Source organism: Patulibacter americanus DSM 16676 (genome assembly GCF_000420025.1).
Taxonomy (GTDB): Bacteria; Actinomycetota; Thermoleophilia; order Solirubrobacterales; family Solirubrobacteraceae; genus Patulibacter; species Patulibacter americanus.
On sequence record NZ_ATUD01000010.1, the window covers coordinates 111,890 to 167,807 of the forward strand.

Annotated in this window: 46 protein-coding genes (1 of these 46 only partly in view); 25 read left to right on the forward strand and 21 right to left on the reverse strand. The window is 74.7% G+C overall.

What is annotated here, in order from left to right; all coding sequences use genetic code 11:
• Positions 1-1,147 carry the 5' portion of a hypothetical protein gene (locus F593_RS0115915; RefSeq protein ID WP_022929741.1) on the reverse strand. It extends 200 nt beyond the left edge of the window, so 1,147 of the gene's 1,347 nt are visible here — the first part of the coding sequence; its start codon is at positions 1,145-1,147; its stop codon lies beyond the left edge, outside the window.
• 185 nt (positions 1,148-1,332) lie between these two features.
• Here F593_RS0115915 and F593_RS0115920 point away from each other — a divergent pair, with 185 nt between their 5' ends.
• Positions 1,333-2,103 carry a TrmH family RNA methyltransferase gene (locus F593_RS0115920; RefSeq protein WP_022929742.1) on the forward strand — a complete coding sequence of 257 codons (771 nt, stop codon included), beginning with the start codon at positions 1,333-1,335 and terminating at the stop codon, positions 2,101-2,103.
• 63 nt (positions 2,104-2,166) lie between these two features.
• Here the strand turns inward: F593_RS0115920 and F593_RS0115925 are convergent, their stop codons facing one another.
• Entirely contained in the window at positions 2,167-2,700 is a 534-nt protein-coding gene (locus tag F593_RS0115925) for a c-type cytochrome (protein WP_022929743.1), read from the reverse strand.
• Positions 2,701-2,773: 73 nt separating this feature from the next.
• Here F593_RS0115925 and F593_RS0115930 point away from each other — a divergent pair, with 73 nt between their 5' ends.
• Positions 2,774-3,289, forward strand: a complete 516-nt coding sequence (locus F593_RS0115930) for a hypothetical protein (protein ID WP_022929744.1) — start codon at positions 2,774-2,776, stop codon at positions 3,287-3,289.
• Positions 3,290-4,278: 989 nt separating this feature from the next.
• On the opposite strand, the gene F593_RS0115935 is transcribed toward F593_RS0115930, so the two are convergent.
• The gene (locus tag F593_RS0115935; protein ID WP_022929745.1) at positions 4,279-4,731 is read right to left on the reverse strand and encodes a hypothetical protein; all 453 of its coding nucleotides are present in this window, start codon (positions 4,729-4,731) and stop codon (positions 4,279-4,281) included.
• A gap of 194 nt (positions 4,732-4,925) precedes the next feature.
• Here F593_RS0115935 and F593_RS0115940 point away from each other — a divergent pair, with 194 nt between their 5' ends.
• From F593_RS0115940 to F593_RS0116010, 15 genes are all read left to right on the forward strand, one after another.
• Positions 4,926-5,291 carry an NADH-quinone oxidoreductase subunit A gene (locus F593_RS0115940; RefSeq protein WP_022929746.1) on the forward strand — a complete coding sequence of 122 codons (366 nt, stop codon included), beginning with the start codon at positions 4,926-4,928 and terminating at the stop codon, positions 5,289-5,291.
• A complete protein-coding gene (locus F593_RS25915) occupies positions 5,282-6,022 on the forward strand; it encodes an NADH-quinone oxidoreductase subunit NuoB (RefSeq protein WP_022929747.1) in 741 nt (246 codons plus the stop codon). The genes F593_RS0115940 and F593_RS25915 overlap by 10 nt, the downstream gene beginning before the upstream one ends.
• Complete coding sequence (locus F593_RS0115950) at positions 6,015-6,524, forward strand: NADH-quinone oxidoreductase subunit C (RefSeq protein ID WP_022929748.1); 510 nt, start codon at positions 6,015-6,017, stop codon at positions 6,522-6,524. The genes F593_RS25915 and F593_RS0115950 overlap by 8 nt, the downstream gene beginning before the upstream one ends.
• Before the next feature lie 386 nt (positions 6,525-6,910).
• On the forward strand, positions 6,911-8,053 hold the full coding sequence (gene nuoD / locus F593_RS0115955; protein WP_033207894.1) for an NADH dehydrogenase (quinone) subunit D: 1,143 nt from the start codon (positions 6,911-6,913) through the stop codon (positions 8,051-8,053).
• Positions 8,050-8,895: an NADH-quinone oxidoreductase subunit NuoE family protein gene (locus tag F593_RS28620; RefSeq protein WP_022929750.1), complete on the forward strand. Its 846-nt coding sequence runs from the start codon at positions 8,050-8,052 to the stop codon at positions 8,893-8,895. Before nuoD ends, F593_RS28620 begins: the two co-directional genes overlap by 4 nt.
• A complete protein-coding gene (gene nuoF / locus F593_RS0115965) occupies positions 8,892-10,211 on the forward strand; it encodes an NADH-quinone oxidoreductase subunit NuoF (RefSeq protein WP_022929751.1) in 1,320 nt (439 codons plus the stop codon). The genes F593_RS28620 and nuoF overlap by 4 nt, the downstream gene beginning before the upstream one ends.
• Positions 10,211-12,727 (forward strand): NADH-quinone oxidoreductase subunit NuoG, encoded by a 2,517-nt coding sequence (gene nuoG / locus F593_RS25925; protein WP_022929752.1) that lies wholly within the window; start codon positions 10,211-10,213, stop codon positions 12,725-12,727. Before nuoF ends, nuoG begins: the two co-directional genes overlap by 1 nt.
• Positions 12,724-13,776 carry an NADH-quinone oxidoreductase subunit NuoH gene (gene nuoH / locus F593_RS0115975; protein ID WP_022929753.1) on the forward strand — a complete coding sequence of 351 codons (1,053 nt, stop codon included), beginning with the start codon at positions 12,724-12,726 and terminating at the stop codon, positions 13,774-13,776. Before nuoG ends, nuoH begins: the two co-directional genes overlap by 4 nt.
• Positions 13,777-13,799: 23 nt before the next feature.
• Positions 13,800-14,333 (forward strand): NADH-quinone oxidoreductase subunit NuoI, encoded by a 534-nt coding sequence (gene nuoI / locus F593_RS25930; RefSeq protein WP_022929754.1) that lies wholly within the window; start codon positions 13,800-13,802, stop codon positions 14,331-14,333.
• A gap of 2 nt (positions 14,334-14,335) precedes the next feature.
• Positions 14,336-15,043, forward strand: a complete 708-nt coding sequence (locus tag F593_RS25935; protein ID WP_022929755.1) for an NADH-quinone oxidoreductase subunit J — start codon at positions 14,336-14,338, stop codon at positions 15,041-15,043.
• Positions 15,040-15,339 (forward strand): NADH-quinone oxidoreductase subunit NuoK, encoded by a 300-nt coding sequence (gene nuoK / locus F593_RS0115990; RefSeq protein ID WP_022929756.1) that lies wholly within the window; start codon positions 15,040-15,042, stop codon positions 15,337-15,339. Before F593_RS25935 ends, nuoK begins: the two co-directional genes overlap by 4 nt.
• A complete protein-coding gene (gene nuoL, locus F593_RS0115995) occupies positions 15,336-17,369 on the forward strand; it encodes an NADH-quinone oxidoreductase subunit L (protein WP_022929757.1) in 2,034 nt (677 codons plus the stop codon). Before nuoK ends, nuoL begins: the two co-directional genes overlap by 4 nt.
• Positions 17,370-17,374: 5 nt before the next feature.
• Positions 17,375-19,078, forward strand: a complete 1,704-nt coding sequence (locus F593_RS0116000) for a complex I subunit 4 family protein (protein ID WP_022929758.1) — start codon at positions 17,375-17,377, stop codon at positions 19,076-19,078.
• Complete coding sequence (locus tag F593_RS0116005) at positions 19,075-20,676, forward strand: NADH-quinone oxidoreductase subunit N (RefSeq protein ID WP_022929759.1); 1,602 nt, start codon at positions 19,075-19,077, stop codon at positions 20,674-20,676. Before F593_RS0116000 ends, F593_RS0116005 begins: the two co-directional genes overlap by 4 nt.
• Positions 20,677-20,874: 198 nt before the next feature.
• Positions 20,875-21,075 carry a hypothetical protein gene (locus tag F593_RS0116010; protein WP_022929760.1) on the forward strand — a complete coding sequence of 67 codons (201 nt, stop codon included), beginning with the start codon at positions 20,875-20,877 and terminating at the stop codon, positions 21,073-21,075.
• A 171-nt stretch (positions 21,076-21,246) separates the two neighbouring features.
• Here F593_RS0116010 and F593_RS28625 read toward each other — a convergent pair whose 3' ends face one another.
• Entirely contained in the window at positions 21,247-22,779 is a 1,533-nt protein-coding gene (locus tag F593_RS28625; RefSeq protein WP_022929761.1) for a hypothetical protein, read from the reverse strand.
• A gap of 438 nt (positions 22,780-23,217) precedes the next feature.
• Here F593_RS28625 and F593_RS0116020 point away from each other — a divergent pair, with 438 nt between their 5' ends.
• Positions 23,218-24,873: an FAD-dependent thymidylate synthase gene (locus F593_RS0116020; RefSeq protein WP_022929762.1), complete on the forward strand. Its 1,656-nt coding sequence runs from the start codon at positions 23,218-23,220 to the stop codon at positions 24,871-24,873.
• 135 nt (positions 24,874-25,008) lie between these two features.
• Here F593_RS0116020 and F593_RS0116025 read toward each other — a convergent pair whose 3' ends face one another.
• From F593_RS0116025 to F593_RS29990, 4 genes are all read right to left on the reverse strand, one after another.
• Positions 25,009-25,818 (reverse strand): class I SAM-dependent methyltransferase, encoded by an 810-nt coding sequence (locus F593_RS0116025; RefSeq protein ID WP_022929763.1) that lies wholly within the window; start codon positions 25,816-25,818, stop codon positions 25,009-25,011.
• A gap of 160 nt (positions 25,819-25,978) precedes the next feature.
• Positions 25,979-26,692 (reverse strand): DUF3618 domain-containing protein, encoded by a 714-nt coding sequence (locus F593_RS0116030; protein ID WP_022929764.1) that lies wholly within the window; start codon positions 26,690-26,692, stop codon positions 25,979-25,981.
• Positions 26,656-27,195, reverse strand: a complete 540-nt coding sequence (locus F593_RS0116035; RefSeq protein WP_022929765.1) for a phage holin family protein — start codon at positions 27,193-27,195, stop codon at positions 26,656-26,658. The genes F593_RS0116030 and F593_RS0116035 overlap by 37 nt, the downstream gene beginning before the upstream one ends.
• Positions 27,195-28,184 carry a hypothetical protein gene (locus F593_RS29990; protein ID WP_022929766.1) on the reverse strand — a complete coding sequence of 330 codons (990 nt, stop codon included), beginning with the start codon at positions 28,182-28,184 and terminating at the stop codon, positions 27,195-27,197. The genes F593_RS0116035 and F593_RS29990 overlap by 1 nt, the downstream gene beginning before the upstream one ends.
• Before the next feature lie 382 nt (positions 28,185-28,566).
• Here F593_RS29990 and F593_RS0116045 point away from each other — a divergent pair, with 382 nt between their 5' ends.
• Entirely contained in the window at positions 28,567-29,457 is an 891-nt protein-coding gene (locus F593_RS0116045) for a manganese catalase family protein (protein ID WP_022929767.1), read from the forward strand.
• 86 nt (positions 29,458-29,543) lie between these two features.
• Here the strand turns inward: F593_RS0116045 and F593_RS0116050 are convergent, their stop codons facing one another.
• The gene (locus F593_RS0116050; protein WP_022929768.1) at positions 29,544-30,503 is read right to left on the reverse strand and encodes a DUF1963 domain-containing protein; all 960 of its coding nucleotides are present in this window, start codon (positions 30,501-30,503) and stop codon (positions 29,544-29,546) included.
• A 122-nt stretch (positions 30,504-30,625) separates the two neighbouring features.
• Between F593_RS0116050 and gdhA the strand changes: the two genes are divergently transcribed.
• Positions 30,626-31,984 carry an NADP-specific glutamate dehydrogenase gene (gdhA, locus tag F593_RS0116055; protein WP_022929769.1) on the forward strand — a complete coding sequence of 453 codons (1,359 nt, stop codon included), beginning with the start codon at positions 30,626-30,628 and terminating at the stop codon, positions 31,982-31,984.
• Positions 31,985-32,057: 73 nt separating this feature from the next.
• Here the strand turns inward: gdhA and F593_RS0116060 are convergent, their stop codons facing one another.
• The 9 genes from F593_RS0116060 to F593_RS0116100 all read right to left on the reverse strand — a co-directional run bounded on the left by F593_RS0116060 (position 32,058) and on the right by F593_RS0116100 (position 45,076).
• On the reverse strand, positions 32,058-33,290 hold the full coding sequence (locus tag F593_RS0116060; protein WP_022929770.1) for an SGNH/GDSL hydrolase family protein: 1,233 nt from the start codon (positions 33,288-33,290) through the stop codon (positions 32,058-32,060).
• A gap of 142 nt (positions 33,291-33,432) precedes the next feature.
• Entirely contained in the window at positions 33,433-34,500 is a 1,068-nt protein-coding gene (locus F593_RS0116065) for a right-handed parallel beta-helix repeat-containing protein (protein ID WP_022929771.1), read from the reverse strand.
• 1 nt (position 34,501) lies between these two features.
• Entirely contained in the window at positions 34,502-36,262 is a 1,761-nt protein-coding gene (locus tag F593_RS0116070; RefSeq protein ID WP_022929772.1) for a hypothetical protein, read from the reverse strand.
• A gap of 67 nt (positions 36,263-36,329) precedes the next feature.
• Entirely contained in the window at positions 36,330-37,799 is a 1,470-nt protein-coding gene (locus tag F593_RS0116075; RefSeq protein WP_022929773.1) for an oligosaccharide flippase family protein, read from the reverse strand.
• Positions 37,792-38,919, reverse strand: a complete 1,128-nt coding sequence (locus F593_RS0116080; protein WP_022929774.1) for a glycosyltransferase — start codon at positions 38,917-38,919, stop codon at positions 37,792-37,794. The genes F593_RS0116075 and F593_RS0116080 overlap by 8 nt, the downstream gene beginning before the upstream one ends.
• On the reverse strand, positions 38,916-41,225 hold the full coding sequence (locus tag F593_RS0116085; protein ID WP_022929775.1) for a GNAT family N-acetyltransferase: 2,310 nt from the start codon (positions 41,223-41,225) through the stop codon (positions 38,916-38,918). The genes F593_RS0116080 and F593_RS0116085 overlap by 4 nt, the downstream gene beginning before the upstream one ends.
• On the reverse strand, positions 41,222-42,703 hold the full coding sequence (locus F593_RS0116090) for an O-antigen ligase family protein (RefSeq protein WP_157251878.1): 1,482 nt from the start codon (positions 42,701-42,703) through the stop codon (positions 41,222-41,224). The genes F593_RS0116085 and F593_RS0116090 overlap by 4 nt, the downstream gene beginning before the upstream one ends.
• Positions 42,696-43,877 (reverse strand): glycosyltransferase family 4 protein, encoded by a 1,182-nt coding sequence (locus tag F593_RS28630; protein ID WP_022929777.1) that lies wholly within the window; start codon positions 43,875-43,877, stop codon positions 42,696-42,698. Before F593_RS28630 ends, F593_RS0116090 begins: the two co-directional genes overlap by 8 nt.
• Positions 43,878-43,930: 53 nt before the next feature.
• Positions 43,931-45,076: a glycosyltransferase gene (locus F593_RS0116100; RefSeq protein ID WP_022929778.1), complete on the reverse strand. Its 1,146-nt coding sequence runs from the start codon at positions 45,074-45,076 to the stop codon at positions 43,931-43,933.
• A 176-nt stretch (positions 45,077-45,252) separates the two neighbouring features.
• On the opposite strand from F593_RS0116100, the gene F593_RS25950 reads away from it, so the two are divergent.
• Positions 45,253-46,515 (forward strand): glycosyltransferase, encoded by a 1,263-nt coding sequence (locus F593_RS25950; protein WP_022929779.1) that lies wholly within the window; start codon positions 45,253-45,255, stop codon positions 46,513-46,515.
• A 95-nt stretch (positions 46,516-46,610) separates the two neighbouring features.
• Here the strand turns inward: F593_RS25950 and F593_RS25955 are convergent, their stop codons facing one another.
• Together F593_RS25955 and F593_RS28635 are read right to left on the reverse strand one after the other, a co-directional pair.
• Positions 46,611-47,456, reverse strand: a complete 846-nt coding sequence (locus F593_RS25955) for a JmjC domain-containing protein (protein ID WP_169449205.1) — start codon at positions 47,454-47,456, stop codon at positions 46,611-46,613.
• Positions 47,457-47,512: 56 nt separating this feature from the next.
• Positions 47,513-48,943 (reverse strand): sugar transferase, encoded by a 1,431-nt coding sequence (locus F593_RS28635; protein WP_022929781.1) that lies wholly within the window; start codon positions 48,941-48,943, stop codon positions 47,513-47,515.
• Positions 48,944-49,275: 332 nt separating this feature from the next.
• Here F593_RS28635 and F593_RS0116120 point away from each other — a divergent pair, with 332 nt between their 5' ends.
• Both F593_RS0116120 and F593_RS0116125 read left to right on the forward strand, forming a co-directional pair.
• Positions 49,276-50,763, forward strand: coding sequence for a tyrosine-protein kinase domain-containing protein (locus F593_RS0116120; protein WP_169449206.1), 1,488 nt, complete (start codon positions 49,276-49,278; stop codon positions 50,761-50,763).
• A 12-nt stretch (positions 50,764-50,775) separates the two neighbouring features.
• Positions 50,776-52,899: an O-antigen ligase family protein gene (locus F593_RS0116125; protein ID WP_022929783.1), complete on the forward strand. Its 2,124-nt coding sequence runs from the start codon at positions 50,776-50,778 to the stop codon at positions 52,897-52,899.
• A 27-nt stretch (positions 52,900-52,926) separates the two neighbouring features.
• On the opposite strand, the gene F593_RS0116130 is transcribed toward F593_RS0116125, so the two are convergent.
• Positions 52,927-54,030 carry a sensor histidine kinase gene (locus F593_RS0116130; protein ID WP_169449207.1) on the reverse strand — a complete coding sequence of 368 codons (1,104 nt, stop codon included), beginning with the start codon at positions 54,028-54,030 and terminating at the stop codon, positions 52,927-52,929.
• A gap of 169 nt (positions 54,031-54,199) precedes the next feature.
• Here F593_RS0116130 and F593_RS0116135 point away from each other — a divergent pair, with 169 nt between their 5' ends.
• Entirely contained in the window at positions 54,200-54,844 is a 645-nt protein-coding gene (locus tag F593_RS0116135; RefSeq protein WP_022929785.1) for a response regulator, read from the forward strand.
• A 215-nt stretch (positions 54,845-55,059) separates the two neighbouring features.
• The coding region (locus tag F593_RS0116140) for a hypothetical protein (protein ID WP_022929786.1) at positions 55,060-55,918 on the forward strand (859 nt) is incomplete at its 3' end.

Here is a 55,918-nt window from a genome sequence, read left to right on the forward strand (position 1 = left end):
GCAGTCCGGCCTCGAGCGCCAGCCGCACCGGGGTGAGCGGCCGACCCCCGACGGGCAGCCCTCGGACGCGGCCACGGGCGTCGAGGACGGCGAGTTCCGGTTCCGGCGCCTCGGCGGTCCGTCCCGGCCCGACGTCGCGCGTGGGCATGATCCAGCGGCCGTCCGGGAGCGACCCGATCGGGTCAACGCCGAGGCGACGGCCGAACGTGCGCACGCGGCCCCCGGGCGTAACGAGCCACGGGCGCAGGGCGCGGGTCGACACGGACACCGCGGGCCCGTCGGAGGGCTCGGAGCGAACGGGACCCACGCGGGTGCGCGTGCGGCGCACGAGGACCCCGGCCGGGCCGGACGAGGGCTGCGACGCGAACGAGACCACGCCGGTCCGCCCTCTCCCGGTGACGGCGCGCAGTACGCGCAGGCGACCACGGGGAGGGACGACGGACGCGGCGGTGACGACCAGGCGGCGCGCCTGCTCCAGGATGGAGCGCTCCTCCGCGACGCCGAACCCGCTGTGCGTCCCGTTCTCGTCGTCGCCCCCACGTGTGACCGGGCCGTCCAGGCGGAGGAGGCGGCCGCGCCCGAGCGGGATCAGCTCCGCCGGCGCTGCGGGGCCGGCGGAGGTGCAACGGGCCGGTCGGAGCGTGCAGACGACGGCGCGGGTGGTCGCGCCCCCGGGCGACGGGCTCGCGTTCTCGCGGACGAGCAGCCGGCTGACGACGAAGGCGGAACCCGACGGCGCCCAGCGGATCGTCGTCGAACCCGTCTCGGCGGTCCAGCCACCCCGGCCGACGTGTCGGCGGTTCGACCCGGGGGACACGGGCCGGGCGGGCAGCCCCGGAGGCGTCAGGAGGCGGATGCGGCCGTCGCGTACCGAGACCACGAAGATTCGACCATCCCCCCGCGCGGAGGCGAAGGTGCGGCCGTCGGGGGCCAGGCCGGTCTGGGCGTCGGTCCCCGGACCGGGCAGCGTCGCCAGCCACCGCCGGGTGCCGTCGGGAGCAATGATGTCGAGCCGGGTGACGGCCTGTTGGCGGGGGCCCGATCCCCGCGACTCTGTGACCGCGCGCAGCACGCCGCCCGCGGGGACGGCCGCAGGCTTGGCGGCGACCGCCGGGCTGGCGACGGCGACCGCGGCGAGCGCGGTCACAACGGCGAGGACGGAAGGGCCCGATCGCGGGGACCTCGGGCGGGACGACGGCACGGCGACTCCTGGACAGGCGCCGCGGGAGCGGCGGGGACCGGGCCAGCCTAGCGCCCCACCGTCGGATGCGCCGGCGCCCGGCCCGTGGCCCTGCGCCCGGCCCCTGCACGCGGCCGCGTACCCTCCTCGCGATGCCCCAGCCCATGGATCCCCAGCAGCGGCGCGACCGTTGCATCACCGTCTACGGCCGCCGCGCGGTCCTCGAGGCGCTGCGGGACCCGAAGCTCGAGGTCGCCGCGGTGACGATCGCCGAGATGGGCGGCGCGGTCACGAGCGAGGTCAAGAAGTCCGCGACGGAGCGCGGCGTCGAGGTGCGCGAGACGTCCGCCCACCGCGTCTCGCTCATCTCCGGCAACGGCCGGCAGGACCAGGGCGTCGTGGCCGACGTCGTCGCGCCCGAGATGGGGGCCCTGACGGATCGCCTCGAGGAGCTCTCCCGCGATCCGTCGCGCAAGCAGCGGCTGCTCGTCGTCGACGGCGTCACGACCCCGGGCAACCTCGGGCTGATCATCCGCTCCGCGACGGCCGCCGGCGTCGACGGCATCGTCGTCCCCCGCCGCGGGACCGCCGCGATCGGCCCGCAGGTCGTGAAGGCCTCGGCCGGCACGGCGTTCTCCTCCCCGATCCTGCGCACGACCGACGCGCCGGGCGCACTGTCCGAGCTCACGGACGCGGGCTTCGCGATCGTCGGCCTCGACGCGGGCGCGCAGACGTCCCTGTGGGAGCTCGACCTGCCCGACCGCATCGCGTTCCTCGTCGGCGGCGAGCACGAGGGCGCCTCGGCGGAGTCCGCCGCCTTCGCCCACTCCTGGACCGCCGTGCCCATGCCCGGCGGCGTCGAGTCCCTCAACGTCGCGTGCGCCACGACCCTCGTGGCGTTCGAGATCGCCCGCCGCGGCTGACCCCCGGGAACGACGAAGGGCGGCTCGCGCCGCCCCTCGGTCCCGCTACGTGGTGGCTGTCGCTCAGCCGCCGGAGGTCTCGGCGGCCTCGCCGACGGACGGCGTGCCCGTGCCGGCGGGCGTGTCACCCGACGTGGGCGGGCCGGTCTCGGCGCACCGCTCCTCGGGCGTCTGCTGCTTCTGCGGGCTGGACGACTTGCCCGTCTTCAGGCCGGAGTACTTGCAGAGGAACGACGCGACGGCCTCGGCGTCGTCGCCGACGGCGATGTTCGCCGGCATGATCGCGCCGGAGAAGCCGCCGTTGCGCAGCGCGTAGAGCACGGCGCCCTTCGTCTCGGCGCGGAGGTCGAACGTGGGTCCGTCCGTGCGCTCACGGTCCTTGATGCCGTAGGCGCTCCCCTGCGTGCCGGCGACGGCGAGGGTGTGGCACCCGGAGCACCGCTCGGCGAAGATGTTCGCGCCGCGCAGCACGGCCGGGTCCTTCTCGCCCTTGAGTGGTCCGTTGTCGATGTTGGTCTGGACCGACTCGGACCCGCAGGAGGCGAGGACGAGGGTGGCCGCCAGGGCACCCAAGGTCGTGAAGGCTCGACGCTGCATGTCGCCGGGATCCTAGACCAGGAGTCGCCCCTCGAGGCGCGCGCCCGCGAGGAGATGCACGATGATGCGCGCGATGTCCGGCCGGGAGCGCCCCCACGACCCCCGCCACGACCTGCGTTGGGTGCTCGTCGGACTCGTCGTCGTGGGCCTTCTGGTGCTGGTCTTCCGGGCCGTGTGGAACACCGGTCCGGAGCGACGGATACGCGGAGGCGAGGCCCGCCTGCAGCTCCGGGAGTACACCATCGAGCCCCGCAACCTCGTCATGCAGGCGGGCCCCCTGGTGATCGTCGGCCAGAACACCGGGCGCCTCGTCCACAGCCTCCGCGTCGTCTCCGACGACGACAAGCGCGGGAACCGCCGCGCCCGGTTCGCGATCTCCGACCCGCCCCCGCTGCGCCCCGGCGAGTCCCGCCCGCTCCTGCGCACCTGCCTCGGCCCGGGCGACTACCGCATCATCAGCGGCCAGCCGGGCGAGGAGGACCTCGGGATGGTCGCCGACCTCCGCGTCGACGGCCCGGCCCCCGCATGCCCGCCCGCGGTCGGCGAGCGCCGCGAGGAGCCCCCGCAGCAGGCCGACGAAGAGGGATAGACGAGCGCGGGCCTCGAGCGCGCCAGCGCCCGTCGCGGGCCGGGAGCGCCGCTTCCGGCGGCAGGACTGGCCGGGGCGGCGCGGGGGAGTGGTTCGAGCGCGGAGCGGAACGGGGCCGCCGGTCGAGCGCGCGCAGGACGGAGCGGGGCGACCGAAAAAGATCTTGCGTGGTCGGGAAGGAGTCGCACGCGCGAGGGTGAACCACGGACTCGCCCCCGGTACTGGCCACGAAGACCCTTTCGCATCTGCACTTGATGCCCGCGACTGGTCTTTGACGGCGGCAACCATCTGGCCGGTACCGGGGGTCGTTTGATGCGGGGCCTCGGGCGCGCCAGGGCGTTGGCCGGGTTTCCGCCGACGCGTCCGGCGTGGTGACTGACCGGGCCGTTTCGCGTGCGGTGCCGGCCCACCCGAGGCGGGGGCGCCGATCGGGTTCGGCTCCGCGGCAGGTCGCGTTCTCCTGGTCGTCGGGAACCCGACGATGTACGGCTCGACCAGGACCGGGACGCCGAGACCTGGATCGTGCGCCTCAGGCCCGGTCGATGTACGTCCTGGTCTCGGACGCTTCGCCGAGACGTGCATCGTCGGCCTACCGCGTCCCGGGACGTCGTCCGGCGAGCCCGACCGGCCTCCGCCCGGTTCGCCACCCCGCACGGGGCCGCGCCCCTGAGCCGCGCCCCGCCCCGAGTGCGCCCGCCCCGAGTGCGCCCCTGCCCCGAGCGCGCCCCGCCCTGAGTGCGCCCCGCCCCGAGCGCGCCCCCGCCCCGAGCGCGCCCGGACCCGCGCCCCCGAACGGCGCCCCGCCTCGGGCGCGCCGGCGCAGCACGCGCCCGGCCCCGGCCAGTCCCCGGCCGAACGACCCGGCGCCAACCCGGCCGAAGCTCTGGCGCGCACGAGGCCCACCATCCACCCCCCCCCGTTCGTCGGGTTGCGGGCCGGGGCGTGCCGATTGCCGCAACGGTGGCGAGCGGCCCGCGTGGGCCCGTCGCCTAGAGCCCGCCGCGCTCGACCGCGACGCGCAGCGCGAGGAACGCGATCACGAACGCGGCGGTCGCCATCACGCCGATCTCGCGGCGGATGATGTCGCGGACGACGCCGCGCTGGCCGGCGTCGTCGAGGCGGCCGACGTCCTCCGCGCCGGAGAGTCCGCGGCGCTCGAGGACCTGCTCGGCGGCGATGATCCGCAGCTGCTCCGCGATGAGCGAGATCGCCACGGGGAGCAGGGAGTAGAGCCAGAAGAGCCAGGAATCGGGCCGCTCACCCGTGATCCAGACCGCGCCGGCCACGATGGTGAGCGCGAGGGCGCCGAGCTGCGTGGCACGGATCGCGAGCCAGTACCGGTCCTGCGCGTCGAAGCGCCACCAGAGCCAGCTGCCCCACGCCCCCGAGGCGAGCGCGACGATCGCGACGAGGAGCGACACGTAGAGCGCGGCGGCGGCCATCGCGGGGGATCGTCGCACGGCGTCGTGCCGGGGGACCGGCAGGCGTGAGCGGCGGGTCGTCACACCGCGCACGTCGGCTCGTGCCGGTTGTGACGAGCGGCACGCAGACATCGTGTGGACCGGCACGAAGCGTCGAAAAGTATGGGTTTCCTAACACCCGGTCGCCCGGTCTGGAGGTGGTAGAACAGACGGCGGTGCTCCGGTCGTATCTGCCGATCCTCATCTTTCTTGTGCTGGCGACGGGCGTTGGTGCGCTCTTCGTGGCCGCGAACTCGTGGTTGGGTCCGCGGTACAAGCGCAGGCCAAGCACGTTCGCCGAGGACGCATACGAATCCGGCCTGCCCTCTGAGGTCCAGCACGGCTTCCGCTTCGGGATCAGCTTCTACCTGATCGCGATGCTGTTCCTGCTGTTCGACATCGAGGTTGTGTTCCTGTACCCGATCGCGGTGCAGCTGCAGGCGTTCGGCACCTTCGCGCTCATCGAGACGGCGGTCTTCATCGTGCTGCTGCTCGTGGCGCTCATCTACGTGTGGCGGAGGGGAGCCCTCGAATGGAAGTGATCAGGAACGGCAAGGCGGGAGTTGCGGGGACCGGCGGCGCCGGCACGCAGCTCACGCAGGCCGACAAGGAGTCCTTCCGGGCCCGCCAGCTGCGGGCCCGTGATCTGCTCCGGGGCGAGCTCGAGGGCGACGACCTCGAGCAGCAGGTGCGCGACAGCATCGTCACGACGACGCTCGACAAGGCGTCCTCGTGGGCCCAGGGCAACTCGATCTTCCCGCTGACCTTCGGGCTGGCGTGCTGCTCCATCGAGATGATCTCGCTGGTCGGCTCGCGCATGGACATCTCGCGCTTCGGCTCGGAGGCCCTGCGCGGCACCCCGCGCCAGGCGGACCTCATCATCCTGGCCGGCCGGGTGTCGATGAAGATGGCGCCGGTCGTCCGGCGCATCTACGACCAGATGCTCGAGCCGAAGTACGCCATCGCGATGGGGGCCTGCGCCTCGTCCATGGGCGTCTTCAACAACTACGCGGTCGTCCCGGCGGACAAGTTCATGCCGGTCGACGTCCACATCCCGGGCTGCCCGCCGCGGCCGGAGTCCGTGGTCTACGGGATCCTCAAGCTCCGCAAGATGATCCAGGACGACCCGACGATGGCCTGGCGCGACCGGTACCGCGCCCACGGCACGGAGGAGACCCGCGGACAGGGCGGCTTCATGTCGCTGGACGAGCTCGAGACGCGCGCGGCCCAGGTCGCGGAGCGCGAGGCGCAGGAGGCGCAGGCGCGTGCCTGACGTCGAGGCGCTCGAGCGCCTGGCGCAGCTCGTGGGGCGGGGGGACGACAGCACGGTGCTGGCGACCGTCCACCGCTCCCGTCGCGCCGAGATCCAGGTCGCCGCGGACCGCATCCGTGAGACGCTCGAGGTGCTCCGCGGCGAGGGCTACACGCACCTGATGTCGGTGCACGGGGTGGACTACTACCCCGAGGAGCCGCGCTTCGGCATCGTCTACGAGCTCCTCTCCTACGAGGAGCAGGACCGCGTGACGGTCAAGGTCCGCGTCCCCCTGAGCGACCCGCACGTCCCGTCCGTGACGCCCGCGTGGCCGACGGCGAGCTTCCAGGAGCGCGAGGCGTTCGACATGTTCGGCGTGGTCTTCGACGGCCACCCCGACATGCGCCGCATCCTCATGCCCGAGGACTACATCGGCCACCCGCAGCGGCGGGACTTCCCGATCGGCGGAGAGCCCGTCCTCTTCACGGGCAACGAGCAGCAGAACCCGGGGTGGTGGAAGTGACCGAGGAACGCCCGAAGGACGAAGAGCGCGACGGGCCGGTACCCGAGGACGGGTCCGCCGCCGCGGCCACCCGCGAGCACGACATGGACGCGACGACCGGCGAGCGCGAGCGCGGCGCCCGGATCGCGGACGAGACGAGCGGCACCACGCCCCAGGGCGACACGTCGGGGCAGCCCAACGAGGGCGACGCGCACCCGGGGACGACCGGCACGGGCCAGGACCCCGAGGCCGCCTCCGGCGGCGGCGCACCGACGGCGCTGAAGGAGCGCGACGAGGACTGGGAGGAGCTGACGAAGCGCTACCGCGCGTCCGAGGCGTCCATCGACTTCTCCACGCAGCTCGGGGCCGTCGCCACGCAGGACGAGGCGGAGCTGCTGACCATCAACATGGGTCCGCACCACCCCGCGACCCACGGCGTGCTGCGCCTGCTGACGACGCTCGAGGGCGAGGTCGTCCGCGACGTCAAGCCGATCATCGGCTATCTGCACACCGGCATCGAGAAGACCGCCGAGGACAAGGCGTACTGGAAGGCCATCCCCGTCGTCGAGCGGATGGACTACCTGGCCTACTACTTCAACGCCCAGGCGTACTGCGGCGCGGTGGAGGACCTCCTCGATCTCGACGTCCCGAAGCGCGCGCAGTACCTCCGCGTCATCCACCTCGAGCTCAACCGGATCATGAGCCACCTCGTGTGGCTCGGGACGACGGCGCTCGACATCGGCGCGATGTCGATCCTCTGGTACGCGTTCCGCGAGCGCGAGACGATCCTCGACCTGTTCGAGTACTCGTCGGGTCAGCGCATGCACACGCGCTTCATCCAGATCGGCGGCGTCGCGGACGACATCCCCGCCGGCTGGGCCGACAAGCTGCTCCGGTTCGTCGAGGAGATGCCGCGGCGCCTGGACCAGTACGAGGCGATGCTCTCGAAGAACGAGATCTTCCTCCAGCGGATGAAGGACACGGGCGCCGTGAGCGCCGAGAAGCTGCAGGAGTGGGGCGTCACCGGGCCGCTGCTGCGCGCCGCCGGCGTGCCGTGGGACCTGCGCAAGGCCACCCCGTACTCGTCCTACGACGACTTCGACTTCAAGATCCCCGTCGGCACGACGGGCGACAACTACGACCGCTACGCGGTGCGCATCGGCGAGATGCGCGAGTCGGTGAAGATCATCCACCAGGCCATCGAGGGCCTGCCCGAGGGTCCGGTCATGACGGGCGACCGCAAGGTCGCCCTCCCGCCGCGGCACGAGCTGGCGACCTCGATGGAGGCGCTGATCCACCACTTCAAGCTCGTCACGGAGGGCATGCGCGTCCCCGAGGGCGAGTCGTACTACCCCATCGAGGGCCCGCGCGGCGAGCTCGGCTGCTTCGTCCGCTCCGACGGCTCGAGCAAGCCGGCGCGCGTGCACATGCGGGACCCCTCGTTCATCAACCTGCAGGCCTACGGCGACATGGTGCGCGGCGGCTACATCGCCGACATGATCGCCACCCTCGCCTGCATCGATCCGCTGCTGGGAGGGATCGACCGATGAGCATCCGCCGCGATCCGCTCGACCCGTACGACCGCCAGCTCGTTCGCGAGGGCCAGCCGTCCCCGGCCGGCCCACGGCGCTCGTACCTGCCGGACGTCCCGGACGAGTCGCTCCTGGGCCAGGAGGTCCGGCGCTTCGAGCACGGCTCCCGCGTCCCCGGGTTCCGCGACGCGACCGACCTGACGAAGGATCCGTCCGGCGTGCCGGACCCGGCGCAGGTGCCGGTGCCCGCCGAGCTGCGGGCGGAGATCGAGGACTACATGTCCCGCTACCCCGACCACCGCTCGGCCGCGATCCCCGCGCTCGCCGCCGCCCAGCGCCTGCACGGCTGGTGCTCGCCGGAGGCGATCGAGCAGGTCGCCTGCGTCATGCGCCTGACCCCGGGCTACCTCACGGCCGTCGTGGGCTTCTACGACATGCTCGAGGCCACCCCGGTCGGCCGCAAGACCGTCTACGTCTGCACGAACATCTCGTGCTCCCTGCGCGGTGGCGACGAGCTGCTGGCGTCGCTGAAGGGCGAGCTGGGCGACGACCCGGACGTCAACATCCGCGGCTTCGAGTGCCTCGGCGCGTGCGACATCGCGCCGATGGCCTCGATCGACGGCACCTACGTCGGCCCGGTCGCGGCCGACGAGATCCCGGTCCTCGCGGACCAGATCCGTACGGGGAGCGATCCGCTGCCCGCCAAGCAGCTCGTCCGCCGCCGCGTCGCCGACGCCGCGGCCAACTCGGACGACGTGGTGCGCGCGTCGACCGACACGGGGACGCTGGGCCCGGTGGCACTCGGCCCGGACCGCCCCCAGGACACCGTGCCCGCCCAGACAGAAGGGCCTTCCGCATGAGCAACCACCTTCTCTTCGAGAACATCGACGAGCCCGGCCTCAACACGCTCGACGTCTACCGGGCCCGCGGCGGCTACGCCATGGCCGAGCAGGCGCTCGCGATGGCCCGCGACTCCATCATCACGGCGCTGAAGGACTCCGGCCTGCGCGGCCGTGGCGGCGCCGGCTTCCCGACGGGCCTGAAGGCGTCCTTCATCCCGCAGGGCAAGATGGACAAGTACCTCGTCTGCAACGCGGACGAGTCCGAGCCGGGCACCTTCAAGGATCGCGAGCTGATCCAGAAGAACCCGCACTCGCTCATCGAGGGCATGATCATCGCCGCCTACGCGGTCGGCGCGAACAAGTCCTTCATCTTCATCCGCGGCGAGTACCAGCAGCAGGCGGAGATCCTCGAGGCGGCGATCGCGGAGGCCAAGGAGGCCGGGCTGCTCGGCCCGAACGTCCTCGGCCGCGGCGTCGAGCTCGACATGTGGGTCCACCGCGGCGCCGGCGCCTACATCTGCGGCGAGGAGACGGGCCTCCTCGACGCGCTCGAGGGCCGTCGCGGCAACCCGCGCCTCAAGCCGCCGTTCCCGGCGAACCAGGGTCTCTACCAGGGCCCCACCCTGCTCAACAACGTCGAGACGCTGACGGCGATCACCTACATCCTCAAGGTGGGCGCCGAGGCGTACTCCGCGATGGGCGTGGAGAAGTCCTCCGGCACGAAGCTGATCTCCGTCTCGGGCAACGTCAAGCGCCCGGGCAACTACGAGATCGAGCTCGGCATGACCGGGCGCGACATCATCTACGGCCTGGCCGGCGGCATCGAGGACGACCGCGAGGTCCTCCTCTGGTTCCCGGGTGGCTCGAGCTCCCCCGTCCTGACGAAGGACGACCTCGACACCCCGTACGACTACGACTCGCTCGCGGGCGCGGGGACGATGCTCGGCTCCGGCGCGATCATCGTGGCCGACGACCGCAACTCCGTCGTCGACATCGCCGTGAAGACGGCGAGCTTCTACAAGCACGAGAGCTGCGGCAAGTGCACGCCGTGCCGCGAGGGCACGAGCTGGACCACGAAGCTGCTCAAGCGCATCCAGTCCGGCGAGGCCACGCCGATGGACCTCGACGTCATCGACTCGGTCTGCGACCAGATCCAGGGCAACTGCCTCTGCGTGCTGGGCGACGCCATGGCGATGCCGGTGTCCTCCATGGTCCGCAAGTTCCGCCCGCAGTTCGAGGCGCACATCGAGTCCGCCCGCATCGCGAACGAGCAGCGCCTGTTGGCCGAGCTCGACGAGCAGGAGCCCGTCCTGCAGGGGATCGGGGCCCTCTGATGCCGCGCCCCGAGATCGAGACGATCAACTTCACGGTCGACGGCCGCGAGGTCGAGGCGCCCGCCGGCACCCTGCTGGCCGACGCCGCGAAGCTCGCCGACGTCGACATCCCCGTCTTCTGTTACGAGCCCAAGCTCGGCGCGCCCGTCGGCGCCTGCCGCATGTGCCTCGTCGAGGTCGAGGGCATCCCGAAGCTCCAGACCGCATGCTCCACGCCGGTCCGCGACGGGATGGTCGTCAACACGGAGACCCCGCGCGTGAAGGCGGCGCAGGAGTCCGTCGTCGAGTTCCTGCTGCTGAACCACCCGCTCGACTGCCCGGTCTGCGACAAGGGCGGCGAGTGCCCGCTGCAGGACATCTCCTTCGGCTGGGGCCGCGGCGCGAGCCGCTTCGCCGAGCCGAAGCGGCACTTCCAGAAGCCGGTCGAGCTCTCGCCGCTGATCGCGATCGACCGCGAGCGGTGCATCCTCTGCTACCGCTGCGTGCGCTTCTCGCAGGAGGTCTCCGAGGACTACCAGCTCGTCCTCCACGACCGTGGCGCGGACACCTTCGTCGGCACGTTCGACGGCCACCCCTACGTGGCCCCGTTCTCCGGCAACATCATGGAGCTCTGCCCCGTCGGCGCGCTGACGAGCCAGGCCTACCGCTTCCGCGCCCGCCCGTGGGACGTCGAGCAGTCCGGCTCGGTCTGCACGCTCTGCCCGGGCCAGTGCAACGTGAGCTACACCGTGCGCGACGACCGCGTCGTGCGCGTGCTGTCCCGCGAGAACCAGGACGTCGACGACGGCTGGCTCTGCGACCGCGGCCGCTTCGCGTACCAGTCGACGTACGCCGACGAGCGCCTGCGGACCCCGCTGGTGCGCCAGGACGGCGAGCTCGTCCCGGTCTCCTACGACGCCGCCCTGCGCCGCGCGTCCGAGATCCTGGTGAACGCCGAGCAGCGCGTCGGCGCGCTCGTCGGCGGCTCGACCTCGAACGAGGAGGGCTGGCTGCTGCGCCGTCTGATGACGGAGGCGATCGGCTCCCGCGACTTCGACTCGCGTCCCGCCGGTGCCGTGTCCGCGGGCCTGCAGGCGGCGCTCGACGCCCCCGAGGCCCAGGCGACGGTCGAGGACCTCGAGTGGGCGCACGCCGTGCTCGTGCTCGACACGGAGCCGGTCGACGACATGCCGGTGCTCGACCTGCGCCTGCGCAAGGGCATCCGCCGCCACGGCGTCCGCCTGGCCGTCGCGACGAGCCGCCCCTCGGCGCTCGACCCGAACGCCGAGATCTCCGTCCGGTTCGCGCCGGGCGCGGGGGAGGCCTTCGTCTGCGCGCTCGACGCCGCCATCGGTGGCGTCGGCGACGTCGGCGGGCTCAGCCGCGCCGCCGGCGCGGACCCGCAGGCCGTCGAGGCCCTGGGTCGCATGCTGCGCGAGGCCGGCGAGGACGTCGTCGTGCTGTGGGGCGAGCGCCTCACGCACGCCGCCGACCCGGCCCGCTCCGCCAACGCGGCCCGTGCGCTCCTGAAGGCCTCGGGCCGCCTCGGGCTGCTCGACGGCCGCAAGGGCTCCGGCCTGCTGCAGGTCCCGACGGTCTCCAACGCGCGCGGCCTGCGCGAGCTCGGCGTCCTGCCGAACGTCGGCCCGGGGTACTCCGAGCCGGCCGCCGTCGGCCGCTCGTCCCGCGAGATCGCGGCCGCGGCCGCCGCAGGCGAGATCGCGGCGCTGCACCTGCTGCACGTCGACCCCGTCGCGTCCTTCGACGACCGGGCCCTGTGGTCCCGGGCGCTCGGCCGCGCCTCCGGCGTGATCGCCCACGCGGCGTTCCTCACGGAGGGCGTCCGCGAGCACGCCGACGTGATCTTCCCCGCCGAGGCGAGCGCCGAGAAGGAGGGCACCGTCACGCACCCCGACGGCCGCCTGCAGCGCCTGCGTCCCGCGGTCGGCAAGCCCGCGGGCGCGCTGCCCGGCTGGCAGGTGCTGGCGCAGCTGTTCACCGCGCTCGGCGGCCGCTCGACGGCGCTCACCGCGATGATGGTCACGACGGAGCTCGCCGAGGCGGTCCCGTTCTACGCGGGCATCACGCACGACGAGATCGGCGGCCTGGGCGTGCGCTGGCAGGACCGCGACGCCGCCGCGGCCTTCCCCGCCGGCGACTCCGGACCGTTCTCGCTCGAGGCTCCCGCCGAGGCGGTCTCGCCCAACGGCGCCCTGCGCCTGGGCAGCTTCCGCTCCGTGTGGGCGTCCCCCGAGGTCGCCCACGCACCGGCGCTGAAGTTCCTGGCGCCGAAGCAGCGCGCCGAGCTGAACCCGGAGGACGCCGCCGAGCGCGGCATCCGCCACGGCCAGCGCGTTCGCGTGTCGGTGAGCGGCGCGGCCGCCACCCCGTCGACCGTCGAGGCCACGGCGCACCTGCGCTCGACCTCGCCGCGCGGCAGCGTGTTCCTCGAGACCGGCCTCGGCGCGCAGAGCGCCACGGCCCTGACCCCGGACGAGACGACCGTCCCCGCGATGGTCACGGTGGAGAGCGCATGACGCAGCTCACGGAGGCCACCACGGTGCTCAGCGCGATCAACGCGTACGAGCCGTGGTACGTCCAGATCATCAAGACGCTGATCATCTTCGTGATCGGCTTCTCCCTCGTCCCGCTCGCCCTGCTCTACGAGCGCAAGCTGCTCGGCCGGTTCCAGAACCGTCCAGGCCCCAACCGGGTCGGCATCTACGGCTCCCTGCAGCCCATGGCCGACATCGGCAAGCTGCTCTTCAAGGAGCAGTTCAAGCCGCGCGGGGCCATCGGCTGGCTCTTCGTCCTCTCGCCGCTGATCGCCATGGTCTCGGCGCTCGCGACGTTCATGCTCGTCCCGTTCTCGGGCGCGCCGCAGGACATCCTCGGCACGGACGTCGGGCTGTACGGCCTCGACTCCGACATCGGCCTGCTGCTCTTCTTCGCGCTGTCGGCGATCGGGGCCTACGGCGTGCTGCTCGGCGGCTGGTCGTCCGCGTCGAAGTACTCCTTCCTCGGCGCGATGCGCGCCGCCGCCCAGCTCATCTCGTACGAGGCGTCGCAGGCGCTGGCCCTGCTCGGTGTCGTCATGACCGCCGGCAGCCTCTCGCTGTCGGAGATCGTCGACCAGCAGGGGGACCAGGGCATCTGGTTCCTCGTCCCGCAGATCGTCGGCGCGTTCATCTTCTTCGTCGCGACGCTGGCCGAGATCAACCGCACGCCGTTCGACCTCCTCGAGGCCGACTCCGAGCTCGTCGCCGGGTTCATGACGGAGTACGGCGGCGGCCGCTTCGCCCTCTACTACGTGGCGGAGTACGTGCACCTGATCATGGCGGGCGCCATGTTCTCGACGCTCTTCCTGGGCGGGTGGCACATCCCGTTCTGGCAGGACGCCCCCGGGTTCCTCGACCCGTTCGTCGTGCTCGCCAAGACCGTCGTCATGGTCAGCATCATCATCTGGATCCGCGCCACGCTCCCGCGCGTGCGCTACGACCAGCTCATGTCCTTCGGGTGGAAGATCCTCCTCCCCCTCGCCACCCTCAACGCCCTCGTGACCGCGATCGTCCTCGTGGCGTTCTAGGTCGGAAGTCGGAGGCAACACTCATGCCCTGGAACCCCGAAAGCGACGTCGTCGCGGTCGATCGCGGTCCCGAGCCCGGTGGGCTCGGCGGCGCGTACCGCGTGTTCGGCGAGACGCTACGTGGCCTGAAGACCTCGTTCGGGCGTGTCGTCGAAGGCACGCGCACCGTCGAGTACCCCGAGGAGAAGGTCCCGGTCTACCCGCGCTGGCGCGGCCGGCACAAGCTCCACAAGTTCGAGGACACCGGCCTGGAGAAGTGCGTCGGCTGCTCGCTGTGCGCCGCCGCGTGCCCCGCGGACTGCATCCGCGTCGTCGCCGCCGAGAACACCCCGATGGACCGGGTGTCCGGCGGCGAGCGCTACGCGGCGGTCTACGAGATCAACATGAGCCGCTGCATCTTCTGCGGCTACTGCGAGATCGCCTGCCCGTTCGACGCGATCACCATGGGCTCGGACTTCGAGCTCGCGGACTACAACCGCTCCGACCTCATCTTCACCAAGGAGATGCTGCTCGCCGAGCCGCCCGTCCGCACCCCGCTCCGGGCGGAGGGCGAGTAGCCGTGGACGAGATCCTCTTCTTCGTCGCAGGGATCGCGGCGATCGTCGCGGCGGCCGGCACCGTGCTGCTGCGCAACCCGTTCTACGCGGTCCTGTCGCTCGTGGTGCACCTGCTGTCGCTGTCGCTGCTCTTCCTGCTGCTCTACGCGCAGTTCGTCGCCGTGGTCCAGGTCATGGTCTACGTCGGCGCGGTGATGGTGCTCTACGTCTTCGTCAACGCGTACGTCGGCGGGAGCGAGGAGCCTCGCGGCGGCTCGGCGCCGACGCTCAAGATGTTCTCCTACGCCATCGCCGTCACCCTGGCGGTGACGATCGGCATCGCGGTGCTCGGCACGGGCCTCAAGGCCATCGACGGCGCCGGCCCCGAGAACATCCCGGCCTCCTTCGGCTCGCCCGCCAACATCGGCGAGCTCCTGCTGACGAAGTTCCTGCTGCCCTTCGAGGCCGCGTCCTTCCTGCTGCTCGTCGCCGCCATCGGCGCCGTTGTGCTGGCGCGTCGCCGGCGCGGCGTCCTCACGGGCGAGGAGCGCATCGTCTCGGCCATGGACGTCCTCGCCCCTGCGGGCACCGGGTCCATGCGCGAGGGCGTGGGTGCGATCAACCCCAACCCGGGCGCCCGCAGCGTCCGGATCGCTCCGTCGACCGGCGCGGGTGCGCCCGGCGAGAGCGCGGATCCGCCCGCCCGGGACACCACGGAGGGGACGCGATGAGCACCGGTTGGTATCTGGCGGTCTCCGCCATCGTCTTCGCCATCGGCGCCGGCGGCGTCACGACGCGGCGCAACCCGCTGCTCGTGCTCGTCTGCCTCGAGCTGATGCTCAACGCCGGCAACCTGGCGATCGTCGCGTTCGCCCGCATGCACGGCGCCACCGAGGGGCACGTCTTCGCCCTCGTCGTCATGGTCGTCGCCGCTGCCGAGGTCGTCGTCGGCCTGGGCATCGTCGTCGCCCTCTACCGCAACCGCGTCGCCGTCGACGTGGACGAGCTCCGGGAGCTGCACGGATGAGTCCTGCCGAGGCAGCCTGGATCGTTCTTCTCCTCCCGCTCCTGGGCGCCGTCGTCCTGGGGCTGGGCTTCCGCGTCTGGCGCGGGATAACCGCCGGCATCATCGGCACCGCCGCCGTCGGCCTGGCGTTCGTCTTCACCCTCATCACGCTCTTCGGCCTGCTGGGCCGGGACGAGGAGGGCACGCGGCAGATCGCGTCCTCGCTCTACGACTACGTGTCGGTGGGCGGGGTGGACGTGAAGATGGAGATCCTCGTCGATCCCCTCTCCGTCGTGATGCTCCTGGTGGTGACCGGCGTCTCGACGCTGATCCACCTCTACTCCATCGCGTACATGCGCGGGGACGCGGGCTACACGCGGTTCTTCGCGTACCTGAACTTCTTCGTCTTCTCGATGCTGGTGCTGGTCCTGGCCGGCAACTTCGTCCTGCTCATCGTGGGCTGGGGCTTCGTCGGCGCGGCGTCGTACATGCTCATCTCCTTCTGGTACCGGCGCACGTCGGCCACGAAGGCGGGCATCAAGGCGTTCGTCATCAACGTGGTCGGCGACGTCGGCCTCGTGCTCGGCGTGATCCTGCTCCTGAAGGAGACGAACTCCGTCGACTTCCTCGACACGTTCCACTCGGCGAAGGAGACCTTCGGCGAGGACGGTTCGGGCAGCCTGACCGCCGCGCTGCTCCTGATCATGGTCGGCGCCTTCGCGAAGTCCGCGCAGATGCCGCTGCACACCTGGCTGCCGGACGCCATGGAGGGCCCGACCCCGGTCTCCTCCCTGATCCACGCGGCCACGATGGTGACCGCGGGCGTGTACCTCATCGCCCGCCTGCACCCGCTGATGGAGCTGTCGCCCACGGCGCAGACCGTCGGCGCGATCATCGGCTGCGCCACGCTCCTGGTGGCGGGCACGATCGGCCTGGTCCAGACGGACCTCAAGCGCGTCATCGCCTACTCGACGATGTCCCAGATCGGCTACATGATCATGGGCGTCTCGGCCGGTGCCTACGTCGCCGGCATGTTCCACCTGATGACGCACGCCTTCTTCAAGGCGCTGCTCTTCATGGCGGCCGGTTCGCTGATCTCCGCGATGGCGGGCGAGCAGAACATGAACAAGATGGGCGGCTTCCGCAAGGCGATGCCGTTCACGTTCCTGGCGTTCGTCATCGGCGGCCTCGCGCTCTCGGGCATCCCGCCCTTCTCCGGCTTCTTCTCGAAGGACGAGATCCTGGCCGGGGTGGCCTCCGAGGGCGGCTGGCACTGGATCCTCTGGGGCGCCGGCATCTTCGGCGCGTTCCTGACCGCGGTCTACACGTGGCGCATGATCTTCCGCGCCTTCTGGGGGCCGCCGGTCCCCGAGGCGAAGGAGCTCGAGGAGGGCCACCTCCACCACGCCGCGGAGCACCGCAACCCGGCCACGGGCGAGATCGAGGACACCGGTGTCGGCTTCCCCGGCCCGGAGCACCACATCGCCGAGCGCGCCCCCGCGATGCGCATGGCGATGAGCGTGCTGGCCGTGCTCGCCGTCGTCGGCGGCATCCTCGGCATCCCGCACGTCTTCACCCCGCTGGAGCACTTCCTCGAGCCCGTCTTCGAGGAGGCCCACGCGCTGCACCACGTCGACACGTCGATCACCGTGCTCGGCCTGATCGTCGGCTCGCTCGCGGGCATCGCGGGCATCGCGGTCGCCTACGTGATCTGGGCGAAGCCCACGACGCGCGGCGAGGCCTCCACCGCGATCTCGTCGGGGTGGCAGCGGCGCTTCGCGCCGGTCCACCGCCTGTTCGTCAACAAGTGGTACTTCGACGAGATCATCGACCTGCTCATCGTGCGGCCCGTCCGCGGCTTCGGCCGCTGGGCACACGACGGCTTCGAGCGCCTCGTCATCGGCGGCGCCATCGTCGGCGGGACCACGGGGGCCGTGCGCGGCGCCTCGGCGGTCGTCCGGCGGCTGCAGTCGGGCTACCTGCGGACGTACTCCGCGGTGGTCCTCACCGGCGCCGCCGTCCTGGTCATCTACTTCCTCACCCAGAGCTGAGGCCCATGTACCACCTGTCTGTCCTGCTCTGGCTCCCCGCGGCCTTCGCCGTCCTCGGACTGCTCGTCCCCTCGCGCACCACGCGCTGGGTGGCGGTCGTCGGGGCGCTCCTCACGCTGGCCCTCTCCGTCGTGCTCGTCCTGGACTTCGAGGCCACCGGCCCCGCGCTCCAGCACGTCACGGACGCGACGTGGATCAGCGCGCTGGGCGTGCGCTACGAGCTCGCGCTCACCGGCCTGAACATGTGGCTCGCGCTGCTGGCCACCGTCGGCTTCGCGTTCTCCATCGTCTGGGCGGCGATGACGCCGCTCGGCGTCGACCGCCGCGCGAAGCACGTCTTCTTCCACCTCGGCATCGCCCAGTCGGCCGTGCTCGGCGCGCTCCTCGCGCAGGACCTGATCCTGTTCGTGGCGTTCTTCGACCTGATGCTGATCCCGTTCTTCTTCCTGACGGCGCAGTTCGGGAACGGCGATCGGGTGCCCGCGACGATCAAGATGATCGTCTACACCCTCGTCGGCTCGCTCCTGATGCTCGTCGCGGCGATCGCCGTCGGCGTGCTCGCCACGCCGCCCGGGGCCGAGGTCTCCTACAACATCCAGGAGATCGCGCAGCGCGGCGTGCCGGAGGGCTCGCAGGGCTGGCTCTTCGCCTGCTTCGCGGCCGCCTTCCTCGTGAAGATGCCGCAGTTCCCGATCCACGGCTGGCTGGCCGACGGCTACAAGGCGATGCCGCTGCCGGTGCTCGCCGTGTTCTCCGGCGTGCTCTCGAAGGTGGCCGTCTACGGCTTCCTGCAGATCGCCATCCCGCTGCTGCCCCAGGGCACGGCGGACCTCCGCTGGGTCGTCCTGATCATCGCGGTCGTCTCCATCCTCTACGCGTCGACCGTCGCGCTGACGACGTTCAACGCGCGGATGGTGCTCGCGTACTCGTCCGTGGCGCAGCTCGGCTTCATCACGCTCGGCGTCATGAGCCTGCGCCCCGACGGCGCGGCCGGCGCGCTGCTGCAGTCCGTCAACCACGGGGTCGCCGTCTTCGGCGCGTTCCTCGCGGTGGCGATCCTCGGGCACCGCACGGGCTCTGAGGATCTCCGCGACATGGGTGGCGCGGCCACGAAGGCCCCGGTCTTCGCGGTGCTGTTCGTCGTCGTCACCTACGCGGTCCTGGCGATGCCGGGCACCGCGAACTTCGTCGGCGAGTTCCTGATCCTCCGCGGCACGTGGGAGGGCTCCGCGCCCGCCCTGGCGATCGTCGCCTCGATCGGCGTCGCGCTGGCCGCCGTCTACGCGCTGCGGCTCTTCATCCGCTCGTCGCACAACCGCGTCGGCCCGGTCATCCAGCCGCGTGAGGGCGCCCGCTGGGAGCTCGCGCTCCTCGCGGTGCCCGTCCTGCTGATCATCGCCCTGGCGGTGCACCCGCAGCAGACCGTCGAAGCCGCCGACCAGGCCGCGACCCGGTCCGTCCTGTCGGCGGCCGCCGCGGTCTCGCCCGACCGTGCCCGCGACATCCTGGCCGACGACCCGTCGGCCCAGGCCGCCGCCGAGGCCGCGCAGTCCGCCGCCGGCGGAACCGGGGCCGCGGGTGGCGCAGGCGGTGCCGGCGCGGCCGGGGGCGCGGACGCCTCCGGTGCCGCGGGCGCCGAGACCGCAATCGACCCCGCCACCGGCCAGCCGGTGGACCAGACCGCCCAGACCGAGGGAGCCGGCCGATGATCGCCCTGACCGCCGCGGCCCAGGCCCCGGACATCGACTGGGCCGGCCTGTCGTCCCTACTCGCCCTGTTCGCGGGCGCCGTCGTCGTCCTGCTCGTCGGCCTGCTGCGCTCCCGCTTCGCGCGGGAGACGCTCGTCCCCGTCCTCTCGATCGTCGCGTTCGCCGTGTCGATCGGGCTGGCCATCTGGCAGTGGGACGAGGAGGGCAGCCTGATGTCCGGCGCCCTCGCGCTGGACCCGCTCGCCATGATCGGCGTGGTCGGCGTCGGCGTCGCCGGCATCGCCGCGGTGCTGCTGTCGATCGGGGCCACGGCCCCGCGCGAGGCGGCGCACGGCGAGTACCACGCGATGATGCTCATCGCCGCCGCCGGCATGGCGATGTTCGTCGGTGCCCAGAACCTCATCACGACGTTCCTGGGCCTCGAGCTGCTGTCGATCCCGCTCTACATCCTGGCCGCGACCGAGCTGCACCGCCGCCGCTCGCTCGAGTCGGGCATGAAGTACCTCATCGTCGGCTCCGTCGGCTCGGCCACCTTGCTCTACGGCTTCGCGCTGATCTTCGGCGCCACCGGCCAGCTCGACTACGCCGGCATCGCCGCCGCGGTCGGCACGGAGGGCCTGCGCGACGACCCGCTCATGCTCGCGGGCGTGGCCCTGGTCATCGTCGGCCTGGCGTTCAAGGCCTCCGTCGCGCCGTTCCACCAGTGGACGCCCGACGTGTACGAGGGCGCCCCGACGCCGGTCACCGCCTTCATGGCGACCGCCACGAAGGTCGCGGCCCTGATCGCGTTCCTCCGGCTCTTCGACGTCGCGCTCGTCGGCACGTCCGGGACCTGGGCCCCGGCCCTGGCGGTGCTGGCCGCGATCGCGATGATCGTCGGCAACGTCGGCGCGCTCGGCCAGAGCTCGCTCAAGCGCCTGATGGCGTTCTCCTCGGTCGCGCAGGCGGGCTACATGCTCGTCGGCGTCGTGGTGGCCACGCAGCTCGGGGTCCAGGCGACGGTGTTCTACGTCCTGGCCTACGTCGTCATGACCGTCGCGGCGTTCGCGGTGATCGAGGCGGCGGAGCGCGAGACGGGTCACGACGGCGCGAGCAGCATCGCCGGGCTCGGCCGTCGCCGGCCGCTGCACGCCATCGCGCTGACCCTCTCGATGCTCGGCCTCGCCGGCGTGCCGGCCACGGTCGGCTTCATCGCGAAGCTGCGCATCGTCCAGTCCGCGGCCGACAACGGCTACACGTGGCTCGCCATCGTGCTGGTCGTCGGCTCGATGATCTCGTTCGTCTACTACCTGCGCGTCGTCGCGCGGGTCTGGGGCGACGACCCGGAGACCACGACGGACGTCGCCGCGACCCGCGGCCAGACCGTCGCGGTCGAGGAGCCCGAGGCGATCCCGGCCCGCGCTGGCGACGCCGCCTCGGTCCCGGGCCTGGTGCCCGGCGGCAACGACCAGCCCGTCGTCGTCGCGGACGCCCCGCGCCTGCCCATCACCGTGCTGGCCGTCGTGTCCGGCGCCGCCATCGTCGTCCTGGGTGTCATCCCCGGGCCGCTGATGAACGTCGTCGAGGACGTCGCGCGCGCGGTGCCCGGCCTGTTCTAGGCCGCTGGGGACGGTCGGTCCGCGAACGCGGGCCGGCCGTCGTCGCGGACCGAACCGGCCCCGGACGGGCCGGGATCCCGACGGACCGGGGTCCTGACGGACCGGGCCGCGGGCGGTCCGGTGCCCCAGGGCGGCCCGGGGCGGCGGGCCGCGAAACGTACCCGGACGCCGGAGCGCCGCCGCTAGGCTGGTCCGACCATGAACGAGTCCCAGGCGGACCACGAGGCCGCACGCCGGAACCGCGCGGTGGCGGGACCGGGGTCGTGGAACGCGCCTGAGGTGTACTTCGTGCCCACGGAGACCGCCGACGGGGAGTGGACGGTCGTGCGCCATGAGGAGGAGCCGCCCGGCCGCGTGTTCCGCGTAGCGATGGCGTTCCTCCTCGGGCCCTGGAGGTAGGGGCGGCCTGCGCCCGCCTTCCTGCGGCCGCCTCCCGCAGCGTGGCGGGACGCACGGTCTACTGCTGAAGCGCCCCTCGCACCCGGAACGACGAAGGGCGCCGCTGGCGGCGCCCTTCGTCGTCCTGAAACGGAGAGGCGGGTTCGGTCGAGGCCCGCTGTCCGCGGCCCCTCAGCGGGCCCTGGCGGCGGTCCAGCGCGCGTGCGCGATCTTGGTCGCCCGCTTCTTGGCGCGGACCTTCGCCGTCCGTCGGGCGCGGGCGTGGGCGAGCTTGCGGGCCTTCGCCTTCGCGGCCTTGCGGGCCTTCGCGCGGTGGGCGCGGGACTTGCCGCGGACCTTCGACGACGCCTTGGCCGAGGCCTTGGCCTTGGCGGACGCCTTCGCGCGCACCGGCGTGTTGACGGTCGCCGTGGCGGTAGCCGTCATCGTCGCCGACACCGTGACCATGGGGGCAGCCGGCACGGCGGGGGCCGCCGGGGTGGCGCCGCCGCCGGCGGGCCACAGGGGGGCGCTACCGGTCGGGGCCGCGGCGGGGCAGGAGCCGTCGCTCACGCAGGGGTCGATGGCGCGCAGGTCGCGGGTCCAGCTGCCGGGCCGACCGTCGAGGCCCGGCATGTCCTTCAGCTCCCAGATGGAGTGCCGGCCGCCGTTCCAGGTGTCGAGCTTCGCGCGCTTGGCGAACTCCACCCCGGGGTCGGGCAGGCCGAGGGACGTCTTGTCGATCGACGCCTCGGTGTCGAGGTGCCAGGGGTCCGGCGTGGTGTCCATGAGGATCAGGCCGTAGTGGGCCATGGCCCGCATGAGGACCTTGACGTGGTTGGGGACCGGCATGGCGGCGATCTGCTCGTCCGTGTAGCCGAGCTGGAGGCGCTGGCCCAGGGCGGGGGCGTCCGCGTTGGAGAGCCCACGCTCGGAGCAGGCGTTCTCCGCGTCGCTGCTCGACACCGTCGACGGGGCCACGGCCGTGCCGTTCGTGCAGTGCGCCGAGAGGTAGAGGGCGTGCGGGATGTCGCCCTCGAGGAGCTCCTCGGGGCGGATGATCCCGCCCAGGACGCTGAGCCCCGACGCGCTGGAGCTGCCGGGGGTGACCCCGACGCCGTCGCCGTCGACGCGGGCGCGGGTGCCCCACGTCGCGCGCAGCGTGCCTCCGCCGCGCAGGCGGCCCTCGACGCGCCACAGCTCGTAGGACCAGCCGGACTCCTGGTCGACGACGATCATGTGGTGGTCGCTGCCGACGCTGGGAGCAGCACCCTCCGGCACGCGTACCGTCGCGCCGTTCATCGCGTTCACGCCCCACGAGCCGCCGTTGCGACGGTCCTCGGACAGGCGCACGGTGTAGGCCGGGTCGGTCGGGCGGGAGAAGTAGATCGGCTTGGCGCCGAAGCCGTCGCCGTCCTCGCCCGGGCCGAACTGCAGCGGGCCGGGGCGGCCGTACGAGTTCAGCCGCGAGACGATGCGGTCCGAGTTCGGGAGGACGCGCGGGTCCTTCGGACGCAGGCGCACGTTGAACGCGCTCGTCGGGGCGAACGGCCGCCAGCACGAGCCGGGGTGCTGGGCGCTCGTGTAGAGGCCACCGGCGGGCGCGCAGCCGGCGCGCAGCTCCTCGGCGGACGCCGGGGCGGCGGTGACCAGCACGGCCGCGAGCGACGCGACCAGGGTGGCCAGGACGCTGCGACGCGAACGATTGGGGGAGGCGGAGCGCATGTCCGGGGTGATCGGCCGCGAGGCGAAGAACCTTCCCCGACCGGTCGTGCGGGGGTACGGCGCAGTGTGGACGTTCGGACGCCCGCCGGGGTGCGGATGGACGGACGGACGGGAAATGGTGTTCACCTGTGTCCACCGGGTGATCACGGGGGAGACCGGGCGAACGTCGGAGAGGGAGGGGGCGGCGCAGGCGTTCGGCGTGGTGCCCGAGCGGAGGCTCAGGCGGACAGGTGTCCGAGGTGCTGCGTCGGCCCGGCGGGGGATCCAGGGCGGTTTCATCACTCAATCCATCGGAGCCCCGGGTGGTGCGCCGGATCGGCCAATGGGGGGATATGGGCTCCCCCAGCCGAAGATCAACCGATCGGGGGATGCTGGGGGTCTCGCGCCCGTCGACGGTGGGCGGGGCGTCGCCGCTGCGCCCGGTAGCCTGCCGTGCCCGTGCAGTACCCCGTCGACGACCTGACCACCGCCGAGCAGGCCCGACTCGCGCCCCACGTGACGCATCCGACGCGGCCGGTCTTCGGCCTCGTCGGACTCCCGGAGACGGTGAAGGGCGCGCTCTTCGCGCGCTACAGCCGCTACCCGGGAACCCTGCGGCGGCTGTTCCTCGACGAGTTCGCCGACTCGCTCCCCCATGACCCGGCGTCAGCCGCGTACGACGGCGCCGAGGGCGAGCGTGCCGCCGCCCTGTACGACCGCATCTTCCTGGGCTACGGGGACGACTCCGTGGCGCAGCTCGGCGGCCTGCACGTCGCCGCGGAGTGGTGCTCCAACGTGCTGACCAAGGTGCTCCAGCGTCCGCGGATCGGCGCGTACCTCGAGCAGTCCACGCGCTACATCGCCTTCGACGTGCCGATGGTCGCCCCGACGTGGCAGGACGAGCACGACGTCGTCACCCCCGCCGGGCCCGGCGCCGGCGGCTACCGGTACCTGCGCGATCCCGAGCTCGGCCCGGGCTACCGCGAGGCGATGGACGGGATCTTCCGGATCTACGCCGACCTGATCCCGCGCGTGACCGCGTGGTGCGCGGAGACGTACCCCGCGCCCGAGGGCACGCCGCCCGCCGCCCACGAGCGCGCCCTGAAGGCCAAGGCGCTCGACCTGCTGCGCGGGCTGCTGCCGGCCTCCACGCTCAGCCACGTGGGCATCTACGCCTCGGGGCAGACGTACGAGGGCCTGATCCTCCACCTGCTCGCCCATCCGCTGCCGGAGGCCCGACGGTACGGGCGCTGGATCCTCGACGCCGTGCAGGCCATCACGCCGAGCTTCGTGACACGCGTGGAGCGCCCCGACCGCGGCGGCCGCTGGGTCGAGTTCCTGCAGGAGCGCGAGGCCGCGGCGGACCGCTGGGCCGCCAACCTGGGGCTCGACCGCGCGACGGCCGACGACCGCGACGGCGACCAGGCCCGCTCGACGGTGCGGCTCGTGCACGTCGACGGCGACGAGGACGACCTGCTCGCCGGCCTGCTGTTCGAGGCCGCCGAGGTGGGGGAGGCCGCGGCCCGGCGTGCCGTGCAGGGCCTGTCCTCCGAGGAGCGGGGGCGCATGCTCGCCGACCTGGTCGGCGAGCGCGAGAACCGTCGCCACCGCCCCGGTCGCGGGCTCGAGCGGCTGCGCTACCGGTTCGAGGTCGTCTCGGACTACGGCGCGTTCCGCGACCTGCAGCGTCACCGGATGATGACCGTGCAGTGGCAGACGCTGACGCCGGAGCTCGGCGCCGAGGTGCCCGACGAGGTCACGGCCGCGGGCGCGGGCGACGACTACCGCCGCGCGCTCGACCTGTCCGCCGCGGCGTGGCGCACCCTGAACGACGCCGGGCGTCCGAAGGAGGCCGCCTATGCGGTCGCGCTCGGCTACCGCATTCGCTACTCCATGGACATGAACGCGCGGGCGGCGATGCAGATGATCGAGCTGCGCTCCGGCCGCGAGGGGCACCCGTCCTACCGGGCCGTCGCGCACGAGATGCACCGCCTGATCGCCGAGGCGCACCCCGCCGTCGGCGCCGCCATGCGACACGTGGACCGCGAGACGGAGCCCCGGCTCGAGCGCATCCTGAGCGAGATGCGCACGGAGGCCCGCGCCGGCGGGAGCTGAGCCGGTCGGAGGGCCCGGGCGGGGGCATCCGGCGCGCCACTGAGCGACCGGCCCCTAGGCGACCCACCCCTACGGGACCCCCGCCTACGGGACCCAGGGACCCACCCCTACGGGACCCGCCGCCGAGCGGCCGAGCTAGGCGTGGGCCACGAGGTTGAAGGTGAGGAGGTCGAGGTCGTCCCGCCCGCGGAACCGCGGGGCCAGCGACGGGGTGACGCGCTCGAGGTAGGCGCGGGAGGCGACGTACTCGCCGTGCACCGCCACGTCGCGCCAGCCGGCCTCGCGGGCGATGTCGACGTACTCCCCGCCGCGCAGCCGGTTCGGGACGCCGGGGTAGCGGGCGATCCGCTCCCAGACCGCGTCGGAGTAGCGGAGGAAGTTCAGGGGGTCGCGTTCCCGCAGCAGCCGGGTGTGCGTCATCCCGTCGACGTGGTGGACGAAGATCGCCCCGGGCGCGGCGACGCGCCGGAGCGCCGCGAAGACCCGCGGCAGCTCCGGGATGTGCTCGAGCGTGGCGTGGCTGACGATGACGTCGTACTGCTCCGTGACCTCCGGCAGATCCGGGAAGGTCACGAGCGAGAAGGCGAGCGCGTCGGGGTCCAGCGTCCGCCCGTACTGCGCGTCGAGGGCGGCGTAGAGCGGCCGCGAGTCGTCCGTGCGGTTGTCGAAGAGGTCGATGGCGCGGTACGACGCGGCACCGTGGTGGAGCAGCACCGCACCGGTGCTGAGGTCCCGGCCGGGACCGAGCTCGAGCACCCGCTTGCCCTTCGGGTCGACCCCGAGGCGCTCGTACCGCCCCACGATGGAGTGGGCGAGCTCGATCGTCGTGTCGACGTCGACGAGCTCCCGCGGGTTGGTGTACTCCGGGTTGTTCCGGGACGTCCGCAGGGAGAGCCCCACGCCCGCGAGGTGGAGCGTGGCGTTGCGGGGACTCTGTACGCGCATGGGCGCCAGTCTGGCAAACGCGTTCAGCCGGGGCTTGGACGACGACGGCCGGCCCGCGAAGCGGACCGGCCGGAGGTCCCGGAGCGCCGGGGAGCGGCACACCGGAGGCGGGAGCCGCCGGCCCGGGGAACGGGTCCCCGAGCGCGCGACCCGTCCGGGTTCAGGAGACGGAGGGCGCCTGGTTCTTGGCGTCCTGCGCCGTCTGCTGCGCGGTCTCCTTGGCGGAGTCGGCAACCTGCTGGCCGTGGTCGGCGGCGCTCTCCTGCGCCGTCGTCTTCACGTCCTGCACGGCGTCCTGAGCCGTCGACTTCGCGTCCTGGACGACCTCCTGGACGTGCTCGCCGGCGGTCTGCGCGACGTCCTGCACGACCTGCTTGCCGTGCTCGACGGCCTCCTGGGCCGTCTCCATCAGGTTCTCCCGCGCGTTCTGCGCGATCGGCCCGATCTGCTCCTGCTCGATCCGCGTCTGCGGAACGATCAGGCCGGCGAGGAAGCCGAGGGCCGCGGCGCCGATGGCGAGGCCGAGCGGGTTCTCCTGCGCCATGCCACCGGCACGGCGGGCGCCCTGCTTGAGCTGCTGGCGGTCGGGCGTCGCGTCGGAGACGCGGCCCCCGACGTTCGAGGCGTGCCCCTGCGCGGTGCTCGCCGCGCCCTGCACGGAGCCGGTCACGCTGCCGGCGGCATCCTGCACGGTTCCGGTGACGGACTCCGCCACCCCACTGATCTTGTCCTTGACGGCAGTCACGCGATCGCTCACCGCATCCTTGGTTCGGTTCGGCACGTCGGCCTTGTACGCGAGTGCGTCGGCGGTCTCGCCGAGGCGCTCGCGCGTCTGCTCTACCTCGTGGCGGATGTCCCGCGGGTCTTCGCCCATTCGACGTCCTCCTTCACGGTTTCGATGGTCTGCTCAGGTACGGGGGGTGTGGCCTGCTGGATCCGGTCCCGGCCCTTGAGGGCGAGGAAGCCGGCGATCGCCGCGTAGACGATGGTCACCACGAGCGCGGCGAGCCAGGTCGCCATGAACGTGTCCAGCAGCGCGATGAGGAAGGCGGTCAGGGCGCCCGCGGCGAGCAGGCCCACCAGGGCCGCACCGCCGAGCATCCCCGCGCCGGCCTTCATCGGCGCCGCCTTCTCGGTCATCTCCGCCTTGGCGAGCTGCAGCTCGAGCTTCACCAGCTGGGAGGTGTCCTGGGAGAGCCTCTTGAACAGCTCGCCCATCGACGCGTCACGGGGATCCTGTCCGCCGGCCGCGCCACCGGGGTTGCCGGCGGTCGCGCCCGCCGAGGCGCCGGAGCCCGCGGGGATGACCCCGTCGTGCGGCCCGGCGGTCCCGACGGGCTGCGTCGGGCTCGGGGTCGGATTGTTCGGCGTGCCCATCAGGACCCCGTCTGGCTGTCCGTCGGATTGGTGGCCGTGCCGGGCTGGCCGGGGGCACCGCTCGGGACGGAGTAGCCGGTCGTGGCGGCGCCGCCGGAGCCGAGGGTGTCCTCGCCACCGAGCGTGCCGAACGGGGGCGTGTCGTTCGCCGTGCCCAGGCGCGACGGGGAGCCGCCGACCGGGTCGACGCCGAGCGGGGCACCCGTGCCGACGCCGACGGAGGTGCCGACGCCGGTGGAGGCGGGCGTGCCCGTCGTCGCGGGCGACGTCACCGGGGCGTAGCTCGGCGGCGGGGCCGGCGTGCCGGAGGACGCGGCCGTCGCGGACGACGTGCTCGCGTGGTGGCGGTCGCTGCTCGACGCCTTCAGCGTGCGGGACGCCGCGAAGCCGACGGCGAGGCCGCCCAGCGCGGTGGCCCACGGGTTGTTGCGGGCGAAGCGCTCGACGTCGTTCAGCAGCGACGAGCCGTCCGTGCGCTGGAGGTACGAGCCGACCTTCTCGATCTGCAGGGCGGCGTTGTCGGCGAGCTTCGCCGGCGCGTCCTTGCCCTGGTCGCGGAGCGTGTCGCCGACCGAGCGGATGTCGCCGGCCGTGGCCGTGACGCGCTCGCCGGCCTGGGTGGAACGCTGGTCGAGCTGATCCTTGATCTGCGCCCGGGCCTGGCCTGCGGCCTGCTGGGCCTTCTCCTGCGCCTGGCCCGCGGCCTCCTGGGCCTTCTCCTGGGCGGTGCCGGCGGCGTCCTGCGCCTTGGCCTTCGCCTGGTCGGCCGCGCCGCCGCCCGTAGAGCCGGAGCCCGACGTCGTGCCGGTCGTGCCGGTGCCGGAGGGGCCGTCGCTCGCGCCGGCCGTGCCGCGGGTGGCGACGTCGCGGGCCTGGGTGCCGGCGGCAGCGCCGGCGGGGCCGCCGCTGGGGCCGGAGTTCGGGTGCGGCTGTCCGGTGGCGGGGTCGATGACGCCGACCTGCGCGTTCTGGGGGTTCGTGTCCGTCATGGGGTTCCCGTCGGTCGTGGACTGTTCGCGGGTCGCGCTCCGACGAGCGGAGCGCGCTTCGACCCTTGGCTACCCCGCCGGGCGGCGCGCATGCACGCGGATTCGGGGAGCCCGCTCGCCCGCGATGGACGCGGTGGTGAAGTTCCCCACCCCACGAATCACCCCGCCGAAAGGGGGTAGTGGGCCGCGGTCCGGCGCTCGCGCGCGCCACGCCCGAGCCCGCTGACGCGGACGCGACGCTCGCGCCCGCGTCAGGGCTACCGGCCCGTCTCGTCGGGCCTGACCACCTCGGCGAAGGTCACAAGAAATCCACGAGATGTGGTGAATGCGCCCCGAGATGTCGGGTAGCCATGGCGGCGTAACCGACCAGGAGGTCCGAGACATGTTCTCGCACCACAAGGAACTCGCGTACACGGTGCGCGTCGACAAGCCCAACCCCGTCTTCGCTCGCATGCTGCAGCAGGCCATCGGTGGTCCCGAGGGCGAGATGCGCGTCATGAACCAGTACCTCTTCCAGGGTCTGGGCACGCGCGGTCCGCAGCGCTACCGCGACATGCTGCTGTCCACGGCGACGGAGGAGATCGGCCACATCGAGCTGCTCTGCACCGCCGTCGCCATGAACCTCGAGGGCGCGCCCGCCGCCGCGGCGGACGACGTCGTCACGAACCCGCTCGTCGCCGCCCGCATGGGTGGCATGGAGCCCCGCCACTTCCTCACGGGTGGCATGGGCCCGACGCCCGCCGACGCGAACGGCGTGCCGTTCAACGCGGCGTGCATCGACATCTCCGGCAACCTGTCGGCGAACTTCCTGGCCAACGCGGCCGCGGAGGCCGTCGGCCGTACGCTCGCCGCGCGCCTGCGCGACCTGACGGACGACCCGGGCATGAAGGACCTGCTCTCCTACCTCATCGCCCGCGACTCCATGCACCAGATGCAGTGGCTGACGGCCGCCGAGGAGCTCAACCCGCAGCACAAGGCGATCCCGGTCGAGGTCGCGGACGAGGGCGAGTACGCCCAGTGGTCGCACACGTTCATCGCGCACCACGACGAGCCCGTCCCGGAGGACGCGATCTGGACCGGCGGCACGGCCCCGGACGGCGGCACGTTCACGACCGCCCAGCCCGCTCCGCGCCTCGGTGAGCCGGCGAAGCTCCAGGGCGCGCCGCCCTACGCGTTCGCGGGCCCGGAGTCGACGATGCCCGCCGACCAGGCGCCGAGCAGTGGCGGCGTCGTCGGCAAGGTCAAGGACGCCGTCGAGAACGTCACGAAGTAGCGACCCCGGCGCCGCGCGCGCCGAGTCGAAGCGGTACGGGACGGGGTGGCTTCGGCCGCCCCGTTCTGCGTTCCGGGGCCGTCGCCTCAGGTCTGCAGGATGCCCATGACGCGATCGAACCGGGCGGCCTCGAGGTCCACCCGGGGGATCACGAGGTAGAGCGCGCCGACGTCCGCGAGCTCGAAGCCCGCGGTCTCGTCGATCTGGGCCAGGAAGGCCCAGCCCTCGCCGGCGCGTTCGGCAGGGGAGTAGCGCTCGCGGGTCTCGGGGTGACCCTGCGCCAGCCAGTGGGCGACCTCGTCCAGGACGGGACCCTGGATGTCGCGCGAGGCGCCCAGGAGGGCGTGGCTCCCGTACTGCTCGAGCAGCATGTCCAGCAGGTCGAGCCCGGGGACGTCGTCGGGCACGTCGTCGCGGAGGCGCTCGCCGTCCACGACGAACGGCATGCGCAGCGGCCGGAGCGGGATGGGCCCGAACGCCACGGTGCCCGCCGGCCGCGGTGCCGGCGCGGTCGAAGCCCCGGGCGCGAGCAGGAACACGCGCGTCGCCGTCACGAAGTCCATGCGGTCGTCGCGCGGGAAGTCGCGGTCCCAGAACAGCAGGAGCGTCCCGGCGCGGGGGAGCGGGGAGAGCTCGGGCAGCGCGGCCAGGTCCCAGGCGGCGACGAAGCTCAACGGCCGGCCGTCGTGGCTGTGCGGCCACGCCTCCCCGGCCGGCAGCACCGGGGGCCCGCCCAGGCGCAGCCGCTCGTCGACCGCGCCGTGCTCCGACAGGAGGATCCCGTCGGCCATGTCGGCGGTGAACGTCCCAGCCAGGTCGCCCGGCACGCCGTGCAGCCGCAGGACGCGGGCGACCTCGGCGCGCTGCTCTCCCGTGGGCGCGCCGCGCTCGGCCAACGCGCCCAGGCGGGCGAAGCTCTGCGGCCCGACCTCTGCGGGGTCGGTCCACGCCGCCGGGTCGTCCGGCCCGGACGTGCCGGTCCGGCCCCCGGCGTCGGGCGGCGCGTCGGCGGCACCGGGGCGGCGGAAGCGGTCGAGGAGGCCCATGGGGCCAGCCTCGCATCTCGACGCAGGCCGCGGGTACCGTGGAGCACGGCGCGACCGGAGGGGCGCGCCGCCCGGCGCGACGGTCGCGGCGGGACCATCGACCCCGAGGAGAGGGTGGCCGCATGAGCCCCAGCACCACCGGCACCGACCCCGACGTGCTGCTGCAGGACGTGATCGACCGCAACCCCGGCGAGCCGGAGTTCCACCAGGCCGTCCGCGAGGTGCTGGCCCCGCTGGGCCCGGTGCTCGAGGCGCGCCCGGAGTTCGCGAAGGCGCGGGTGCTCGAGCGTCTGGTCGAGCCGGAGCGCCAGGTGATCTTTCGGGTGCCGTGGGTCGACGACGCGGGCGACGTGCACGTGCAGCGGGCGATGCGGGTGGGGTTCAACTCGGCGCTCGGGCCCTACAAGGGCGGGATGCGGTTCAACCCGGCGGTGACCCTCGGGACGATCAAGTTCCTGGGCTTCGAGCAGGTCTTCAAGAACGCGCTGACGGGCCTGGCGATCGGCGGCGGCAAGGGCGGCGCGGACTTCGACCCGAAGGGGCGCTCGGACGAGGAGGTCATGCGGTTCTGCCAGTCGCTCATGACCGAGCTCTACCGCCACATCGGCCCGGACCAGGACGTGCCGGCCGGCGACGCGGGGGTCGCGGCGCGCGAGATCGGCTTCCTCTTCGGCCAGTACAAGCGGATCACCGGCACCTACGCGGCCGGCACGCTGACGGGCAAGGGCACCGGGTGGGGCGGCGCGCAGGTGCGGACGGAGGCTACGGGCTACGGGCTCGTCTACTTCGTGCGCGAGATGCTGGCGGCGCGCTACGAGGACCTCGACGGCCGCACCGTCGTCGTCTCCGGCGCCGGCAACGTGTCGATCTTCGCGATCGAGAAGGCGCAGGCGCTCGGCGCGCGGGTCGTGGGCGTCTCGGACTCCTCCGGTGCGGTCCACGACCCCGACGGGATCGACCTCGACCTCGTCAAGGCCATCAAGCTGCAGGAGCGCGGGCGTCTGGCGGAGTACGCGGAGCGCCGCGGGGGAGAGGCGACGTTCGACGAGGGCGCCACGCCGTGGTCGATCCCCTGCGAGATCGCCCTGCCGTGCGCCACCCAGAACGAGCTCGACGCCAAGGACGCCAAGAGGCTCGTCAAGAACGGCGTGACCCTCGTGGCCGAGGGCGCGAACATGCCGTGCACGGACGACGCGGTGGCGGTCTTCCAGGACGCCGACGGGGTGGCCTACGCGCCGGGCAAGGCGTCGAACGCCGGCGGCGTGGCGGTCTCGGCGTTCGAGATGGAGCAGAACGCCTCGCGCAACGGGTGGACGTTCGAGAACACCGACGAGCGGCTGCAGACCACGATGGGGCAGATCCACGAGCTCTGCCGCCGCACCGCGGCCGAGCACGACCACGAGGACGACTACGTGGCCGGGGCGAACATCGCGGGCTTCCTGCGCGTGGCCGACGCGATGCTGGCGCAGGGCGTGGTGTAGGACGGCCCGGCCCGGCCATGCACACCCCGGCCCACGCGGCCGACGCGCAGGCGCGCCGGGGCGCGCGCCGCGCTCAGGCGGGGCGCAGGCGCGCGACGGCGCGTGCGACCGCCGCGGCGATCGCGCGCTCGCCGGCGGCCGTGGGGTGCGACGACTCGTCGCTGTCCCAGAAGCGCCGGTCGCGCCGGGTGCCCGTCGGGTTCACGGCGCGCTGCAGGTCGACGTAGTGCACCCCGCGCCGGCCCTTCAGGGCCTCGCGGTTGGCCTGGTTCGACGTCGTCGTGATGGCGCCGAAGGTGTTGCCCCACGGGTTGTTCGCCGGCATCAGCACGCAGACGATCGGCACGCCGCGGCGCTCCGTCGACCAGTAGTCCACGACGATCGCCGAGCCGCGCTCGCCGCGTCGCCACGTGCCCTGCAGCTCGTGCGCGCCGGCCGACAGGCCCGTGAAGCGCTCGGCGTAGGCGGCGCTCGGGTACTCCCCGGTCAGCACGGCCCGCAGCGCCTCGAGGTCGGTGCGGCGGTCCAGCGGGCGGCCGTCGAGGCTCCAGGTGATCGTGCCGCCGACGGTCCGGTCCCACAGCGGCAGGCCGACGGTGACGGGCGCGCCGTCGTAGTCCGCCGGCAGCCGGAGGGTGAAGGTCGCGCCGTCCTGCACGGAGTAGGCGGCGCCGCGCCCCGAGTTCACGGACGAGCCGCGGTCGGTCGACCAGCCCGGGCCGTACGCCCACGCGGCGGCGTCGTCCTCCTCGTGCACCTGCGTCGCTAGCAGGCGCCCGAGCGCGGCGTCGATGCCGCCGCCCATCAGGCGGCGCGAGGCCGGGGACTGCCCGTGGCGGCTGATGTCGAGGTCGCCCGTGAGCAGCAGGATCACGTCGGGCGGGGTGGCCGGTCCCGCGGGCAGCGTCTGCAGGACGTACCCGGCGCCGTGCTCCTTCGCCGTACCGGTCGCCCGGGACCCGCCCCACGCGAAGTTCGTCTGCCGCGCGGGGTTCGAGGAGCGCACGCGGGGGCGTGGCGACCGCAGGCGGTCGGCCATCAGGGAGGGCCAGGAGCGCGACCGGCGGACGTGCACGCCCGCCGCCCAGGAGTGGCCGAAGACGACGATCTCGCGCGGACGGAAGCCGCGCACCGGCACCGTCGCCGCGGTTTCCTGCATCGCGTCGGCCGGCGCGGGGGCCCGGCGGTCCGGCCGGGTCAGGACGGCGGCGCCGGCGATTCCGGAGGCCGCGAGCACCAGCGCACCGCGACGGGTCCAGCGGGCGGGGCCGGGGCGCCCCGGGGAGTCTGGATCGCCCGTGGCCATGGGCCCATGATCGCAGGCCCGCGGCCGCGGGGACGCACCTCGGGCGGGTGCGGGAGGCTCCTGCGCACGGCGGCGGGGGATCGGCCCGGGCCGGCCGGGGCGCCGGCGGCCAGCGCCGGCCGCCGGCGCCCCGGCCGGTCCGTCACTCCCCGGTGGGGGCGCGCAGGAGCCCGCGACACGGGCTGTCCGGCCGCAGTGCGGGGCGCCGGGCCCCCGGAGCCACCCCGGGATCCCGCACCACGCGGTTGTCCTCGGCGCGGTAGCCCGCGCCGCCCTGGTCCCCGCCGTCCCGGCCGGTGGGGCCCGAGGGGTCGCGGGCCGCGAGGCAGTTCTCCCGCACGACGTTGCCGCGGCCGACCGTCGTGCCGGGGCTATAGAAGGACTCCACGTTCCAGCGGGCGCGCGAGTCCGCGATCACGTTGTGCTCCACGACGTTGCCGTTCGACGTCGAGGAGCCGAGGCCGCTGAAGATGATCCCCGTGCCGTTGCCCGTCAGGACGTTGCCCGCGATGAGGGCGCCCTGCACGTCGGAGTAGAGCTGCAGGCCGCGGTCGGCGTTGCCGTCGACGAGGTTGCCGACGATCCGCGCGTCCGTCGTCGCCTGCGCGTAGATCCCGTGCTCCAGGTTCGTGCGCGGCAGCCGCCCGCAGTCGTGGATGCGGTTGCCCCGCAGCTCCACCCGGTCCGCCCGGCCGAACCGGCCGAGGCGGTCGCCCAGCACGAAGCAGATCGCCGTGTGGTCGTTCGTCACGTCGTTGTCGATGAACGCGACGTCGTCCGCGTTGACCGTCGGGCTCGGGCACGGCCGCCCGCCACACAGCGCGCCCTGCTCGATGCCCTCGAGCCGCAGCCCGTGGACGGTGACGAAGGGGGCCTCGCGGGTGATGAGCAGCCGGCCGCGCAGCGTCGCGCGGGCACCCGGCGCCGACCGCAGCCGCACGCGGGCGCCCGAGCGGCCGCCGCGGTCCAGGGTGACGTCGCCGACGTGGACCCCGGCGGCGAGGCAGCCCGTGTCGCCCGGCTCCAGGGCGGCGGCAAGCCGGTCGACATCGCCGAAGGGGGCGTCGCGGGAGCCGTCGCCGCCGGTCGCGCCGGGGGCCGCCCAACGCGTGCACGGCCCCTCGTCGTCCCGCCCCCCGAGGGCCGCCAGGACCGCGACGGCGACGATCAGGGCGGCGACCAGGCCGACGGCCACGGAGCGCCGCCGCACCTCACGCCTCGCGCAGCAGCCGGGCGACGTGCGTCAGGCGGACGAGCTGCTGCAGCATCCGCGGCGGCATCCGGGTCAGGGGCGCCCGGGCGAGCACGCCGGCGTAGGTCGGGTCGACGTGCTCGCGCAGCGCACCGTCGCGGCGCAGGTCGACCCGCACCTCGCGCTGCATCCGCCGCAGGGCGTCGGCCTGCGCGGCGACCCGCCGCACGCCGTTGCCGCGCGTCGCCGAGCCGATGGTGCGGCGGATCTTGTCCGCCTTCTCGCCCCACAGCATGTAGCCCGCGCGGTCCGCGTCGTCGGGCCAGGTGGTCGCCGCGCCGCCGAAGGGCAGGCGCTCGAGCTGCGGGCAGAGCGCGTGGATCATGCCCCGGCGCCAGCGGTCGTGCTCGCGGTCGTCCTCGTGCAGCGACCAGACGACCGGCAGCAGGTCCGCCGACCAGCCGGGCGCCACCGTGTCGAAGTACGGCTCGTAGGCGAAGTGCGTGGGGGCCGCCCAGTTCGCGGTGCGCTCGAGGACGAAGAACGCCTCGGCGAGGAACGCCGTGGGCAGGCCGGCCGCGGCCCACGCCCGCGGGCCCTCGGCGCCGCGCTCGCACACCCGCTCGTACGCCCCGCGGCGCCCCAGGTGCCCGGGCCGCGTGTGCACCCAGGCGGCGACGGACTCGCGGACGACGTCGTCCTGGCTCGTGCCCTGCGTGAGCGCGATGCCGTGCGTGAGCCAGCCGAGCTCGACGGCGGTGCCGGAGAGGACGATCGGGGTGCGCCCGTCCGTGCCGACGCTCGACGGGGTCGAGTCGAACGGGGACACGCCGGCGGTGACCGCGCGCATCCAGCGCTCGGCGTCGTCCGCGTGCGTCGTCGGGGTCCGGACCTCGTGGGGCAGCCCGAGCACGCTGGTGAGCGTCCGCGCCACCCGCACGTCGTCCGTCTCGGGGTACGCCGGGTCCTCCTCAAGGGCGTTCGTGAAGCAGTGCGGCTCGACGCCCGCGGCCAGCGCGGCGGAGAGGATCACGCGGGAGTCGCGCCCGCCGCTCAGTCCGAGCTCGAGCGGGCCGGGGGCGTCGCGGGCGACCGCGGCGACGGTGTCGCGCAGCAGCTCGGCTCCGGCCTCCACGTCGCGGTGCACCGGGCGCTCCGCGGCGGCGAGCGCCACGTCGACGAGGCGGTCGCTCGACGGACGCAGCCGGCCCTCCCGCGCCGTGGTGCGGCCCGGGGGCAGCCGGTGGACGCCCGCCCACGGGGTCCGCACGCCGAAGATCCAGCTCGCCACGAGGTAGTCCTCGATGGCGGCGTGGTCGAAGCCCGGGTGGGGCGGCAGGCGCGCGAGCAGCGAGGGGCTGTTCGAGAGCGCGACCTCGCCGCGGGGCAGCTCGCGGACGTAGAGGGCGTAGGCCCCCATCCGGTCGCAGGTCACCGCGACCTCGTCGCCCGCGACGTCGAGCAGGCCGAAGCGCCCGTCCAGGCCCGTGACGTCGACCGGTCCGTCCGTCGGCAGCGGGCGCGCCCGGTCGATCGGGAACCCGTCGAGGACCTGGCGGCGACCGGCGTCGCCCCACACCCGGCCGGGGCCGCCGGTCCGGTCCGGTGGGTGACCCGTGCCGACGACGACGGTCCGGCCGGAGACGCTCGACCAGGAGTGCGTGTGGCCGTCGGCGAGGCCCGGGACCGCGGCGGCCACGGCCGCGCAGGCGGCCCGGGCGGCGTCCCCGAGATCCTCCGGGACCCGGTCGCGGTGGGTCAGGGCGAGGAAGAGCTGCACGCGGGCGGGGACCGGGGAGGAGGTCGCGGCGCAGCCTATCCCGCGGCGGGACGTGGCGCGTGGGCGCTCACGGTCCGGCGGGGGTGCGACGCCACGGCAGGCGCTCCAGCGCGCCGTCCAGGCCGAGGTCGGCCGCCGCGCCCGTGAGCCGGCCGGGCGTCACGACGCGGAGCGCGAGGGCCGCGCCGGCCCCGGCCAGGGGCACCGCCACGAGCAGCTCGACGGCGGCCGGGGCGCCGGACAGCAGGACGTGCGCGGCGCCCGCGCCGACCCCCACGCCCGCCGCCGCGACGAGCGGTGGCCACAGCGCCCGGGCGACGCCGCCGGCCGGCACGCCGACGTAGCGGTGCGCCCAGAACAGGAACGTGGCGACGTAGAGGACGCTGGCGCCCGTCCCGGCCCAGGCCACGGCGGACAGCCCGCTGTCGGCGGCGAGCGTCATGCCGAGGTAGAGCACCGGGATGTGGAGCAGGTGCAGGCCGACCATGCCCCACTGCCGGCCCTGCGCCTTGCCCGCGTCGCCCAGGGGGAAGATCACGGTGTGGATCGCCGCCGTGACGGCGACGGCCCGCAGCACGGGGACCGCGTCCTCCCAGCGGTCGCCGAGCAGCAGGTGCACCAGCGGGTCGGCGAGCACCGCCAGCAGCACGCCGACCGGGACGGTGTAGAGGGCCAGGATGCCGATGAGCGCGAGGGTCGCGTCGATCATCCCGCCGCCCCGGCGACGGGAGAGGGCGGGGAACGCGACGCCCGAGACGGTCCACGTGATGTTCGAGATCGCGAGCTCGGGGAGCCGGAAGGCGATGGTGTAGACGCCGAGGGCGGCCGTCCCGAGGACGTGGCCGACGACGATCGCGTCGGCGCGCGCCGAGACGACCGCGAGGATCTCGAGCACCGCCGCCGCGCCGCCGTAGCCGATCATCGTGCGCGCGATCGCCTTGTCGAAGATCACCCGCGGGCGGTAGCCCGTGATCCGCCACTGCAGGGCGACCCACGTGGCGGTGCCGGCCAGCAGCCCCACCACGAGGGCCGCGGTCCCCGCCCCGGCGAACGCCAGGCCCACGGAGACGACCGCCTGCGCGACGGCCTGCCCGACCTGGGGCACGATCCGGCGCGAGAACGCCATGTCGCGCAGCAGCAGGCCGTCGTGGACGTTGGCCAGCGACGCCAGCAGCAGGTTGAGCATGCCCAGCCGGAACAGCCACTCCGCCTCGGGCGCGCCGAAGAACGCGGCGACCGGCCCGGCCAGAACGACGCCGAGGGCGGTCAGACCGAGCGCCAGGACGGCGTTGACCGTGAACGCCACGTGCACGCGGCGGGTGACGCCCTGCTCCTGCTCGTAGACGACGGTGGCCTGCATCCCCAGGTCGCTGCCGAGCTGCATGAACGCCAGGAACGTGACGACCGCGCCGAGCGTGCCGAACTCGTCCGGCGCGAGCAGCCGGGCGAGCACGAGGACGGAGACGAGGCCGAGGAGTTTGGAGAGCGCGAGCGAGCCGACGGACCAGACGACGCCGCGGCGGACGGCGCTACCCACGGCGCGCGAGCACCGCGTCGTAGACCTCGCGGTGGCGGGCGACCCAGGCGTCCGGCGTGAACCGCGACGCGTAGAGCGTGCGGGCCCCGGCGGCCAGACGCGCCCGGCGGGCGTCGTCGTCGGCCAGGGCGACGACGGCCTCGGCCAGCGGCCCCGCCTCGGGCTCCGGGCCGAGCAGCACGCCGATGCGGTCGTCGACGAGCTCGGGCACGCCGCCGACGGCCGTGGCGACGACCGGCAGGCCGGCGGCGATGGCCTCGATGAGCGCCATCGGCAGGCCTTCGGCGCGCGAGGGCTGCACGAAGACGTCGGACGCATCGAGGATCCGCATGACGTCCATCCGCTCGCCGAGCAGGCGGATCGCGCCCTCGCCGAGCTCGTCGGCGGCGGCCTGCACGAGCCCGCGTTGCTCGCCGTCGCCGACGACGAGCAGGTGGGCGCGGGGAACGCGACGGCGGATCTCGCGGAACGCGTCGACGGCGACGTCGTGGCCCTTCTCCGGGCGCATGACGGAGACCATCGTCACGAGGAACGCGTCGGCCGGCAGGCCGAGCTCGGCGCGGACGACGGCGGGATCGGCGTGGACGCTCGGGCGGCCGACGGCGTTGCGGATCGCCACGACCCGGTCGCGCCGCTCCAGCGCGGTGCGGAGGTAGCGGGTGCGGTCCGCGTCGGACACGGTGATGACGCGGTCGGCCGCCACGCGGCGCACGCCGGCCGCGATCGTCGCCGTCACCCTGCGCTGCAGGCCGGGCAGGATCTGCGCGCGGTGGACCGTCGAGACGGTCGGCAGGTCCAGGTGCAGGGCGCTGAGCCCGCCGAGAATGTCGGCGTAGTCCAGGTGGGTGTGGAGGATGTCGGGCCGCACGCGCCGCAGGTGGGCGTGGACCCGACGCAGGTCGCTCCGGCCCAGCAGCGACGAGGTCCGCACGTGCTCGACGGCCACGCCCGCCGCCCGCACGCGGTCGGCCGCGGGGCCGGACGGCAGGTGCCCGACGTGGGCGACCGTGAGCCGGATGCCCCCGGCGCCCGCCGCGGCGGCGAACTCCGCGACGACCATCTCCGCACCGCCCAGGCCGAGCTGGCCGACGAGCGCGTGGACGTGCAGCGGGGCGCTCATGCGGCCGCCTCCGCCGCACGGCGGTCGCGCAGCTCCCGGGCCTTGTCGTACGCCTTCAGGCGCAGGCGGGCGCGGCGGTAGCCGTAGGTGCGGGACGGCTCCTCGCGGGTCGAGAGCTCGCGCTTGTAGCGGGCGTCGCCGGCGAGGTGGTCGTAGAGGGCGACGCCGCGGGTGCGGGCGGCCTCCATCGCGAGGACGTGCGCCACGATCCCCGGGCGCAGGCGGTTGTCGTCGAAGCGCCGGAACCCGCTCTGGTACGCCCGCAGGCGATCGCCGTCGCGGAAGCCGTAGAGCGCGCCGATCGTCTCCTCGCCGCAGCGGACGCGGACCATGGTCGCGCGGCCCGCGGCCACGAGGAGCGGGGCAACCTCGCGGTGGAACCCGACGAAGCTCGCGCTGGAGAAGACCCCCGGCTTGCCGACGGCCTGCCAGGCGTCCTGGTGCAGGTCGATGAGCTCCTCGAGGACATCCCCGGCGTCCTCGGCCGTCTCCGCCCAGTCCAGCGTGAGGGGCCCGCGGGCGGCCATCGCGCGCAGGGTCGTGCGCACGCGCCGGCGGGGGCCTCCGCGCAGGCCGCCGGGGATGTCCTGCTCGGGGGTCAGGCCGGCGAGGTCGTACTGGTAGGCCGTGCGGTCGACGACCGTGAGCGCGTCGGCGGGCCAGCGGTCGACGAACGCGGGGGCGTCCTCCTCAGCGATCCGCTCCACGCGCAGCTCGTGCCACCAGCGACGGCGCAGCGCGAGGTCGCAGACGGCGGTCATGACGGCCGCGTCGTCGCCGGGGGTGGCGGCGGGGCCGTTGGCCTCGGGGCAGAGCTCCTCGCCCTGCGGCTCGCCGCCCGTCCCGACGTGGCACCAGCGCACGGTGGCCGGGCCGTAGCGGCGCTCGTGGCGGACGAGCAGCGTGGCGCCGCGCGGGGCGCCCGTGCCGTCCTCGACGACCACGAGCTCGTGCCGCAGGCGCGGGCCGTAGTGCCGCAGCCAGGCGGCGGTCCACGTCCAGGTGCGCGAGACGGGCAGGTCGGGCCGGGCGGCCTCGACGGCACGCCACGCGGCCTCGAAGGCGGCGGGCGCGTCGGGGCCCTCGAGCGCGCGGGCCCGCAGGACGGTCGCGTCTCCCGGCGTGGACGGTCCGGACGCGGCGATTCCGCGGGTGCCGCGGGCGCCGGTCGACGCCGCGCCGGTCGTCCCGTCGCCCGCCGCACCGGCCGCCACCGCGTCGGCCGTCCGGGCGGCCCGGACGCTCCGCGACGCCAGGCGGCGCGTCAGCTCGCCGCGGGCGCCCGCCGCGGGCAGGATCAGCGTCGAGAGCCCGATCCGGTCGGGCCACAGGCGGTTGATCATCGGGTTGTCGGGCACGGCGCAGGAGTCGACGAGCGCGACGTCGCCGCGGGCGTGCGCCCAGCTCGCGATGTCGCCCATCAGGTGCACCCCGGGGGTGCCCCGCCGCAGCGTCTCGTCGTGCCCGATCTTCAAGGTGGAGAGGGTGGCGTCGGGGCCGGGGGTGCGCAGCGCCAGCACGCTCGCGGCGGTGCGGTCGCCGGCGTGCAGCTCGAGCAGGTGCAGGCGGCCGAGCGCGGCGAAGGCGGCGGCGGACTCGCGCTGGAACCGCTCGTGCGCGGGGTCGGAGGCGAGCGCGCTGCCGGCCTCGCCCTTCCAGCCCGCCGCCTCGAGCGCCAGGAACTGGTCCAGGGCGCCGGGGTCGTCCGTCGTCTCGACGAGCGCGGGCTCGCCGCCGAGCTCCGCGCCGAGCGAGCGGCGGGTCCGGGCGAGCTCGCGGCGACGCTTGCCGTTCATGGCGCGGGCGAGGGCGTCGTCCTGCGGGCCGCGCAGCACCGCGGCGCGTTCGGCCCGGTCGTGCACGAACGCGGCCGCGGGCCGGGCGGCGCCGGCGGCCATGAGGGCGGCGGCGACGGGGCCGTCCGTCACGTGCTCCAGGGCGAGGAACGCGCGCGAGGCGACGCCGTCGATCGCGGCGACCAGGCCGGCCGCGGCCCGCTCCGCGGCGCCGGCGCGCAGGAGCGGCGTGCCGGAGAACGTGTAGGGGTGCCGCCACGAGCGCAGGCAGGGGAGCCACAGGTCGGCGAACTTCGGCCGGGCCAGCACGGGGACCGCCGCGAGCCACTCCTCGCCGTCGGTCACGACGAGCAGCCGCGCCGCGTCGCCGCCGGGGAGGTGACGGGCCGCGGGCTCGAGGAACGCCGGCTCGAGGAAGACGTTGTGCTCCAGCGCGTCGTCGCAGAGCGCCGCCCACGCGGCGCGCCCCCGGTCGTCGAGGCCGGCGAGGGGAAGGAGCGATGCGGTCATCGGGAGGGGTCCGGGAAGGAGGGCGCCGGGGCGGCGGGGGAGACCGCGGAGGCGGCGGAGGGGTTCGGGCGGGCGGCGGCGGAGCCCGTGGCGAGCTCGACCGCCAGCAGGACCGGCCCGAGGCTGAGGAGCACCCAGAACACGCGGTCGTTGCCGTTGGCGATGAAGGTCGACGCCGCGAGCGAGCCGATCTGGCCCACGGCCACGGCCCGCGCGAGGTGGGCCAGGTCGGGGCGCCCCGCGCGGGCGAAGCGCCCGGCGGCGAGCAGGCTCGCGAGGACGCAGGCCCCGAACGCCCCGATCAGGAGCGCCAGGCCGATCGCGCCGTTCTCCGTCAGGGCCTGCAGCCAGACGTCGTGGGTGACGAGCGGGGTGTCGACGATCATGCCGGGCCGCTCGAGGAACCCGACCCGCTGGGCGTAGCCGGGCTGGACGACGACGAAGTTGCCCGTGCCGACCCCGAGCAGGGTGTGGTCGCTGGCGACGCGCACCGCCACGTTCCAGATGTCGGTCCGGCCCGTGCCGGACGTGTCGTCCTGGGTGAGCCGGTCGACCGCGCGCGGCTGCGCGGCGAGGAACAGGCCGAGGAGCACGACGACGACCGCGAGCGCGCCGAGGATGCGGCCGCGGTACTCGCGCAGCAGCACGAACGCGACGACGGCGGCCACGGCGGCGGCGACCATCCCGCCGCGCGACTGCGTGGCGACGAGGCCGTAGAGGAGGACGGGGACCGCCAGCAGCAGGAGCGGGCGGAACCGGCGGACGGCGGGGACGCCGAGCAGCCCCGCGGTGATCGCCAGCGCGGCGACGATGTCGGCGGCGAGGTAGTTCGGGTCGGTGATGCCGACCTGCAGGCGGCCGGCCGCGGCCTCGAACGACGCCTGCTGGTCCACGGGCGCGGCGTTGGACCCCGTGAGCACGCCGGCGATCACGGCGAGCGTCGCCCCGGCGACGAACGCCCCGGCGACGACGAGCGCGTCGCGAGGCCGCTCGCACGCCACGACGAGCACCGGCAACGCGGCGACGGCGATGGCCCAGTGCTGCAGGCCGAGCCGCGCGACGCCGGCGTCCTGGGCCCACACGATCGAGCAGGCGCTCCACAGCATCATGAGCGCCACGAGCGCCAGCGCCCAGCGGGTGCGGGCGACGGCGCGACGGGCGTGCGGGGCACGGTCCGCGAGCGTCCCCGCCCAGCCCGCCAGGAGCAGCACGGACGTCCCCGTGACCGCGCCGTGGGTGCCCGGCGCGCCCGCCAGGTACAGCGCGACGATCCAGATGCCGACGGCCACGGGCAGGTCGACGACGAGGAACGCGCCGAAGACGAGCGCACCGGCGGCCGCGAGGCCCAGGCGGGCGTCGTGGGTGACGGCGAGCCCCAGCAGCGCGGCGGCCGCGACGAGCGCCGGCACGATCAGGCGGGGCGAGAGGCGGGAGAGGTGGTCGGCGGTGGACATGGCGCGGGCGGCGGGCTCAGGCACGGAGGCCCAGCGCCTCGACGTACTGCGCCTCGACCGCGCCCGCCACAGCGTCCCACGTGTAGCGCTCCGCATGACGATCGCGCCCCGCGGCCGCCCGGACGCGCGCAGCGGACGGATCGTCGAGCGTGCGGGCCAGCGCGTCGGCCATCGCCCGGGGCTCGCCCGGCGGGACGAGCAGCGCGTGGACGCCGTCGGTCACCGCGTCCGGGATCCCGCCGACGGCCGTGGCGACGACGGGAAGCCCGGCGGCGAGGTGCTCGAGCAGGGCGAGGGGCAGGTTCTCGTGGTCCGACGGCAGCAGCGCGACGTCCGAGGCGGCGAGCACGGCGGGGACGTCCTCGCGGCGCCCGGCGAAGCGCACCGCGTCCGCGACGCCGAGCTCGGAGGCCAGCCGTCGCAGCTCGGGGCCGGTGCCTTCCCGGTCCTGCGCCGGACCCCCGCCGACGACGAGCAGGCGGACCCGGGGGTGGCGCTCGCGCAGCAGGGCGAGGGCCCGCAGCGCGGTGGCGTGCCCCTTCTCCGGGCGCAGCATCGCGCTCACGACGACCGCGACGTCGTCGGGCTCCAGCCCGAGCGCGCGCCGCAGCGCCGCGCGCTCGGCGGCCGGCAGCGCGACGCCCTCCGGTGCCCCGTTGGGCACCACCCGGACCTTGCGCTCCGGCACCCGCTCGTGGTCGACGAGCGCGCGGAGCGACCACGTCGAGGGGACGAGCACGCGGTCGGCGAACGGGCCGACGATCCACGGGTTCACCGCGCCCTGCGCTCCCCAGGCGCGGACGCCGCCGCGGCGGAGGAAGGGCGTGTGCTCGTGGGCGACGAGGGCGCGCGCGCCGCCGAGGCGGCGCAGCGCCGGGCCCCAGGCGTTCGAGCCGAAGAGATGGGTGTGCAGCACGTCGACGCGGGCGCGGCGCAGCTCGCGCACCACGGGCGCCCACTCCCAGGCGCGGCGGGTCGCGGTGCGGTCCAGCGCGAGCACGCGCAGCCCGGCGTCCCGCAGCGCGGTCGCCGCCGGCCCGTCCTGGGCCTCGCGCGAGCCCACCACGGTGACGTCGTGCCGGGCGGCCAGCCGGGTCGCGATCTCGACGGCGGCGCGCTCCGCGCCGCCCCCGGAGAGGTGGTCGATGACGGTCAGGACCCGCAGGCGCCGCGGGGCGGAGGCGGGAGGGAGGGACACGGGACGGGGGACGGTAGTCCTCCCCGCCCCGGGGGCGCGGGCGATCGCGCCCGTCACGCGGGCCGGCGCAGCGGCTTCGGGGCGCTCGCGCGCAGCCGGGAGCGGCGCGGGAGCTCGCGCACGGCGGAGCCCAGGAACGCGGCGCCCCAGGTCAGGTGCATCGTCACGAGCACCGCGGCCAGCGCGGGCGCGTCGCGCAGCGCGGGGCGCATGCGGAGCACCTGGGTCACGATCGCCAGCGCGTAGAGCACGGCGAGGACGCGGCCCGGCAGGCCCGCGATCCCGGGGATCAGCGCCGAGGCGAGGACGACGGGCAGCCCGGAGGCGGCGAGCCGCACCGGGCCGCAGCTCGACGGGTGGCGGGCGAACGTCTTGGCGCGGAAGCTGCCGTAGCGCCAGTACTGCTTGGCCAGGCGTCGCAGCGAGTTCCGGGGCACGTAGCGGGCACCCATCGCGCCGAGGCAGACGATCTTGCCGCCCTGGGCGAGCAGGCGCGAGGCCATCTCGGAGTCCTGGTTGACCGGCCACTCGGCGTCCCAGCCGCCGAGCGCGTCGACGGTGGAGCGGCGCCAGACGCCGGTGAACACGCTCGTGGTCAGGGGCCACTCGCCCTGGGCGGTCGCGTCCTCCGCCTGCCACTTGTTCGAGGCGCCGCGGCCGAGGCCGCCGGAGAGCGCGGTGGCGACGAGGCCGGAGAAGCGGTCGCGGCCGACGGGGACCTGCGGGCCGCAGACCCAGTCGACGTCGCCGCGACGCAGGCGCTCGACGCCGCGGCGCAGGTAGCCGGCGGGGTAGGCGGTGTGGGCGTCCATCCGGGCGATGAACTTGCCGCGGGCGGCGCGCAGGCCGACGTTCAGCGCGTGCGCCGTGGTGCGGTGCGGGTTGTCGAGGATGCGGATCCGATCGTCCGCCCACTGCATGCGCTCCAGCAGGGCGACCGTCCCGTCGTCGGAGCGGCCGTCGATGAAGAGCAGCTCGAACGTGCCCTCGAAGTCCTGGCCGAGCATCGCCGCGACGCTCGCGCGGAGGTGCTGCTCCTCGTTCAGCACGGGCACCAGCACGCTGACGTCGACCGTGGCGTGCACGCCGGCCGTCGTGGGCTGCTCCATCCCGCGGGGGCGCGCGGGGATCGGCGCCAGGCCCTCGAGGATCCCTGCCGGTTCGTCGAGGCGCGGCTGGGGACGGACGACCTGCAACATGCACTGGATGGTCCTCCGAACGGCCCTGTTCTCCCATCGGGCGACGGGGCGATCGGCAGGCTGAACGCGGCTCCCCCCGGCCTGCACGGGGAGCACCGGGTGTCGCGCTCCCCCTATCGGCTGACGGGCCCATCCCACGCTCGCCGCCGCCGGGGTGGGTCCGTAGGCTGCCCCGCATGCCCGGCCCCGCACCCGCGCGACCGCAGGCGGCCCGCCGGGTCGGCTACCTCGTCTCCCGGTTCCCCTCCCTGACGGAGACGTTCGTGCTGCGCGAGCTGGAGGCCGTGGACGCCCACGGGGGCGTCGCGCTGTCCCTCATGTCGCTGTTTCCGCCCCTGGACCGGACGACCCAGCCGGCCGCCGAGGCGTGGATCCCGCGGCGCCACCGGCCGGGCCCGGCGGCGGTCGTTCGCGCGCTCGTCGGATGGCTCGTCCGCCGGCCCGTGCGCACCGCGGCCACCGTCGGGCGCGTGGTCCTCGACCACCGCCGGCGGCCGCCCGTGCTGCTCAAGGCGCTCGTCACGACCGGGGTCGGCCTGGCCCAGGCCGCGCACGTCCGCCGCCACGGGGTGCAGCACGTCCACGCGCACTTCGCCGCGATGCCGGCGCTCGCGGCGTGGACGATCCATCGCCTGACGGGGGCGACCTACAGCGTCACCCCGCACGCGCACGACGTCTTCATCCACCAGGAGGGCCTGCGCACCCGGCTCTCCGAGGCGTCCTTCGTCGTGGCGATCTCCACGTTCCACCGGACGTTCCTCGCCGGCCACGGCGCCGACCCGGCGCGGCTGCCGGTGATCGGGATGGGGATCGACCTGGCCGAGCACGCCTACGCCCCGCCGTCCCGGGACCGCGCCCGGCCGCCGCGGCTCCTGATGGTGTCGAGCTTCAAGGAGTACAAGGGCCACCGCTACCTGATCGAGGCCCTCGCGCTCGAGCCGCGGCTCGCCGACGCGCACCTCGAGCTCGTCGGCACGGGACCGCTGCTCGACGCGGTGCGGGCGCAGGTCGCCGCGCACGGCCTGGCGGACCGCGTGACCTTCGCCGGCCCGCAGCCCGCCGCGGCGGTGCTGGAGCGCCTGCGCACCGCGGACGTGCTGGTGCAGCCGTCCGTCGTGCAGGCGGACGGCGACACGGAGGGCCTGCCGACGACCCTCGTGGAGGGGGCCGCCTGCGGCGTCAGCCTCGTCGCCACGCGGGTCGCGGGCGTGCCGGACCTCGTGCGGGAGGGCGAGACGGGCGCCCTGGCCGAGCCGCGCGACGCGCGGGGCCTGGCCGACGCGCTGCTCCGCGTGCTCGACCTGGACGACGTCGGGCTGGAGCGGATGCGGCGAGCGGCGCGCGCGCACGTGGAGGAGCACCACGACGCCACGCGGGCGGCCACGACGCTCGTGGCGTGGTTCCGCGCCGCCCCGGACGCCCCGCCCACCGCGGCCTGAGCCGGGGCGGGTGGAGCGTCCGCGACGGCGCGGAGGCGACCGGCGGGACGGGAGGCCGGGCCTGGGGCGCAGCTGCGCGCGGGCCGGCCGGACGACTAGTGGCGGCCGGCGAGCACGCGCTCGCGGACCTGGTGCACGCGGGCGCCGGCGAGCTTGCGGGCGTCCTCGATGCGCGAGGCACCCGGCAGCTGCGGCGACTTGCCGCGCTGGCGCAGGCGGTGGTTGGCGGACCACAGACGGCCGCGGCGGCTCGTGGTCGGGGTGCGCCACGTGATGGAGAGCGAGATGGAGACGCCGTCGCCGTTCTGCACCCAGTGCGGGGCGTCCGGCGGCACGTAGACGCCCTGGCCGGGCGCGAGCGCGACGGCCTCGAGTCCCGCCGGGATGCGCGAGATGTTGCGGTGCGAGCCGGAGTGGAACCGCTCGAGCTCGCGGGCGCGGGTCTCGTCGTCCTCGAACGCGCCGACGTGCATCGTCTTCGTGCCGCGGATCTGGAGCAGGAAGTTGTGCTCGGGGTCGACGTGCGCCGGGGTGACGGAGCCGGGGGCGGAGACGAAGATGAACGCCTCGCGCAGCAGCCGGGTGTTCTCGCCGCCGGGGACGATCGGGTCGATGCCGTCGAGCAGGCGGTCCAGCAGCGCCTTGTAGCGCGGGTTCTGCTCCACGTTCTTCAGGACGAGCCAGGAGCCGTTCTCCTCGATCTCGGCCAGCACCTGGGCGCCGGTGCGCCCGAGCCGCGGGGCCTCGCCGCCGGGCAGCTCGACGGGGACGGCGCCGAGGTTGTGCTCGACGAGCTCCTCCGGGTGGGACTCGGCCAGGGCGACGAGCGCGTCGACCTGGAGGAGGGCCTCACCCTGGACGGAGTGGGCCACCCGCACGGGGGTGTGGTCATAGGCGGCGGCGAAGGTTGAGGCGTCGATGTCGATCATGGCGAGGCTCACGGGGACGGGGTCGGTGGCGGACGGCGGGACGGGGGACACAGCGGTGGCCGGCATGACTAGCCGACCGCGACGGTGGTGCGGCGGGAGGCGGCGCGCTCGGCCGGGACCGGCGCGTTGAGCGGGTAGACGTCCTGGACGGCGGGACGCTGCGGCCCGAGGACGTACTTCGCGGCGGGGGCGCGGACCTCGAACTGCTTCTCGAACAACGTCAGGCGCACCGTCTCGAGCAGGATCGCGAGGTCGAGCACCAGCGAGCGGTGCTTGATGTAGAAGAGGTCGTTGCCGAGCTTGAGCGCGCTCTCCTCGGCCGTGCGGGCGTAGCCGCAGCGCACGCGGGCCCAGCCCGTGATGCCCGGGCGCACCGTGTGGCGGTACGGGAACAGCGGGATGTCGGTCTCGAGCTCCTCCGAGATCCGGACCTGCTCGGGGCGGGGGCCGACGAGGCTCATGTCGCCGCGCAGCACGTTGATGAGCTGCGGCAGCTCGTCGATGTGCGTCTTGCGCAGGATCGCGCCGAGGCGGGTCACGCGCGGGTCGCCCGGGGAGGACCAGTCCGCGCCGGTGCCGCGCATCGTGCGGAGCTTGAGGATGGAGAACGCGCGCCCGCCGAGGCCGACGCGGTCCTGGCGGAAGAAGACGCCGCCCTCGCGGTCCGCCGCGATGAACGGGGCGAGCAGGAGCAGCAGGGGCGCGACGGGCACGAGCAGCACGGAGGCGACGACGACGTCGAGCACCCGGCTGGCGGTGGCGCCACGGGGGTGCGCGGCCGGGTCGGCGAGCTCGGCGAGCCAGGCGGCGTCGACGGAGGCCAGCGGCACGACGCCCAGCGCGACCTCGCAGAACCCGTCCTGCGGCATCGCGAACAGCGGGCGGCTGCGGATGGCGGCGGCGACGTGGCCGAGCACCGCGGGGCGGGCGAGGTGGTCCGTGAAGACGACGAGGTCGGCGCCGGAGGAGGCGACGAGCGCGTCGAGCTCCGTCAGCGTGTCCGTGGTGGCGACGACGCGGTAGCGGCGGGCACCGACCTCGTCGATCGTGCGGCGCAGGTCGCGCGCCTCGGCGGCGGTCCCGAGGACGAGGACGCGGGTCACGCCGAGGCGGTCCTCCAGGGCGTCCGCGGCGAGCAGGCCGCCGAAGGCCACCGCGGCGCCGGCGGTCAGCGCCAGGGCCGGCGCGCCGATGCCGAGGCCGAGCAGGCAGACCGCGGCGACCGCGAGCGCGGCGAGCACGGCGTAGGCGGCCGTGACGGCGAAGCGGGCGAGCGGGAGCGTGGCGATCGCCGCGGGGCGGCGGCCGTCGAGCACGCCGGCGGCGAGGAACGCGGCCCCGGCGAGGCCGGCGACGCGGAGGTCGCCGAGGAGGGCGACGGGGACGGCCGCGAGGGCCGGGACGAGACCCCGACGGACGGCCGGGAGGAGGAGCGTCGCGTGCCCCGCCGGGGCGGGGGCGACGGCGTCCTGGGCGGGCCGATCGGAGGTCTGGAGCACAAGGAGGATCTTCCGCTCATGGGGTGCGCTCCACCATCGGGTGACGGGGTGATCCGGGGGGCGAGCGTGTCCCTCCCCAGACGGTCGCGCGCACTCCCCCTCGGCGGAGCGGACGAGGGCGGGGCGCCGCCTCCCCCAGTCGGTTGAGGCCAGGTGGACGATCGGACGACGAGTGTTCACCTCGGATCGTCAACCCCTGCCTGCACGGCGGGTTGCGCTCCTCCGGGGCGGCGTCGGTGGCGTGTATGGTCGCCGTCCCTCCTCCGGTGTCCGCCGGACTGGACCGCGCCGGGCCGCGCCCTTCCGCGAGAGCCCGCACGCCGCACCGCACGATGCCCACCGACCGATCTCGCAGCGCCGCCGGAGACGACGGGGCGATCTGGCCCCTCCTCGCCGCGATCCGCCGCCGGTGGTGGCTCCTGTTCGTCCTGGCGATCGTCTCCGTCGGCGTCGCCGCCCTCGCGCTGAGCCAGCGCACGCCGACCTACGCGGCCGAGGCCCAGATCCTCGTCGTGCCGTTCCCGGCGGGCGACGCGAACATCACCGGCATCGAGATCCTGCGCGAGACGAACGACGGGGCCCGCGACCTGCAGACCGCCACCGCGCTCCTCACGTCTGCCCGCACGGACGAGGCCGCGGCCGCCGCCGTCGGCCGCGGCGTGACGGCCGACGAGGTCAGCCGGAGCGTCGCGCTCGAACCCATCGGCGGGAGCAACATCATCGCCGTGCGGGCCACGTCGTCGGACGCCCGCGAGGCCGCCCGCCTCGCCAACGCGTACGCCAACGCGGCGGTCGCCGAGCGCGACGACCGGATCAAGGAGCAGGCCCGGGTCGCCATCAAGGCGATCGACGGGCAGGAGGGGGCGGAGTTCGCCGCCACGCGCCAGCAGCTGCGCTCGCTCCGCGACCAGGGCGACCCGACGGTGTCCGTCTCGCAGGGCGCCGGGGTGCCGACCGCGGCCGAGGGCCCGAGCGATCCCGTCGTCCTCTTCGCCGCGCTGATCGCCGGGCTCGTGCTCGGCACGATCGGCGCGCTGCTGCTCGAGCGCGGCGACCGGCGGGTGCGCGACCGGGCCGAGCTGCTGGCGGCCGTGCCCGTCCCCGTGCTCACGGGCGTCCCCTCGCCGCGCGGCCACAAGGGCATCGACATGCCGCCGCCGGTGCGCGAGGCGTTCCGCACGCTCCAGATCCAGCTCGACCTCAAGGAGCACCCGGGCTGCCGCCGCATCCTCGTCACGAGCGCCAGCTCCGGGGACGGCAAGACGACGACGGTCCTCAACCTCGCCTTCGCGCTCATCAGCGCCGGGCACCGCGTGCTCGTCATCGACTTCGACCTGCGCGAGCCCGACCTGGGCCCGCAGCTCGGCCTGGACGACCCGACCGCGGTCGTCACGACGCTGACCACGGGCCAGGGGCTCTCGCAGATCATGCGCTCCGCCCCGCGCCTCCCGCCGCTGCGCGTCGTGCAGGCCTCGAGCGGCCCGGGCGACGTCGCGCTGCTGCCGACGCTGACCCGCCGCATGAGCGAGGTGCTCGAGGAGGCCGCGAGCATGGCGGACTACGTCCTCATCGACACCGCGCCGATCGGCGAGGTGGGCGACGCGCTCCCCCTCATGCCCGACGTCGACGACGTGCTCGTCGTCGGCCGGCCCGGCTCCACCGACCGGCGGTCCCTCGACGTCATGGCGGGGCTGTTCGAGCGCGCCGACATCACGCCGACGGGCTGGGTCGTCACGGGCGTCGAGACCACCTCCTCGCGGTACCACGAGCAGGGCGACAGCGCGGGCCGGCGGCGGCGCGGCGCCCGCCGTCGCGGCTGAGCGGCGGACCCGGTGGCGACCGCGTCCCCGCGCCGCGCCGCCGCCCGCGTCCCGCGGGCCGTCACGGCCGAGCAGGCGGCGCGCTGGGCGGTCGGCGGGGCGGTCGTGCTGGCCCTCGTCCTCGGGCGGCTCGAGGGCGGGTTCGCACCCGTCCGGTGGGCTCCGGCGGGAATCGCCCTGCTGTGGGCGGCGCCCATCGCGTGGGCGCTGACCCGCCGGACGCCGCCGTCGCGCGGCGTCCTCGTCGCGCTCGGCGCCTACGGCCTCCTGACGGCCTGGACCCTCGCGTCGGTCCTCTGGGCCGACACCCCGGGCCGCGCGCTCGACGCCGCGGGACGCACCGCCGTCTACGGGAGCGCGCTCGCCCTGGCGCTCGTGCCACGCTGGCCGCACGCGTCGCTGCGGCGGCTGCTCGGCCTGCTCGGCGCGGGGACCGTGCTCCTGGCGGCCGTGACCCTCTGGCGGGTCGTGCATGCCCCCGACCCGTCGGCGTCGTTCATCGACGGCCGGCTGATCGCGCCGGCGGGCTACGTCAACGCGGCCGCGGGCCTGTGGACGATCGCGCTGCTGCCCCTCGTGCACCTCGCGGCCGGCGGGGCCCGCCATCCGGCCCTGCGGGTGGCGGCGCTCGTGGGCGCCGGCCTCCTGCTCCAGGTCGCCCTGCTGTCCCAGAGCCGCGGCGCGACGCTCGCGCTCGTCGCGGCCGCGGTCGTGCTCGTGGCGCTGACGCCGCGCCGCGGCGCCGTGCTGCTCGCGCTGGCCGCCGTCGGCGGGGCGGGGGTGCTCGCCGCGCCGATCCTGCTCGACGTCCGCGGCGCGCCGTCCGTGCCCCTGCTCGCCGCCCGGCTGGACCGCGCGGGGGAGGAGGTCCTGATCGCACTCGGGGTGCTGGCGGTCCTGGGCGTCGCGTGGCAGGCGGCGCTGGCGCTGCTGCCCCCGCGGGTGCGGGGCGGTCTCTCGTCGCCCAGGACGGGCCTCGTGGCGACCGCCGCGACGGTCCTCGTGCTGCTCGTCGCGGTCGTGGCCGCCGTCGGCAACCCGGTCAGCTGGGCCGTCGACCGCGCCGACCAGGCGCTGAGCTCGGACGGCTACGCCGGAGTGCCGGCCAAGGGGGACCGCCTGACGGGCTCGTTGGGCTCGAACCGCGGCGACATGTACCGGGTGGCCCTGGGCGCGCTGCGCGACCACCCCGTCACGGGGGTGGGGGCGGAGGACTTCCAGCCCGTCTACCTGCGGGAGCGCCGGTCGACCGAGGCCCCCCGCTACGCCCACTCCTTCCCGCTCGGGGTCCTGGCGGGCCTCGGCGTCGTCGGCGGCCTCCTGGTCCTCGTCGCGCTCGGCACGCCCGTCCTCCTGGCGCTGCGGGCGATGCGCGGCCGATCGGCGGAGGTCCGCGCCGGCGTGGCCGCGGCGCTGGCGGGGTTCGCGGCGTGGTTCGCCGCGAGCGCCTGGGACTGGACGTGGGAGTTCCCGGCGCTGACGATCCTCGCGTTCGTGCTGCTCGGCGCGGCCGCGCGCGCCACGGACGAGGAAGGCGCCGCCCCGTCGGCGGAGCTTCGCGCGATCCGGGAGCGGGCCCGCGCCCACGGCGTCGCGGTGCCCGACGACGCCCCGCGCGCGCCGCTGCTCCCGCGCACCGGGCGCGGGCGGGCGACGGCGCTGGCGCTCGTGGCCTCGGCGCTGGCCGTGTCGGTCGGGCTGGCGGCGCTCGGGCTGGCGTCGGGGTTCCTGCGGCACGGCACCGCGCTGGCGGGCAGCGACCCGCGGGCCGCAACGGTCGCGTTCGACCGCGCGGCGCGCCTGAACCCGCTCGAGAGCGACGCGCTGCTCAGCCGCGCCATCGTCGCCCGGCGGCTCGGCGACCCCTACGCCTGGCGGGCCGATCTGCGCAGCGCCCTGGAGCGCTCGCCCGACGACTGGTTCGCGCGGCTGCAGCTCGGGCTCGCCCTCGCCGCCGACGGGCAGCTGCGCGCGGCGTTCGTGCAGCTCCGCCGCGCCCGCGAGCTCAACCCCCGCCAGCCGGCGATCCAGGAGACGATCGACGCGCTGCGCGACGGGGAGCAGGTCGACCCGGCGACGGTCGAGGCGCAGATCGCGGGCCTGCTCAACGCGCGCCTGCAGCCCGTCAGCCCGTAGGCGCCCGGGTCCGCGACCCCACGCCGCTCAGCGCGGCAGCTCGACGCGGACGATCGTGCCGCGGCCCGGGGCGGAGCGGATCCGCCACTGGCCGCCGATCGCGCGCACCCGGCGGTCGAGCGAGCGCAGGCCGATGTGGCCGTCGCGCTCCGCGGCGAGCCGGGCGGCGGGCGTCATGCCCACGCCGTCGTCGGCCACCTCGAGCACGGCGCGGTCGTTCACGATCCGCGCGCTGATCTTCACGAGGGACGCCTGCGCGTGCTTGGCGACGTTGGCCACGAGCTCGCCGGCCATGCCGACGAGCATGTCGTCCGACGCGCCGCCCAGGCCGTCGTCGAGCTCGAGCTCCACCACGAACGTGCCGCGGGCCTCGTAGCGCCGTGCGATGCGCTCGAACCGCTCGCGCACGTCGGCGCCCGTCTCGTGGTCGGGGTAGAGGTCGACCATCACGGCGCGCAGGGCCTGGATGCCCTGGTCGAGCGTCTCGATGCCGAGCTCGAGGGCCTCCTCGTCGCCGTCGCGGAACTCCTCGAGGTCCTGGCGGGCACTGATCACCATCTGCAGCGGACCGTCGTGCAGGCGCATCGAGAGACGTTCGCGCTCGTCGTGCTCGACCTGGCCGACCTCGCGCACGAGGGCGGCGCGGGCGCGGGCGAGCATCGTCACGCGGTCCGCCGTCTGTCCGCGGAGGTGCAGGGCGACGAGGCCGATGGCCGTCGACCCGAGGTACATCGCGGAGAACGTGGCCAGATCCGTCAGGGGATCGCCGTCGCCGCGGCCGAGCGCCTCGGGCATCCACAGGCCCAGGTAGCCCACCGCGCCGATCAGGATCATCACCCGGGCGGTGGCGGCGTCGGCCACCGCGGTCCACGCGAAGGGGGCGAGCCACAGCGCGGCGATCGCCATGGAGTCCTCGCCCCCGGTGTCGACCGCGGCCGCGATCACGATCAGCACGTCGACCAGGGCGACGGCGCGGGCCTGGGTCGGGTTCCAGCCGCGGCGGAGCGCGAGGGAGCCCGTCCCGAGGAGCCACGCGACCCCGATCACGAAGAGGACGATCGCGCCCGTGTCGATCTCGCCGTCGATCGCCACGAAGGTGGCGGTGACGGACGCCACGACGAGGCGGGCCATCGTTGCGCCTACGGCACTCGGGCCCCGGCGGCGCGGCGTCTCCTCGGGCTCCGGCACGTCCACGGATGGGGTGCTCTCCACGTTGCGACCCGCGGGAGCCGCGGCGACGGGAGAAACACGCACCCCCCAAATGTACCGCTCGCCCCGGCGCGCAGTACCCTCAGTGCTCATGGCCACAGGTGCGAAGGTCTCCGTCGTAGTGGCGGACGATCACCCGATCTTCCTCGAGGGTGTCCTCGGGGCCCTCTCCCGGCGCGACGACCTGGACGTCCTAGCCCAGGCAGGGGACGGCGGAGAGGCTCTGCGCCTGGTCCGCGAGCTCCGTCCGGCGGTCGCGATGCTCGACCTGCGACTGCCGGTCATGACGGGTCTGGACGTGTTGCACGCCATTCGTCGAGACGACCTCCCGACCCGCGTCCTGATCCTCTCGGGGGAACAGGCGTCGGCCGCCGTGTACGAGGCCGTGCAGGCCGGCGTGGACGGCTATCTGACCAAGGAGGCCGACCGGCGGACGATCGGCGACGCCATCGTCACCGTCGCCCGCGGCGGCACGGTGCTCGCCCCGGAGGCGCAGGCCGCGCTGACGATGGAGGTCCGCGGACGGGTGCAGGACGACGCCCCGGTGCTCTCGCCGCGTGAGCGTGAGGTCCTGCGGATGATCGCCGACGGGCTCTCGGGTCCCGCGATCGCCGCGCAGCTGCAGATCGGCACCGCGACGGTGAAGACCCACACGCAGAACGTCTACGACAAGCTCGGCGTCTCCGAGCGCGCCGCGGCCGTCGCGGTCGCGATGCGCCGCAAGCTGCTCGAATAGGCCGTACCCGGGTCGTCGGCCGGGCCCGGACGGCGCCCTCCCGACGATCGGTGGACCCCCAATCACCCGGCGGGCCGCGCCATCGGCGGGCGGCAGGATCAGCCCCGGAACCACCCGACGGCACGATGGGCACGGGGCCGCCGGATCGGCACTCTCGATGAGGTGTCCTCCGTCCCCACGTCCGAGGCGCCGGCCCCCGCCGGCGACCGCCTCCGATGAGCCCGCTCTCCGTCCCCCAGGGACGCAACCGGTTCGTGCTGCTGGCCGCCGCCGTGCTGCTGGCGGTCCTCTGCGCGTTCGGGACCGTGCAGGTGATGAGCGGCAACGCCGCGCCCTCCGCCGCCGAGCGCGCCGCCGCCTGCACGCCGGGCGGCACGGGGACGCCCACCGGCGAGGGCTACGGCGAGACCGGCGCGTCCGGCGTCCTGCCCGGCGGCTCGGGCTCCGGCTCGACCGGTTCCGGCGCGTCCGGCGGATCCCCCGACGGCGCAGGCTCGGCCGCCTGCGACCCGCCGGGGCGCGACTGCCCGACGGGCACCCCCTCGACGCCCACGGGCGACGGCTACGGCGAGACGGGCGCGTCCGGCGTCCTGCCCGGCAGCGCGGCCGCCGACGCCTGCGACCCGCCCGCCCCGGACTGCGTGACAGGCGCGCCGTCCACGCCCACGGGCGACGGCTACGGTGAGACGGGCGCCTCCGGCGTCCTCCCCGGCAGCGCGGCCGCCGACGCCTGCGACCCGCCCGCCCCGGACTGCGTGACGGGCACTCCCTCGTCGCCCACGGGCGACGGCTACGGCGAGACGGGCGCCTCCGGCGTCCTCCCCGGCGACGCGGCGAAGGCCTGCGATCCCGCCGACACCACCACTTGCACCCCCGGCACCCCGGGGTCGCCCACGGGCGACGGCTACGGCGAGACGGGCGCCTCCGGCGTCCTCCCGGGCCGCGACTGCACCACCCGCGGCGGGTCCGCGACGCCCGACGACGACGCGTCCGCTGGTCGGGGGACCGCGGACGATGACGTCGCGGGCGCCCCCGCCGTGGACTCGGACGACGCCGCCGGGGCCCCCGGCTCCG

Coding starts and splice junctions, on each gene's coding strand:
- F593_RS25950 (WP_022929779.1), top strand. CDS start 45,253: ATGCCCGGCCCCGCACCCGCGCGACCGCAGGCGGCCCGCCGGGTCGGC.
- gdhA (WP_022929769.1), top strand. CDS start 30,626: ATGAGCCCCAGCACCACCGGCACCGACCCCGACGTGCTGCTGCAGGAC.
- F593_RS0116060 (WP_022929770.1), bottom strand. CDS start 33,290: ATGGCCACGGGCGATCCAGACTCCCCGGGGCGCCCCGGCCCCGCCCGC.
- F593_RS0116135 (WP_022929785.1), top strand. CDS start 54,200: ATGGCCACAGGTGCGAAGGTCTCCGTCGTAGTGGCGGACGATCACCCG.
- nuoF (WP_022929751.1), top strand. CDS start 8,892: ATGAGCAACCACCTTCTCTTCGAGAACATCGACGAGCCCGGCCTCAAC.
- F593_RS0116030 (WP_022929764.1), bottom strand. CDS start 26,692: ATGGGCGAAGACCCGCGGGACATCCGCCACGAGGTAGAGCAGACGCGC.
- nuoH (WP_022929753.1), top strand. CDS start 12,724: ATGACGCAGCTCACGGAGGCCACCACGGTGCTCAGCGCGATCAACGCG.
- F593_RS0116080 (WP_022929774.1), bottom strand. CDS start 38,919: ATGAGCGCCCCGCTGCACGTCCACGCGCTCGTCGGCCAGCTCGGCCTG.
- F593_RS0116000 (WP_022929758.1), top strand. CDS start 17,375: ATGTACCACCTGTCTGTCCTGCTCTGGCTCCCCGCGGCCTTCGCCGTC.
- F593_RS0116045 (WP_022929767.1), top strand. CDS start 28,567: ATGTTCTCGCACCACAAGGAACTCGCGTACACGGTGCGCGTCGACAAG.
- F593_RS0116005 (WP_022929759.1), top strand. CDS start 19,075: ATGATCGCCCTGACCGCCGCGGCCCAGGCCCCGGACATCGACTGGGCC.
- F593_RS0116050 (WP_022929768.1), bottom strand. CDS start 30,503: ATGGGCCTCCTCGACCGCTTCCGCCGCCCCGGTGCCGCCGACGCGCCG.
- F593_RS0116120 (WP_169449206.1), top strand. CDS start 49,276: ATGCCCACCGACCGATCTCGCAGCGCCGCCGGAGACGACGGGGCGATC.
- nuoI (WP_022929754.1), top strand. CDS start 13,800: ATGCCCTGGAACCCCGAAAGCGACGTCGTCGCGGTCGATCGCGGTCCC.
- F593_RS0115925 (WP_022929743.1), bottom strand. CDS start 2,700: ATGCAGCGTCGAGCCTTCACGACCTTGGGTGCCCTGGCGGCCACCCTC.
- F593_RS0116035 (WP_022929765.1), bottom strand. CDS start 27,195: ATGGGCACGCCGAACAATCCGACCCCGAGCCCGACGCAGCCCGTCGGG.
- F593_RS0116130 (WP_169449207.1), bottom strand. CDS start 54,030: ATGGCCCGCCTCGTCGTGGCGTCCGTCACCGCCACCTTCGTGGCGATC.
- nuoD (WP_033207894.1), top strand. CDS start 6,911: ATGGGTCCGCACCACCCCGCGACCCACGGCGTGCTGCGCCTGCTGACG.
- nuoG (WP_022929752.1), top strand. CDS start 10,211: ATGCCGCGCCCCGAGATCGAGACGATCAACTTCACGGTCGACGGCCGC.
- F593_RS0116100 (WP_022929778.1), bottom strand. CDS start 45,076: ATGTTGCAGGTCGTCCGTCCCCAGCCGCGCCTCGACGAACCGGCAGGG.
- F593_RS0115920 (WP_022929742.1), top strand. CDS start 1,333: ATGCCCCAGCCCATGGATCCCCAGCAGCGGCGCGACCGTTGCATCACC.
- F593_RS29990 (WP_022929766.1), bottom strand. CDS start 28,184: ATGACGGACACGAACCCCCAGAACGCGCAGGTCGGCGTCATCGACCCC.
- F593_RS0116010 (WP_022929760.1), top strand. CDS start 20,875: ATGAACGAGTCCCAGGCGGACCACGAGGCCGCACGCCGGAACCGCGCG.
- F593_RS0116085 (WP_022929775.1), bottom strand. CDS start 41,225: ATGACCGCATCGCTCCTTCCCCTCGCCGGCCTCGACGACCGGGGGCGC.
- nuoL (WP_022929757.1), top strand. CDS start 15,336: ATGAGTCCTGCCGAGGCAGCCTGGATCGTTCTTCTCCTCCCGCTCCTG.
- F593_RS0115930 (WP_022929744.1), top strand. CDS start 2,774: ATGTCCGGCCGGGAGCGCCCCCACGACCCCCGCCACGACCTGCGTTGG.
- nuoK (WP_022929756.1), top strand. CDS start 15,040: ATGAGCACCGGTTGGTATCTGGCGGTCTCCGCCATCGTCTTCGCCATC.
- F593_RS0116025 (WP_022929763.1), bottom strand. CDS start 25,818: ATGCGCGTACAGAGTCCCCGCAACGCCACGCTCCACCTCGCGGGCGTG.
- F593_RS0115935 (WP_022929745.1), bottom strand. CDS start 4,731: ATGGCCGCCGCCGCGCTCTACGTGTCGCTCCTCGTCGCGATCGTCGCG.
- F593_RS28620 (WP_022929750.1), top strand. CDS start 8,050: ATGAGCATCCGCCGCGATCCGCTCGACCCGTACGACCGCCAGCTCGTT.
- F593_RS25915 (WP_022929747.1), top strand. CDS start 5,282: ATGGAAGTGATCAGGAACGGCAAGGCGGGAGTTGCGGGGACCGGCGGC.
- F593_RS28625 (WP_022929761.1), bottom strand. CDS start 22,779: ATGCGCTCCGCCTCCCCCAATCGTTCGCGTCGCAGCGTCCTGGCCACC.